The sequence below is a fragment of the Methylobacterium phyllosphaerae genome (genome assembly GCF_001936175.1).
Taxonomy (GTDB): Bacteria; Pseudomonadota; Alphaproteobacteria; order Rhizobiales; family Beijerinckiaceae; genus Methylobacterium; species Methylobacterium fujisawaense.
Window position 1 is genome coordinate 557,133 of the sequence record NZ_CP015367.1, and the last position, 54,639, is coordinate 611,771.

54 protein-coding genes (2 of these 54 running past the window's edge) are annotated in these 54,639 nt (G+C 71.5%); 24 read left to right on the forward strand and 30 right to left on the reverse strand.

The window, feature by feature from the left end; all coding sequences use genetic code 11:
* The 3 genes from topA to MCBMB27_RS02650 form a co-directional block, all read right to left on the reverse strand.
* Positions 1-935: the start of a type I DNA topoisomerase gene (gene topA / locus MCBMB27_RS02640; RefSeq protein ID WP_075379793.1), read on the reverse strand. It extends 1,750 nt beyond the left edge of the window; 935 of the gene's 2,685 nt are visible here — the first part of the coding sequence; its start codon is at positions 933-935; its stop codon lies beyond the left edge, outside the window.
* A 205-nt stretch (positions 936-1,140) separates the two neighbouring features.
* Positions 1,141-2,088, reverse strand: coding sequence for a molybdopterin-dependent oxidoreductase (locus tag MCBMB27_RS02645; protein WP_075379794.1), 948 nt, complete (start codon positions 2,086-2,088; stop codon positions 1,141-1,143).
* Complete coding sequence (locus MCBMB27_RS02650) at positions 2,085-2,945, reverse strand: cytochrome b/b6 domain-containing protein (protein WP_075379795.1); 861 nt, start codon at positions 2,943-2,945, stop codon at positions 2,085-2,087. Before MCBMB27_RS02650 ends, MCBMB27_RS02645 begins: the two co-directional genes overlap by 4 nt.
* A gap of 357 nt (positions 2,946-3,302) precedes the next feature.
* Between MCBMB27_RS02650 and MCBMB27_RS02655 the strand changes: the two genes are divergently transcribed.
* The 3 genes from MCBMB27_RS02655 to coaA all read left to right on the forward strand — a co-directional run bounded on the left by MCBMB27_RS02655 (position 3,303) and on the right by coaA (position 5,684).
* Positions 3,303-4,250: an aspartate carbamoyltransferase catalytic subunit gene (locus MCBMB27_RS02655; protein ID WP_043356791.1), complete on the forward strand. Its 948-nt coding sequence runs from the start codon at positions 3,303-3,305 to the stop codon at positions 4,248-4,250.
* 124 nt (positions 4,251-4,374) lie between these two features.
* Positions 4,375-4,698, forward strand: a complete 324-nt coding sequence (locus tag MCBMB27_RS02660) for a phosphoribosyl-ATP diphosphatase (RefSeq protein WP_043356782.1) — start codon at positions 4,375-4,377, stop codon at positions 4,696-4,698.
* Positions 4,695-5,684 carry a type I pantothenate kinase gene (gene coaA, locus MCBMB27_RS02665; protein ID WP_043356784.1) on the forward strand — a complete coding sequence of 330 codons (990 nt, stop codon included), beginning with the start codon at positions 4,695-4,697 and terminating at the stop codon, positions 5,682-5,684. Before MCBMB27_RS02660 ends, coaA begins: the two co-directional genes overlap by 4 nt.
* Before the next feature lie 109 nt (positions 5,685-5,793).
* On the opposite strand, the gene thpR is transcribed toward coaA, so the two are convergent.
* Positions 5,794-6,333 (reverse strand): RNA 2',3'-cyclic phosphodiesterase, encoded by a 540-nt coding sequence (thpR, locus tag MCBMB27_RS02670; RefSeq protein WP_075379796.1) that lies wholly within the window; start codon positions 6,331-6,333, stop codon positions 5,794-5,796.
* Positions 6,333-7,028: an arylesterase gene (locus MCBMB27_RS02675; protein ID WP_425285108.1), complete on the reverse strand. Its 696-nt coding sequence runs from the start codon at positions 7,026-7,028 to the stop codon at positions 6,333-6,335. Before MCBMB27_RS02675 ends, thpR begins: the two co-directional genes overlap by 1 nt.
* Before the next feature lie 93 nt (positions 7,029-7,121).
* On the opposite strand from MCBMB27_RS02675, the gene MCBMB27_RS02680 reads away from it, so the two are divergent.
* Positions 7,122-7,823 (forward strand): ABC transporter ATP-binding protein, encoded by a 702-nt coding sequence (locus MCBMB27_RS02680; RefSeq protein ID WP_374701379.1) that lies wholly within the window; start codon positions 7,122-7,124, stop codon positions 7,821-7,823.
* Positions 7,823-10,399 (forward strand): ABC transporter permease, encoded by a 2,577-nt coding sequence (locus MCBMB27_RS02685; protein WP_043387670.1) that lies wholly within the window; start codon positions 7,823-7,825, stop codon positions 10,397-10,399. The genes MCBMB27_RS02680 and MCBMB27_RS02685 overlap by 1 nt, the downstream gene beginning before the upstream one ends.
* A gap of 57 nt (positions 10,400-10,456) precedes the next feature.
* On the opposite strand, the gene MCBMB27_RS02690 is transcribed toward MCBMB27_RS02685, so the two are convergent.
* Both MCBMB27_RS02690 and MCBMB27_RS02695 read right to left on the reverse strand, forming a co-directional pair.
* Entirely contained in the window at positions 10,457-10,936 is a 480-nt protein-coding gene (locus tag MCBMB27_RS02690) for a hypothetical protein (RefSeq protein WP_051976270.1), read from the reverse strand.
* 35 nt (positions 10,937-10,971) lie between these two features.
* Entirely contained in the window at positions 10,972-11,304 is a 333-nt protein-coding gene (locus tag MCBMB27_RS02695) for a KH domain-containing protein (RefSeq protein WP_236952873.1), read from the reverse strand.
* Between the two features lie 111 nt (positions 11,305-11,415).
* Here MCBMB27_RS02695 and MCBMB27_RS02700 point away from each other — a divergent pair, with 111 nt between their 5' ends.
* From MCBMB27_RS02700 to MCBMB27_RS02710, 3 genes are all read left to right on the forward strand, one after another.
* Entirely contained in the window at positions 11,416-12,003 is a 588-nt protein-coding gene (locus MCBMB27_RS02700) for a PAS domain-containing protein (RefSeq protein WP_043355306.1), read from the forward strand.
* Between the two features lie 376 nt (positions 12,004-12,379).
* Positions 12,380-13,150 (forward strand): Bax inhibitor-1/YccA family protein, encoded by a 771-nt coding sequence (locus MCBMB27_RS02705; RefSeq protein ID WP_043355307.1) that lies wholly within the window; start codon positions 12,380-12,382, stop codon positions 13,148-13,150.
* 95 nt (positions 13,151-13,245) lie between these two features.
* Positions 13,246-14,157, forward strand: coding sequence for a dihydrodipicolinate synthase family protein (locus MCBMB27_RS02710; protein ID WP_075379797.1), 912 nt, complete (start codon positions 13,246-13,248; stop codon positions 14,155-14,157).
* A 38-nt stretch (positions 14,158-14,195) separates the two neighbouring features.
* Here the strand turns inward: MCBMB27_RS02710 and MCBMB27_RS02715 are convergent, their stop codons facing one another.
* On the reverse strand, positions 14,196-14,570 hold the full coding sequence (locus tag MCBMB27_RS02715; RefSeq protein ID WP_043355313.1) for a DUF2794 domain-containing protein: 375 nt from the start codon (positions 14,568-14,570) through the stop codon (positions 14,196-14,198).
* Between the two features lie 353 nt (positions 14,571-14,923).
* Here MCBMB27_RS02715 and bluB point away from each other — a divergent pair, with 353 nt between their 5' ends.
* Both bluB and MCBMB27_RS02725 read left to right on the forward strand, forming a co-directional pair.
* Complete coding sequence (bluB, locus tag MCBMB27_RS02720; RefSeq protein ID WP_043355309.1) at positions 14,924-15,562, forward strand: 5,6-dimethylbenzimidazole synthase; 639 nt, start codon at positions 14,924-14,926, stop codon at positions 15,560-15,562.
* Between the two features lie 174 nt (positions 15,563-15,736).
* Positions 15,737-16,246: a L,D-transpeptidase gene (locus MCBMB27_RS02725; RefSeq protein ID WP_043355310.1), complete on the forward strand. Its 510-nt coding sequence runs from the start codon at positions 15,737-15,739 to the stop codon at positions 16,244-16,246.
* Positions 16,247-16,258: 12 nt separating this feature from the next.
* On the opposite strand, the gene MCBMB27_RS02730 is transcribed toward MCBMB27_RS02725, so the two are convergent.
* Positions 16,259-16,567 (reverse strand): cupin domain-containing protein, encoded by a 309-nt coding sequence (locus MCBMB27_RS02730; RefSeq protein ID WP_043387678.1) that lies wholly within the window; start codon positions 16,565-16,567, stop codon positions 16,259-16,261.
* A gap of 216 nt (positions 16,568-16,783) precedes the next feature.
* On the opposite strand from MCBMB27_RS02730, the gene MCBMB27_RS02735 reads away from it, so the two are divergent.
* Positions 16,784-17,797: a 2-keto-3-deoxygluconate permease gene (locus tag MCBMB27_RS02735; protein WP_236952874.1), complete on the forward strand. Its 1,014-nt coding sequence runs from the start codon at positions 16,784-16,786 to the stop codon at positions 17,795-17,797.
* Positions 17,798-17,830: 33 nt separating this feature from the next.
* On the opposite strand, the gene MCBMB27_RS02740 is transcribed toward MCBMB27_RS02735, so the two are convergent.
* Entirely contained in the window at positions 17,831-18,082 is a 252-nt protein-coding gene (locus MCBMB27_RS02740; protein ID WP_043345843.1) for a DUF1674 domain-containing protein, read from the reverse strand.
* A gap of 56 nt (positions 18,083-18,138) precedes the next feature.
* Between MCBMB27_RS02740 and MCBMB27_RS02745 the strand changes: the two genes are divergently transcribed.
* The 4 genes from MCBMB27_RS02745 (at position 18,139) to mscL (ending at position 22,462) form a co-directional block, all read left to right on the forward strand.
* A complete protein-coding gene (locus tag MCBMB27_RS02745; protein ID WP_075379798.1) occupies positions 18,139-19,518 on the forward strand; it encodes an RsmB/NOP family class I SAM-dependent RNA methyltransferase in 1,380 nt (459 codons plus the stop codon).
* An 896-nt stretch (positions 19,519-20,414) separates the two neighbouring features.
* Positions 20,415-21,125, forward strand: a complete 711-nt coding sequence (locus MCBMB27_RS02755) for a phosphatidylserine decarboxylase (protein ID WP_012318030.1) — start codon at positions 20,415-20,417, stop codon at positions 21,123-21,125.
* A 4-nt stretch (positions 21,126-21,129) separates the two neighbouring features.
* Positions 21,130-21,981 (forward strand): CDP-alcohol phosphatidyltransferase family protein, encoded by an 852-nt coding sequence (locus tag MCBMB27_RS02760; RefSeq protein WP_043352623.1) that lies wholly within the window; start codon positions 21,130-21,132, stop codon positions 21,979-21,981.
* A gap of 61 nt (positions 21,982-22,042) precedes the next feature.
* A complete protein-coding gene (gene mscL / locus MCBMB27_RS02765) occupies positions 22,043-22,462 on the forward strand; it encodes a large conductance mechanosensitive channel protein MscL (RefSeq protein WP_043352622.1) in 420 nt (139 codons plus the stop codon).
* A 26-nt stretch (positions 22,463-22,488) separates the two neighbouring features.
* On the opposite strand, the gene MCBMB27_RS02770 is transcribed toward mscL, so the two are convergent.
* The 14 genes from MCBMB27_RS02770 to MCBMB27_RS02835 all read right to left on the reverse strand — a co-directional run bounded on the left by MCBMB27_RS02770 (position 22,489) and on the right by MCBMB27_RS02835 (position 36,957).
* Positions 22,489-22,764: a hypothetical protein gene (locus MCBMB27_RS02770; RefSeq protein WP_043352614.1), complete on the reverse strand. Its 276-nt coding sequence runs from the start codon at positions 22,762-22,764 to the stop codon at positions 22,489-22,491.
* Between the two features lie 133 nt (positions 22,765-22,897).
* Positions 22,898-23,311, reverse strand: a complete 414-nt coding sequence (locus MCBMB27_RS02775; protein WP_043352617.1) for a DUF1236 domain-containing protein — start codon at positions 23,309-23,311, stop codon at positions 22,898-22,900.
* 126 nt (positions 23,312-23,437) lie between these two features.
* Positions 23,438-24,178, reverse strand: a complete 741-nt coding sequence (locus MCBMB27_RS02780; protein WP_043352613.1) for a NepR family anti-sigma factor — start codon at positions 24,176-24,178, stop codon at positions 23,438-23,440.
* Positions 24,179-24,341: 163 nt separating this feature from the next.
* Entirely contained in the window at positions 24,342-25,127 is a 786-nt protein-coding gene (locus MCBMB27_RS02785; protein WP_043352612.1) for a class II glutamine amidotransferase, read from the reverse strand.
* Between the two features lie 78 nt (positions 25,128-25,205).
* Positions 25,206-25,517: a hypothetical protein gene (locus tag MCBMB27_RS02790; protein ID WP_043383398.1), complete on the reverse strand. Its 312-nt coding sequence runs from the start codon at positions 25,515-25,517 to the stop codon at positions 25,206-25,208.
* A gap of 1 nt (position 25,518) precedes the next feature.
* Positions 25,519-26,178: a cytochrome c oxidase subunit 3 gene (locus MCBMB27_RS02795; protein ID WP_043383401.1), complete on the reverse strand. Its 660-nt coding sequence runs from the start codon at positions 26,176-26,178 to the stop codon at positions 25,519-25,521.
* On the reverse strand, positions 26,175-27,851 hold the full coding sequence (locus tag MCBMB27_RS02800; protein WP_051976092.1) for a cytochrome c oxidase subunit I: 1,677 nt from the start codon (positions 27,849-27,851) through the stop codon (positions 26,175-26,177). Before MCBMB27_RS02800 ends, MCBMB27_RS02795 begins: the two co-directional genes overlap by 4 nt.
* A gap of 394 nt (positions 27,852-28,245) precedes the next feature.
* The gene (coxB, locus tag MCBMB27_RS02805; RefSeq protein ID WP_043354179.1) at positions 28,246-29,211 is read right to left on the reverse strand and encodes a cytochrome c oxidase subunit II; all 966 of its coding nucleotides are present in this window, start codon (positions 29,209-29,211) and stop codon (positions 28,246-28,248) included.
* Entirely contained in the window at positions 29,208-29,696 is a 489-nt protein-coding gene (locus MCBMB27_RS02810; protein ID WP_043354181.1) for a hypothetical protein, read from the reverse strand. The genes coxB and MCBMB27_RS02810 overlap by 4 nt, the downstream gene beginning before the upstream one ends.
* The gene (locus tag MCBMB27_RS02815) at positions 29,693-30,754 is read right to left on the reverse strand and encodes a hypothetical protein (protein ID WP_043383404.1); all 1,062 of its coding nucleotides are present in this window, start codon (positions 30,752-30,754) and stop codon (positions 29,693-29,695) included. Before MCBMB27_RS02815 ends, MCBMB27_RS02810 begins: the two co-directional genes overlap by 4 nt.
* Positions 30,751-31,296, reverse strand: coding sequence for a c-type cytochrome (locus MCBMB27_RS02820; RefSeq protein ID WP_075379799.1), 546 nt, complete (start codon positions 31,294-31,296; stop codon positions 30,751-30,753). Before MCBMB27_RS02820 ends, MCBMB27_RS02815 begins: the two co-directional genes overlap by 4 nt.
* Positions 31,293-33,317, reverse strand: a complete 2,025-nt coding sequence (locus MCBMB27_RS02825; RefSeq protein WP_043383409.1) for a quinol:electron acceptor oxidoreductase subunit ActD — start codon at positions 33,315-33,317, stop codon at positions 31,293-31,295. Before MCBMB27_RS02825 ends, MCBMB27_RS02820 begins: the two co-directional genes overlap by 4 nt.
* Before the next feature lie 2 nt (positions 33,318-33,319).
* A complete protein-coding gene (locus tag MCBMB27_RS02830; RefSeq protein ID WP_075379800.1) occupies positions 33,320-36,301 on the reverse strand; it encodes a TAT-variant-translocated molybdopterin oxidoreductase in 2,982 nt (993 codons plus the stop codon).
* On the reverse strand, positions 36,298-36,957 hold the full coding sequence (locus MCBMB27_RS02835) for a cytochrome c3 family protein (RefSeq protein ID WP_043345872.1): 660 nt from the start codon (positions 36,955-36,957) through the stop codon (positions 36,298-36,300). The genes MCBMB27_RS02830 and MCBMB27_RS02835 overlap by 4 nt, the downstream gene beginning before the upstream one ends.
* A gap of 385 nt (positions 36,958-37,342) precedes the next feature.
* Between MCBMB27_RS02835 and MCBMB27_RS02840 the strand changes: the two genes are divergently transcribed.
* From MCBMB27_RS02840 to MCBMB27_RS02850, 3 genes are all read left to right on the forward strand, one after another.
* Positions 37,343-39,928 (forward strand): ABC transporter ATP-binding protein, encoded by a 2,586-nt coding sequence (locus MCBMB27_RS02840; RefSeq protein ID WP_075379801.1) that lies wholly within the window; start codon positions 37,343-37,345, stop codon positions 39,926-39,928.
* A 167-nt stretch (positions 39,929-40,095) separates the two neighbouring features.
* Complete coding sequence (locus MCBMB27_RS02845) at positions 40,096-41,289, forward strand: L,D-transpeptidase family protein (protein ID WP_075379802.1); 1,194 nt, start codon at positions 40,096-40,098, stop codon at positions 41,287-41,289.
* A gap of 205 nt (positions 41,290-41,494) precedes the next feature.
* Complete coding sequence (locus tag MCBMB27_RS02850) at positions 41,495-42,436, forward strand: MBL fold metallo-hydrolase (protein ID WP_043345866.1); 942 nt, start codon at positions 41,495-41,497, stop codon at positions 42,434-42,436.
* Between the two features lie 9 nt (positions 42,437-42,445).
* Here MCBMB27_RS02850 and MCBMB27_RS02855 read toward each other — a convergent pair whose 3' ends face one another.
* Positions 42,446-42,628: a hypothetical protein gene (locus tag MCBMB27_RS02855; RefSeq protein ID WP_236952875.1), complete on the reverse strand. Its 183-nt coding sequence runs from the start codon at positions 42,626-42,628 to the stop codon at positions 42,446-42,448.
* A gap of 246 nt (positions 42,629-42,874) precedes the next feature.
* On the opposite strand from MCBMB27_RS02855, the gene MCBMB27_RS02860 reads away from it, so the two are divergent.
* Complete coding sequence (locus MCBMB27_RS02860; RefSeq protein WP_083683329.1) at positions 42,875-44,119, forward strand: complex I NDUFA9 subunit family protein; 1,245 nt, start codon at positions 42,875-42,877, stop codon at positions 44,117-44,119.
* Between the two features lie 26 nt (positions 44,120-44,145).
* Positions 44,146-45,162 (forward strand): NAD-dependent epimerase/dehydratase family protein, encoded by a 1,017-nt coding sequence (locus MCBMB27_RS02865; RefSeq protein ID WP_075379803.1) that lies wholly within the window; start codon positions 44,146-44,148, stop codon positions 45,160-45,162.
* A gap of 28 nt (positions 45,163-45,190) precedes the next feature.
* Here MCBMB27_RS02865 and MCBMB27_RS02870 read toward each other — a convergent pair whose 3' ends face one another.
* Positions 45,191-45,970, reverse strand: coding sequence for a class I SAM-dependent methyltransferase (locus tag MCBMB27_RS02870; protein WP_075379804.1), 780 nt, complete (start codon positions 45,968-45,970; stop codon positions 45,191-45,193).
* Between the two features lie 88 nt (positions 45,971-46,058).
* Between MCBMB27_RS02870 and MCBMB27_RS02875 the strand changes: the two genes are divergently transcribed.
* Together MCBMB27_RS02875 and MCBMB27_RS02880 are read left to right on the forward strand one after the other, a co-directional pair.
* The gene (locus MCBMB27_RS02875; RefSeq protein WP_075379805.1) at positions 46,059-46,514 is read left to right on the forward strand and encodes an Rrf2 family transcriptional regulator; all 456 of its coding nucleotides are present in this window, start codon (positions 46,059-46,061) and stop codon (positions 46,512-46,514) included.
* Between the two features lie 74 nt (positions 46,515-46,588).
* A complete protein-coding gene (locus tag MCBMB27_RS02880; RefSeq protein ID WP_043345852.1) occupies positions 46,589-46,966 on the forward strand; it encodes a PH domain-containing protein in 378 nt (125 codons plus the stop codon).
* A gap of 97 nt (positions 46,967-47,063) precedes the next feature.
* Here the strand turns inward: MCBMB27_RS02880 and MCBMB27_RS02885 are convergent, their stop codons facing one another.
* The 4 genes from MCBMB27_RS02885 to MCBMB27_RS02900 all read right to left on the reverse strand — a co-directional run bounded on the left by MCBMB27_RS02885 (position 47,064) and on the right by MCBMB27_RS02900 (position 50,963).
* Positions 47,064-48,269, reverse strand: a complete 1,206-nt coding sequence (locus MCBMB27_RS02885) for a CaiB/BaiF CoA transferase family protein (RefSeq protein WP_053609203.1) — start codon at positions 48,267-48,269, stop codon at positions 47,064-47,066.
* 11 nt (positions 48,270-48,280) lie between these two features.
* Positions 48,281-49,096 carry an IclR family transcriptional regulator gene (locus MCBMB27_RS02890; RefSeq protein WP_051976095.1) on the reverse strand — a complete coding sequence of 272 codons (816 nt, stop codon included), beginning with the start codon at positions 49,094-49,096 and terminating at the stop codon, positions 48,281-48,283.
* 8 nt (positions 49,097-49,104) lie between these two features.
* The gene (locus MCBMB27_RS02895) at positions 49,105-49,860 is read right to left on the reverse strand and encodes an enoyl-CoA hydratase-related protein (RefSeq protein ID WP_075379806.1); all 756 of its coding nucleotides are present in this window, start codon (positions 49,858-49,860) and stop codon (positions 49,105-49,107) included.
* 86 nt (positions 49,861-49,946) lie between these two features.
* On the reverse strand, positions 49,947-50,963 hold the full coding sequence (locus MCBMB27_RS02900; protein ID WP_170861890.1) for an NAD(P)H-dependent flavin oxidoreductase: 1,017 nt from the start codon (positions 50,961-50,963) through the stop codon (positions 49,947-49,949).
* 346 nt (positions 50,964-51,309) lie between these two features.
* Between MCBMB27_RS02900 and MCBMB27_RS02905 the strand changes: the two genes are divergently transcribed.
* Entirely contained in the window at positions 51,310-53,382 is a 2,073-nt protein-coding gene (locus MCBMB27_RS02905; RefSeq protein WP_075379807.1) for a 3-hydroxyacyl-CoA dehydrogenase NAD-binding domain-containing protein, read from the forward strand.
* 166 nt (positions 53,383-53,548) lie between these two features.
* A protein-coding gene (locus MCBMB27_RS02910; RefSeq protein WP_075379808.1) for an acetyl-CoA C-acyltransferase crosses the window boundary here: on the forward strand, positions 53,549-54,639 show its 5' portion. 97 nt of this gene lie beyond the right edge of the window; only the first 1,091 of its 1,188 coding nucleotides appear in the window; it begins with the start codon at positions 53,549-53,551; its stop codon lies off the right edge, out of view.

The following is a 54,639-nucleotide window of genomic DNA, read 5'->3' on the forward strand; positions in this document are numbered from 1 at the left end:
GCCATATCGACGCCGTCGGTCCGCATGTAGGTGATGATGCCGACGGTCTCGCCGCCGATATCGACGCCCTCGTAGAGACGCTGGGCGACCCGCATGGTCTGGGCCGGCGCCATCCCGAGCTTGCGCGAGGCCTCCTGCTGCAGGGTCGAGGTGGTGAAGGGCGGCTGCGGGTGGCGCTTGGCGGGCTTCGCCTCGACGCTCGCCACCTGGAAGGTCGCGAGTTCGAGGTCGCGCTTGAAGGCGGCGGCCTCGTCGCCGGTGCCGACGTCGAGGCGCTGGATGCGCTTGCCGTCGGCGCCGACGAGGCGGGCCTCGAAGGTCGCGCCGTCGGCGGTCGTCAGCGTGGCGATGAGCGTCCAGTACTCGCGCGGCTTGAACCGCTCGATCTCCATCTCGCGCTCGACGACGAGGCGCAGCGCCACCGACTGGACGCGCCCCGCCGAACGGGCGCCCGGGAGCTTGCGCCACAGGACCGGGGAGAGGTTGAAGCCGACGAGGTAGTCCAGCGCCCGGCGCGCCAGATAGGCGTCGACCAGGGCCTGGTCGATCTCCCGGGGCTTGCGCATCGCCGCCTCGACCGAGGCCTTGGTGATGGCGTTGAAGGTGACGCGTTCGACCGGGATGCCCTTGAGCGCCTTGCGGGCGGTCAAGGCCTCCAGCACGTGCCAGGAGATCGCCTCGCCCTCGCGATCCGGGTCGGTAGCCAGAATCAGCTTGTCGGCGCCCTTGACCGCCTTGGCGATCTCGGAGACCCGGCTCGCCCCGCGGTCGGCCAGTTCCCAGACCATGTGGAAATCCTGCTCGGGATCCACGGAGCCGTCCTTGGCCGGCAGGTCGCGGATGTGCCCGAACGAGGCGATCACTTCATAGTCGCGGCCGAGATACTTATTGATCGTCTTGGCTTTGGCCGGCGACTCGACGACGACGACTTTCATTCAGACCTCTGCCCCTGACGGGACCTGAGCGCGACGGACGAATTCTGATCGTAATTCGCGTGGGACATATGCCCGCCGTCGGGCCGGGGCCGCGCGCCGGGGACAAGTGGGTCACGGGCGGCGGGATGTCAAATGGCGGGCTGTGCCGCCGGTGTGGGGTCGAGCCGCTCCGTCGCGCATGCCCCGGCTGGCGCGGCGCCGAAACTCAGATCCCCGCGTACCATTCGTAGCCGCGGTCCTCCCAGTAGCCACCGCCGCCCTGGCCGATGCCGTTGAGCGATTCCACCATCTCGACGCGCATCACGTACTTGGCCTGCTTGTAGCCGAGCTGGCGCTCGACCCGCAGGCGCAGGGGCGCGCCGTTGGAGACGGGCAGCGGCTTGCCGTTGAGGTCGTAGGCCAGGATCGTCTGCGGGTTGAAGGCGTCGTAGAGGTCGATGCTCTCGTAGTAGCGGATCGGCGTACGCTTATCCTCGGGCTCCGCGGCCGGGCTGCCCTGACCCCAATCGTCCTTGGGCGCGTCGGTGGCGGTGGGCGCGCCGCCCCAATCCTCGGCGGCGGCGAGCTGGATGTAGGCGTCGCGCACCGCGCCCGGATGCCCGGGGCGCCCCAGGAGGGCGCCGTCGCCGCCTTCGAGGCCGCCGCCGGCATATTCCAGCGTGTCGGCGCAGTGGAACACCGCGTAGCGCGCCTGCGGCTTCAGCCCGGCCCGCTTCAGCACCTCGGCGAGCGGCACGCCGGCCCATTGCCCGATGCAGCTCCAGCCCTCCACGCAATCGTGACGGGTGATCTGGGTCCGCGACGGCAAGGCGCGCAGGTCCGCGAGGCTCAGCGACAGCGGCGTCTGGACGAGCCCGTCGACCGTGAGCTTGAACTCCGCGAACTTCTTGGCCGCGAGGGCCCGGTAGGCGCGGTCCGGCGGGTCGATGGTGCCGTTCGGCTTGAACCAGGGCGAGATCATCGCGGCCGGGAATTCCCGGGCCAGGGTCGTCGGCGACATCAGCAGGCGCTGGACGTACTGGTTGGCGTCCTCGCCGACCTGGAGGGTCTGCCGGCCCGCATCGGATCCGGCGAATCTGTCGCAGCCGCCGAGCAGGGCGGTGCCCATCAGGCCGGCGCCGGCGGTGAGGAGGTTGCGGCGGTGGAGGATCATCGGGCACCTTCCCGGTCACGGCCGAGGCTGAACCAGCCGGTGATCATGCCGCGCATGTTGTTGACGAGGCCGGAGACCAGCACCAGCAGCACGTGGACCACCACGAACAGCACGATGAGCCCGGCGGCGATGAAGTGGACGCTGCGCGCCGATTGCCGGCCCCCGAACAGCTCGGTGAGCCAGGGCCAGGCGGCATCCATCCCGGGCGACATGGCGAGTCCCGCGAGCACCATCGCAGGTAAAAGGCCCAGCACCAGGACGAGATAGGTGAGCTTCTGGATGACGTTGTAGCGCTTGGCCTCCGTGCCCTCGGGGAAGCGCAGGAGCAGGTGCTCCTTCACGGAAGCCCCGAAGTGGCGGATCTGGTCCCCGTCCGGAAACAGGCGACGGCGGAGCTGGCCGCTGAACAGGCCGTAGGTGAGATAGACGGCGCCGTTGATCACCAGCAGCCACGCGAACAGGAAGTGCCAGCGGCGGCCCGTGGCGAGGTCCTGGTTGGCCGGCAGGGTCGCCCAGGACGGGAAGGCCCGCTCCACCTCCGTGCCGCCCTCGCGCGACAGGCCGAGAACGCCCGTGGTGTCTAAGGTCCGCGTGCCGACCGTCACCACCCCGCGGCTCTTGCCGTCGCGGCCCTGATCGCTCGTGATGGCGAGCGCCGGGTCGTCGAAGGTCGAGACCGCGCCCCAGTAGAGCGCGGGGTGGGCGTTGAAGATCTGGAGGCCGCTCATCAGCAGCACGAGCAGCACCGCGGCGTTGATCCAGTGCGCCAGACGGATCACCAGCGGATGGCGGTAGAACCACCGGCGCCCCTGCCGGTCGACGGTCTCGGGGGCTTGGAGAGCAGGGGAGGCGGCCAAGAATCGGGTCCCGGTTGGGCGTCGCTGGGCCGGGGATCGTCCGAACCCCGACCGTTCGGGCCAATACGTGGCGCGAGGAGCACCGGTTACCATCGGGCGGAAAAAAGGCCGCAGGTGCCGTCCGGCTTCCCCGGCGCGGCGGCGGTCTGCAGGGGCTGCGGGGGCTCCAGGCACGGGGCCGAGGGCGGAGCGCGGCCTGTCCCCTTTCCGAGCGGACGGGCCAGCCGGGAGCTCACGCCGAGCCAGCCCCTGTGCGCCGGAGGACGCGTCCCGGCCTGAACCGCGATGGATGCGCGCGATGGATGCATCGGACAGCCTTGCCGGGACGGCGCGCCGCACCTACACCCGGGCCTCATCATGACGACGCCCGCGCCCCCGGCCTTCCCGCACCGGCACCTCCTCGGCATCGAGGGTCTGACCCGGCCCGACATCGAAGGGCTGCTCGACGCCGCCGAATCCGCCGTCGACCTCTCGCGGCAGGTTGAGAAGAAGCGCACGACCCTGCGGGGCCGCACGCAGATCAACCTGTTCTTCGAGCCCTCGACGCGGACGCAATCCTCCTTCGAACTCGCCGGCAAGCGGCTCGGCGCCGACGTGATGAACATGTCGGTCGCCTCGTCCTCGGTGAAGAAGGGCGAGACCCTGATCGACACCGCGGCGACGCTGAACGCCATGCGGCCCGACATCATCGTGGTCCGCCACGAATCGGCCGGCGCCGTGCACCTGCTCGCCCGGAAGGTCGATTGCGCGGTGGTCAACGCGGGCGACGGCGCCCACGAGCACCCGACCCAGGCGCTCCTCGACGCGCTCACCATCCGCCGCAACAAGGGCCGGATCGAGGGCCTGCAGGTGGCGATCTGCGGCGACGTCCTGCACTCCCGGGTGGCGCGCTCCAACATCATCCTGCTCCAGGCCATGGGTGCCCGGGTCCGCCTGATCGCGCCCTCGACGCTGCTGCCCGCCGGCATCGAGCGCTTCGGCGTCGAGACCTTCACGGACATGCGCAAGGGTCTCGTCGGCTGCGACATCGTGATGATGCTGCGCCTCCAGCGGGAGCGCATGAACGGTTCGTTCGTGCCCTCCGTGAAGGAGTATTTCCGCTATTTCGGCCTCGACGCCGAGAAGCTGGCGCTCGCCAAGCCCGATGCCCTGGTGATGCATCCGGGCCCGATGAACCGCGGCGTCGAGATCGCCTCGGACGTCGCCGACGGGGCGCAGTCGCTGATCCGCGAGCAGGTGGAGATGGGTGTCGCCGTGCGCATGGCGGTGCTGGAAGCGCTCGCCCGGCATCTCCCGAACGGCTGAGCCCCGGACAAAGCCCATCCGCCTTCACCCGCGCCGCTTGCTCGCAGGGCGGTCGTGGCGCAGTTTCCTGCCGAAATCCGGCCCGGATCCGTATAAGGGGCCGGCGCAACATGCAGATCGCTTCATGACCGCCTACACGCTCGCCGACCTCGCCGCCCTCGTGGCGAGCCGCGCCGGGACCGATCCGGCCACCTCCTACACGGCCAAGCTCCTGTCCGAGGGCCCCGCCAAGGCGGCCAAGAAGCTCGGCGAGGAGGCGGTCGAGGCGGCGATCGCGGCCGTGCAGGGCGACAAGACCGGCCTGAGGAATGAGGCCGCCGACGTGCTCTACCACCTCGTCGTGCTGCTCCGGGCCGGCGGCGTGGAGCTCGAGGCGGTGATGGCCGAGCTGGAGCGCCGGACGGCCCAGAGCGGCATCGCCGAGAAGGCCGCGAGGCGCCACGCGTGAACGCGGCCGCGCTGCCGGGCTCGGTCGAGGCGATCCTCGACGCGTCGGACCGGCTCTCGCCCTATCGCCGCTTCAGCCGGGAGGAATGGGCGCAGCTGCGCGCCGACACGCCGCTCACCCTCAACCAGGAGGATCTGGAGCGGCTGCAATCGATCAACGATCCGATCTCGGTCGAGGAGGTGGTGGCGATCTACCTGCCGCTGTCGCGCCTGCTGGCCCTCTACGTCGCGGCGACGCAGGGGCTGTTCAAGGCGACGCAGCGCTTCCTGATGGCCGAGCGCGAGACCAAGGCGCCCTACATCATCGGGCTCGCCGGGTCGGTGGCGGTGGGCAAGTCCACCACGGCCCGCATCCTGACCGCCCTGCTGGCGCGCTGGCCCAACACGCCGAAGGTCGACCTCGTCACCACCGACGGGTTCCTGCTGCCCAACGCCGAACTCGCCGCCAACGGCCTGATGGAGCGCAAGGGCTTTCCCGAAAGCTACGACACCGCCGCGCTGCTGCGCTTCCTCCACGACGTGAAGGCCGGCCACAAGCGCGTGACCGCGCCGCTCTACTCGCACCTCGTCTACGACCGGGTGCCCGGGGAGGAGCGGGTGGTGGAGAGCCCCGACATCCTGATCGTCGAGGGCCTGAACGTGCTCCAGCCCGCCCGCCTGCCGCGGGACGGCACCGCGATCCCGTTCGTGTCCGACTTCTTCGACTTCTCGATCTATCTCGACGGCCACGAGGACGACCTGCACCGCTGGTACGTCACCCGCTTCATGAAGCTGCGCCAGACCGCCTTCCGCGACCCACGCTCCTACTTCCGGAAATACGCCGAGATCCCGGAAACCGAGGCGCTCGACATCGCCGACCGGCTCTGGACCACGATCAACCTGCCGAACCTGCGCGAGAACATCGTGCCCACGCGGCAGCGGGCGAGCCTGATCCTCACCAAGGGCGCGAGCCACCGGATCGAGAGCGTGGCGCTGCGGCGGCTGTAGGTCGGTCCAACCCTCCAGCTGATCCTGAGGTGACCGCGAAGCGGGCCTCGAAGGAGGTCTTCCGGGCCCACAGAGCCCTCTGGATGAGGGGAGGCCTGAAGCGACCGCCTCACGCGAACGGAAAGTCCGCCTCCGCCACATACGGCCCACCCCCGGTTGAGTCCCGCGCCGAGAACAGCGTCACCCGGTCAACCGCGAAGGCCAGCGGCGCGAAGACCGGCGCCTGCGACAGGTACATCGCCGTCGCCTCCGGCGTGGCGTCGCGGCGCAGCCGGGCCAGGGTGACATGCGGGGTGAACTTCCGCCGTTCCGGCTCGACCCCGGCGCGGCGCACCAGCCGCTCCTGCTCGGCCTGGAGATCCGTCAGCGCCGGATCGGCCACCACCGCCGCGTAGAGCGCCCGCGGCCTGTCGCCGCCGAAGATGCCGAGGCCGTCGAGAGTCACCGTCAGGGGCGGGCGTACCCGCATCTCGGCCAGCGCCTCCACGACATCGTCGGCGACGGTGACCTCGACATCCCCGAGGAAACGCAGGGTGACGTGAAAGTCGCCGGGCTCGATCCAGCGGGCGCCGGGCAGCCCGCCCTGGTAGGCCTTGAGGGCGTCGGCGACCGCCGGCGGCACGGCGAGCCCTGTGAACAGGCGCGGCATCAGCGGACCGGCGCCTGGCGGATCCGGTCCAGGAACGAATCGACCGTCGGCAGCATGCGGGCCGCGATCGTCTCCACGCCCTGCCGGTTCGGGTGGATCATGTCATCGAGGTGCTGCGCCCGGTCGCCCACGATCCCGTCGAGGAAGAACGGGTAGAGGGTCAGCCCGTATCGCTCGGCGAGGGCCGGAAAGATCGCGTCGAACCGCGCCTTGAAGTCCGGCCCGAGATTGGGCGCGGCCTGCATGCCGGCCAGCAGGACCGGGATGCCCCGGGCCTTCAGCCGCTCGATGATCGCCGACAGCGCACCCTCGGTCACCTTCGGGTCGGTGCCGCGGAGCATGTCGTTGGCGCCGAGTTCGAGGATCACGCCCGCGGTCCCGTCGGGCACCGACCAGTCGACCCGGTCGAGGCCACCGGTGGCGGTGTCGCCGGAGACGCCGGCATTGGACACGGTCACGTCTTCGCCCTTGGCCTTGAGCAGCCGCTCCAGGACGGTGGGGAAGGCGGCATCGGCGGGCAGCCGGTAACCGGCGGTCAGGCTGTCGCCCAGGGCGACGAGCTTGACCGGGCCGTTCGGGGCGGCCTGCGGTGCCGTCATGAAAGGGACCATGAGGACGGCTAGCGCTGCGGCAAACAGGGCCGTGCGCCGGAACACAGCGCCGCCGTCATGGCGCGGCCCCAATGCGGATCCCATATCGCGGTGCCCCCGCGGCCCGTGCAGCCAAGTTCGCAGCCAACCGAGGACCTCGCGCGCCATGCTCGTCATCGCCCACAGATCGGCTCGCCCGTGAGCCAAGGCAAGGTGCTGCGCGATCCGGCGATCGCGCTGTCGAACATCGATCTCAGCCTCGGCCGCGGCGCCGCCCGGGTCCACATCCTCCGCGGCATCTCGCTCACCGTCGACCGCGGCGAGGCGGTGGGTCTCGTCGGCCCGTCCGGCTCCGGCAAGTCGACGCTTCTGATGGTCATGGCCGGGCTGGAGCGGCCCGATTCCGGCGGCGTGGTCATCGAGGAGACCGATCTCGTCCGCCTCGACGAGGACGCGCTCGCCCGCTTCCGGGGCCGGCGCATCGGCATCGTGTTCCAGGCCTTCCACCTCGTGCCGACCATGACGGCACTGGAGAACGTGGCGCTGCCGCTGGAACTCGCCGACCGGCCCGGCGCCCACGAGCGGGCCCGCGCCGAGCTGGAGGCGGTGGGCCTCGGGCACCGGCTGCACCATTACCCGGCGCAGCTCTCGGGGGGCGAGCAGCAGCGCGTCGCCATCGCCCGGGCGGTCGCCCCCGACCCGGCGATCCTGGTCGCCGACGAGCCCACCGGCAACCTCGACGAGGCCACCGGCCGGCAGATCGTCGATCTCCTGTTCCGGCTGAAGCGCGACCGCGGCGCGACCCTGGTGCTCGTCACCCACGACAACGGCCTCGCCCGCCTGTGCGACCGCACGGTGCGCCTGCGCTCGGGCCGGATCGAGGAAGCGGTGACCGCCTGATGCACGGCACGATCACCCGACCGGACCCCGGCCCCCGCCGCCTCCCGCTCATCCTGCGGCTGGCGCTCCGCGAACTGCGCGCCGGCCTCACGGGCTTCGCGGTGTTCCTCGCCTGCATCGCGCTGGGCGTCGCGGCGATCGCGGGCGTGGCGTCGATCTCGCGCTCGCTCTCGGACGGGCTCGGCCGGGAGGGGCGGCGGATCCTCGGCGGCGACCTCGCCTACAACCTGATCAACCGCGAGGCCACCGACGCCGAGCGGCAGGCCCTGGCGCGGGAAGGCCGGCTCGATAGCGTCGCTTCCCTGCGGGCCATGGCGGTGGCGGAGAGCGGCGACGCGGCCCTCGTCGAGCTGAAGGCCGTCGACCCGGCCACCTACCCGGCGGCGGGCGACCTCGCCACCGACCCGCCGGGCCGCCTCGCCGACCGGCTGGCCGAACGGGACGGGGTGCCGGGGGCGCTCGCCGACCCAGCCCTGCTCACGCGCCTCGACGTCAAGGTCGGGGACCGGATCGCGCTGGCTGGGCACAAGGTGGCGATCCGCGGGACCATCGTGTCCGAGCCCGACAAGATCGCCGGCGGCATCGGCTTCGGGCCGCGGCTGATGATCTCCGAGCCGACGCTGCGCGCCACCGGTCTCGTCCAGCCCGGCAGCCTCAACCGCTGGAGCTACCGGATCCTCCTGCCGCCGGGCACGCCGGATGCCGATCTCGACGCCGCGCAGGCCCGGATCCGTGCCGCGACGCCGGAGGCGGGCTGGGAGGTCCGCTCGCGCAGCAACGCCGACCCGCGCTTCGCCAAGAGCATCGAGCGCTTCACGCAGTTCCTGACCCTGGTCGGGCTCACCGCGCTGATCGTCGGCGGCGTCGGCGTCGGCAATGCCGTCCACGCCTTCGTGGAGCGCAAGCGGGCCTCGATCGCGACCCTCAAGAGCGTCGGCGCGCCCGGCTCGCAGGTGGTCGCCCTCTACCTGACGCAGGTGATGCTGATCGCCGGGATCGGCACCCTGATCGGGCTGGCGATCGGCGCGAGCCTGCCCTTCCTCCTCGACGCGCTGTTCTCCGCCGACCTGCCGCTGCCCCTGAACCCGACGCTCGCCCCGGGCGAACTCGCGCTCGCGGCCGCCTACGGGCTCCTCACCGCCTTCGCCTTCGCGATCACCCCGCTCGGCCGCGCCCACGACGTGCCGGTCTCCGGCCTGTTCCGCGACACCGTCGATCCGGCCCGGGTGAGGCCGCGCTGGCGCTACCGGATCTGGTTGGGCCTGAGCCTCGCGGCGCTGGTCGGCCTGTCGGTGGCCACCGCCTTCGACCGGCGCGTGGCGCTGATCTTCATCGCGGCGGCCGCCATCGCCTTCGGCCTGCTGCACGGGGTGGCCCTCGGCCTGATGGCGCTCGCCCGCCGCCTGCCGCATCCAAGCTGGCCCGCGCCCCGGATGGCGCTCGCCAACCTCCACCGGCCAGGGGCCCTGACGCCCGCCATCGTCCTGTCGCTGGGCCTCGGCGTGACGCTCCTCGTGACGCTCAGCCTGATCGACGCCAATGTCCGCCGGACGATCAGCGCGACCCTGCCGGCCCGCGCGCCGAACCTCTTCTTCCTGGACATACCCTCGCGGGACGCCGCCCAGTTCCGCGAGTTCCTGGCGCGCGCCGCCCCGAACGGGAAGATCGAGGACGTGCCGATGATGCGCGGCCGGATCGTCGCCCTGAACGGCGTGCCGGCCAGCAAGATCCGGCCCCCGGAGGATGCCGCCTGGGTGCTCGACGGCGACCGGGGCATCACCTACGCCGACACGGTGCCGGAGGGCTCGAGCCTCACCGAAGGCGCGTGGTGGAGCGCCGAGCAGGGCGCCAAGCCGCTGGTCTCCTTCGAGGCCGACCTCGCCCGCCAGCTCGGCCTCAAGCTCGGCGACACCGTGACGGTGAACGTGCTCGGCCGCGACCTCACCGCGACGATCTTCAACCTGCGCCGGGTGGAGTGGCGCAATCTCGGCATCAACTTCGTGATGGTGTTCTCGCCGGGGACCTTCCGCGGCGCGCCGCATTCCGACCTCGCCACGCTGACGCTGCCGGGCGGCACCGACGCGGCCGCCGAGAACCACATCCTGCGCGACGTCGCCAAGACCTTCCCGTCGGTGAGCGCCGTGCGGGTCAAGGACGCGCTGGACGCGATCGGCGACCTCGTCGGCCGGCTGGTCCTGGCGATCCGCGGGGCGAGCGCCGTGGCGGTCCTGGCGAGCCTGTTCGTGCTGGCCGGCGCCATCGCGGCCGGGCACCGGGCACGACTCTACGACGCCGTCGTGCTCAAGGTGCTGGGCGCGCGCCGGTCGCGGCTGCTCGCCGCCTACGCCCTCGAATACGCCGCCCTGGGCCTCGCCACGGCCCTGTTCGGCCTCATGGCCGGGACGCTCGCAGGGTGGGTGATCGTCGCCAAGGTCATGCATCTCGACTTCCGCCTCGACCTGTCGGGCGCGCTGGTGGCGGCGACGGCCGCCGTCGCACTGGCGATCCTCCTCGGGCTCGCCGGCACCTGGCGGATCCTGGGGCAGAAGCCGGCGCCGTATCTGCGGCAGATCTGAGGAGCGCCTCCCGGTCCCGGGAGGACTGCCCGGGCGCTCAGACCCGACGGGCCGCCGTCAGCGCCAGAATGTCCACCAGGGCCGTCGCACGACGGGCACCTCGCGATAGCCGCTTCCCGAAAAGCCGTGCTGGAACGCCCCGGGCGCACTCTCCGCGACGTCCGCGGGCCGGGGGAACGGCTTGGAGCCGCCGAGCAGGAGGTTCTCGACCAGGAAATCGAGACACCGCGCCTGATACTCGGCTCCGTGCGTCGCGAGCATCGGCTCCGCGCACAGGGCCGACACGACGCGGTAAGTCTCGCCGTGCCGCTCAAATCCGACCCGGTAGACGCCGAGGCCGGTCCAGCTCCGGTGGAAGCAGAGATCGAGTCCGTCGAGATAGATGAACCACTTGTCTTCCATCACCTCCGGACGCAGCCCCTTCGCCAGCTCCGCGAATTGGGCGGGGTCGAAGGCCGCGCGATAGGGGATCGGGGACATCGCCGCGAAGGGCAGGCGCTTCCAATCCTCCGGCTTCGCCGTCGCCCGCATCGCCATGTTTCCGGGGTCTCCAGCCTTTGCCGCCGGCGGCGTCAGCCCTCGGCCGGTTCCGAGCCGACCATCCCGAGGACCGCCTCGCCGAAGCGTCGGCGCGCCGCCGGATCGAGCTGGCGGAAATGGACCTTCACCAGAGCCAGGAGCCGCTCCGTCTCCCAATCGATCGCCGGCCGCGTGGCGGGGCCGCACCGATCCGGCTGGTAGAACGCCTCGATCGGAAGATCGAGGGACTGCGCGATTCGAATGAGGGCTTGGGACGACGCAGTGTCCGCTTTCGCGCCGGCAATCATGCGCAGACGTTCGAGCCCGTTCTCATCCATGACCGACCCTCGAACATCTCCAGGAAGGCGCAAATCGACCCACAGCACCGCGGAGTGCCCGACCGCAACTTTATCCGCAAGTGAACTCTTTGTCATTTGTGTGATATATTGGTACGGAGAAAGACGTTCGGGCTCCGGCCGACCAGAGGACCAACCGTCATGGGCATTACCGTCATCGATGGCTACGGGGAGGATACGGAGCGTCTCCGTGCCGCCCTCGAAGCCTCGTGCGTCGTGGGTGCCTGGGAATGGGACCATGTCGGCGGCCGTGTCGTCTACGATGAGGGCGCGGCCATGTTGCTGACCGGCACCCCCGACCTCGCCAATCGCCCGATCAGCGGACCGATGGCACTGGCCGCGGTGCATCCGCAGGACATGACCTGGCTGATGGACCACATGCTCCGGGCCGTCCGGTCCGGTGGACTGGTGCTGGCCGAGTACCGCGTGTTCAAGACGGACGGCTCCGTGCGATGGCTCCTCAGCCGCGGACGGACGCATCGGGACGCGGCCGGCCAGCCGGTCCGCTCGCACGGGATCCTGATGGACATCACGGAGATCCGGGACGGCGGCGATCGCTACGTCCTGGGCAGGCCTCCTTCGGGGGGCGCCCCGCTGGAGCGCGCGGCCGACCTGGCGATCGCGCTCAAGGAGACGCTCACCGACGATATGCCGGCCGAGGTGCAGGTCGCCGCCGAGCTGATGCTGCTGAGCCTGGGCCGCGCCTTCGCCCGCAGGGCCGCGCACTGAGCCCTGGACGTCCGGTCCGCCGGAACCCTGCGGACGGGTGGCGGCCGGCCTGCGCCGGACAAACCGGCGCGGGCGCCGCCGCGGGTGGCATCAGGAAACCGTTAAGACTGCTCGCACGGCTATCGAAACACCTGCATCCCGGCAACCGTCAGTCGAAAGACACGCTTTGCAGCAGGAAATGCATTTTAATCCCTGCCCGGATGGACAAAAATACATCCTCCGGACACGGAAAACCCGGGCCGCAACCGTGGCCGGGGACTTGTGTCCAGGACGCGGGCGCAACATATTCCTGACCGAGGCGCCAGCCTGGCGCCAGAGGTCCTGCGTGGGCCTCGCCCGAACACCACGCTGAGAGAGCCTCCGCAAGGAAACTCCCATGGCATTCGAGAATAGCCCCTTCCGGTACGGCGCCCAGCAGCCGACCGGCTACGCCGGCACCCAGGTCGAAGTCGACCAGGGCCTGCGCACCTTCATGCTCGGCGTCTACAACAACATGGTCGTCGGGCTTGGCATCTCGGGTCTCGTCGCGCTCGGCCTGAACATGGCCTCCGTGGCGGCCTACCAGGGCACCCGCCCGATCCTGACCCCGTTCGGTCAGACCCTCTATCTCAGCCCGCTGAAGTGGGTCCTGATGCTCGCCCCGCTGGCGTTCATCTTCGTCTTCTCCATGCGGATGGACCGGATGTCGGCCTCTTCCGCGCGGACGATGTTCTTCGCCTTCGCGGCGGTGATGGGCGCCTCGATGTCCTCGCTCCTGCTGGTCTTCACCGGTGGCAGCGTGGTCCAGGTGTTCTTCATCACGGCGGCGGCCTTCGGCTCGCTCAGCCTCTGGGGCTACACCACGAAGCGTAGCCTCTCGGGCATGGGCTCGTTCCTGATGATGGGCCTGATCGGCATCATCCTCGCGTCGCTGGTGAACATCTTCTTCGCCTCGTCGGCCCTCCAGTTCGCCATCTCGGTGCTGGGCGTGCTGATCTTCGCGGGGCTGACCGCCTACGACACGCAGAAGCTCAAGGAGATGTATCTCTACGGCGGCTTCGACGGTGAGATGGCGGCCAAGATGTCGGTGAACGGCGCCCTGACCCTCTATCTCGACTTCATCAACATGTTCCAGTTCCTGCTGAGCCTGATCGGCGACCGCCGCTAAGCCGCAAGAACCGATCGTTGAGAGAAACCCCGGCGGGCAACCGCCGGGGTTTCTTTTTGCCTCGCCGCACCGACCGGATGCGCTAAGCTCGGGCCATGCCCGCGCTCTCCGGCCTTTCCGGCCTTTCCGGCCTCTCCGCCTTCCCGATCACCCCGAGCGACGCCGACGGTCGGGTCGATGCCGGAGCCCTACAGCGCCTGCTGGAGCCCCTCGTGGCCGCCGGGGTCGATTCGATCGGCCTGCTCGGCAGCACCGGAACCTACGCGTATCTGAGCCGCGACGAGCGCCGCCGGGCGGTGGCGATCGCCCGCGAGGCTGTGGGCGGCCGGGTACCGCTCCTGGTCGGCATCGGCGCCCTGCGCACCGACGAGGCCATTCGCCTCGCGCAGGACGCACGGGCGGCCGGCGCGGCTGCGGGGCTGCTCGCCCCCGTCTCCTACACGCCGCTGACCGAGGCCGAGGTCGAGGCGCATTTCGCGGCCGTGGCGGAGGCGGGCGGATTACCCCTCGTCCTCTACGACAACCCCGCGACCACGCATTTCCGCTTCACGCCGGCGCTGATCGGCCGGCTCGCCCGCCGTCCCGGGATCGTGGCCGCCAAATGCGCCGCGCCGGCCCCGGCCGACGCCGCGGCCGGTGTCGCCGCCCTGCAGGCAACCGTCCCGGCGGGCTTCCCCCTCGGCTTCAGCGGCGACTGGAACGCGACCGAGGCGCTGATCGCCGGCGGCACGGCATGGTACAGCGTGGCGGGCGGCCTGTTCCCCCGGACCTGCCGCGCGATCGTCCGGGCCGTGGAGGCCGGCGACACGGACCGGGCGCGCACCCTGAACGCGGAACTGGAGCCGCTCTGGACGCTGTTCCGGACCCATTCCAGCCTGCGGGTGGTCTACGCGTTGGCCGATCTGATGGGGCTGTGCCGCGCCGAGCCGCCGCGGCCGATCCGTCCCCTGCCGCCGGAGGTCGTGGCCGAGATCGCCGCGACCGTCCGGCGGATGCCCCTGTCCTGAGGGGCGGAGCGGGATGCCATGCGGGGTCAGACCGCATGTCAGACCGCCTTGGGCGCCGGCTCCAGCACGGCGATGACCCGGGCGAGTTCCGAGCCGCGCTTCAGGATCTGGCCGCTCGCGGCGATGACCGCGTAGGCCCCCTGGCGGCGGGCAAGCTTGGGATCCTTCTCGATCCGGTAGAGCGGCATCTCGGAGGCGCGGCGGTAGATCGAGAACACCGCCCTGTCGCGGCGGAAATCGAGGGCGTAGTCGCGCCATTCGCCCGCGGCCACCTGCCGGCCATAGAGGTTGAAGATCGTGCGCAGCTCATCCCGGTTGAAGGCGACCTGTGGAGGAGCCGCGCGGGCGGGGAAGGGAATGACATGCCCCGCCGCCTCGTCGGGCCTCGGCCCGGCGCTCGTCCTTTCGGTCATCACCACTCCCGTGCATCGTTCCTTTGCCGGATGATGGGCTTCGCCGCAGCGGCCCGCAAGGGTGACGGCCGCCCCGCGCCGTGACCTGCGAGACACGCCCAAGCGACAAAAAACATGGTTTGGCCAGATTCGCGCCTTTTGCAGGCCGCGTTGCCGCGCGACAACAGACGTCGAACCTCGCCGGGTCCTGCCCGGCCGGCGCCCGACACCCAGCTCCCCAGCCATCGGCCGCCGTTCGGGATCCCAGGATCCGGCACTCCGAGGTTTCGAGACCCAAGACTTCAGGCCGCCCCTCCGGGCGGCCTTTTTTCTGTTTCCCGTTGGGCCCGGGAAGCGGGTATGCCACCGGCATCATGGGCCCGCCCGCCTTCGACGACGCCTTCCTGCACGACCTCGACGCGCTGTTCGCGTGGCGCCGCGACGTGCGCCGGTTCCGGACGGATCCGGTGGACGAGGCGTGCCTGCGCACCTGCCTGACGGCGGCCCACCGGGCGCCGTCGGTCGGCAACAGCCGGCCCTGGCGGTTCGTGCGCGTCTCGGATCCGGCGCGGCGCCGCGCGGTGTCCGACAACTTCTCCGGCTGCAACGCCGCCGCGGCCGCAGGCTACGATGCGGACCGCGCCGCCCGGTATCGCGGCCTCAAGCTCGCCGGCCTGCGGGAGGCGCCGGTCCATCTGGCCGTCTTCTGCGACGCGGCGACCGAGACCGGCCTCGGGCTCGGACGGGCCAGCATGCCGGAGACCCTGGCCTATTCGGTGGTGGGGGCGGTGCAGTGCTTCTGGCTCGCCGCCCGGGCGCGCGGCCTCGGCGTCGGCTGGGTCTCGATCCTGGAGCCGCAGACCGTCTCGGCGATCCTGGCGGTGCCGGAGACGTGGCGGCTCGTGGCCTATCTCTGCGTCGGACACCCGGTGGAGGAGCATCTCGACCCGGAGCTGGAGCGCCACGGCTGGCAGCCCGAGGACAAGCGGGGCAGCACGCTCTACGAGCGCTGAGGGGCGGCCGAGCGGCCCCGCCGCGCCCCCGCGCCGTCGATCGTGGTTGCTCTTTTACCGTGCCTCACGGATGCGGCACGCTGACCCCACATCAACCATAGCTATTCTTGGAACGGTAAGCTCGGCCGCGGATTACTTGCCCGCGTCAACTCTTGCTTGTCGAGGATCGTAGTGATGTCGGGTCGGGTGGCGGCTGTATTCGGTTTGGCCGGCGCGATGCTGGCCGGTTGTCTTCAAACGGCGCAGGCGCGCGAGGTCGTGCCGTTCCAGAACGGTGTCGCGCCGGGCTCGGTGGTGATCAGCGTGTCGCAGCGCAAGCTCTATCTTGTGAACGGCGACGGCACGGCGATCCGCTACCCCGTGGCGGTGGGCCGGCCCGGCAAGCAGTGGTTCGGCACGAAGCCGATCGACGGCAAGTACGTCGCCCCCGCCTGGTCGCCCCCCGCGGAGGTGAAGCGCGACAACCCGCGCCTGCCGAACCTCATCGCGGGCGGCTCGCCGCACAATCCGATGGGTGCGGCGGCCATGACTCTCGCGGGCGGCGAATACGCGATCCACGGCACCAACCGGCCGAGTTCGGTGGGCACCTACGCGTCCTATGGCTGCATCCGGATGTACAATCAGGACGTGGTCGACCTCTACGCGCGGGTCGATGTCGGCACGCAGGTCTACATGACCCACTGAAACCCGCGGGCCTCAGCCGGCCGGCGGCGCGGTCGCCTCGACGGCCGTGAACGTCTCCAGGATCCGGTAGGTGTGCGCGGCGCCCGCCGGCACGCAGTAGGAATCGCCCGGAGCGAGGGCGAGGGTCTCGCCCTCCAGGACGAGCTCCGCCCGGCCGCTGACCACGTAGCCGACGGTCTCGTAGGCCGATTTGGTCATCGGCTTGTCGGCGTTCGGCTCCTCCGCCCGCCACATCCGCATCCCGAGCCGCTCGCCGCGGGCCAGGGTGATCGCGCCGTGCGGTCCCGCGACCGCGCTGCGCGCCGATACCGTTGTCGCCATGCTCGCCTCCTCCGGGTGAATCCGCTCAACGGGCCCGGAGGCTCGACGTTCCGCGCCGGACGTTCCGTGCCCGACGGCGTGCCGCTTGACGGCCCGCACCGGGCCCCGACAGGATGACGCACCGGTTCGACAGACGCCCGACAGAGGCGCGGACCGGTGCGGCGCCCGCGAACCCGCCCGGGTCCGATGCGCCGGCGAGCGATCCGGATCGGGAGGATGCGCGCCATGCAGATCAAGGCGGCGATCGACAGGATTCCCGGCGGCCTGATGCTGGTGCCGCTGCTGCTCGGAGCCCTGTGCAGGACCTTCGCGCCGGGGTCCCCGGCCTATTTCAAGGGCTTCACGCAGGGGATCATGACCGGCGTGATCCCGATCCTGGCGGTCTGGTTCTTCTGCATGGGCGCCTCGGTCAGCCTGAGGGCGACCGGGACGGTGCTGCGCAAGTCCGGCACGCTGGTGGCGACCAAGCTGGTCGCCGCCTGGGCGATCGTGCTGGTGGCCGGGCTGTTCATCCCGCCCGAGGGGATCCAGACCGGCTTCTTCGCCGGCCTCTCGATCCTGGCGATCGTCTACGCGATGGATATGACCAATGGCGGCCTCTACGCCTCGCTGATGCAGACCTACGGCAGCCGCGAGGAGGCCGGCGCCTTCATCCTCACGTCGATCGAATCCGGCCCGCTGATGAGCATGATCATCCTCGGGGCCTCTGGGGCTGCGCATTTCGAGCCGCAGATCTTCGCGGGCGCGGTATTGCCCTTCCTCGTCGGCTTCGCCCTCGGCAACCTCGACCCGAAGCTCCGGGCCCTGTTCGCCCCGGGCGGCCAGCTGATGATCCCGTTCTTCGCCTTCGCGCTGGGGAACACCGTGGACCTCAGCAACCTGCTCTCGCCGCTCGCGGGGCTCGGCATCGTGCTGGCGCTGGCGGTGATCGTCCTGACCGGCATCCCGCTGATCCTGGCCGACCGGGAGATCGGGGGCGGGACCGGCACGGCGGGGCTGGCGGCCTCCTCGACGGCCGGGGCCGCCGCCGCCAACCCGCTGGCGATCGCCGCCGTCGCCCCGCACTTCGCCCCGGCCGCGCAGACCGCCACCGTGCTGGTGACGATCTGCATCATCGTGACCTCGATCCTCGTGCCGATCCTGACCGGGCTCTGGTACTGGCGGTTCGGGGCGGGTGCGGCGGAGGTCCGGACCGAGACCGGCCCGCCGCTGGCGGTCCCGGCCGAATAGGGCCGGGCCGGTGCGCCGGCCCCCGCGCCGTCCTCAGAAGTCGACCGCGAGGCCCTTCACCTCCCAGTCGTCGTAGCGCACCGGCTCCAGGCCGCCGCGCCCCTGGCGCTCGGGCCGGGCGCTGATCTCGGCGGCCCGGGCGTCGATCGCCGCGCGGCGCTCGGCGGCCTCGGCCAGGGCGCGCTGCGCCGCCGGGCTGAGCGCGCGGGGCGGGGCCGTGCCGTCGCCAGCCTCCGGTCCGTCCGGATCCTGCCTGTGCGGGTCTTGTGCGGTCGGCTCTTGCATCGCGCTCGCTCGAGTGTGAGGGCGTAGGCCCAGAAGACGTTGGATCTGGAGCAGAAGTGGCATCGCGGGACACAGGCCGCAACACGCGGAAGGAAGCTTCGACGGGCGAGACCGAGCCGGATACGGCGGGCCTGGCCGCGCGCCGCGCGGCGATGCAGGCGGTCGCGGCCCTGATCGGCCAGGAGCGCCCCCCCGCCCTCGACGACGCCCTCGCCCAGGCGATCCGCGCCGAGGCGCTGGCGCCGGCCGATGCCGGGCTGGCGCGGGCCATCGCGGTGGCGACCTTCCGCCGCTACGGGCTGATCCGCGCCGCCCTGGCCGCGCGGCTGGAGCGCGGGCTGCCCGCGGCCAAGCCGCAGCTCACGGCCCTTTTGGCCACCGCAACCGCGCAGCTCCTCGACCTCGCGGTCCCCGACCATGCCGCCGTCGACCTCGCGGTGCGGCTCGCCAAGGGGGATACCCGCACGGCCCATCTCGCCGGGCTGGTCAACGCGGTACTGCGCCGGATCGCCCGGGAGCGCGACGCGATCCTGGCTGCGGACGCCGACGCCCTGGCGGTCAACACGCCGGACTGGCTCGCCCGCCGCTGGGTCGCGGCCTACGGGCCCGAGCGCGCGGCGGCGATCGCCCGCGCCCATCTCGCCGGGGCCGCCATCGACCTGACCCCCCTGCGCGACACCGCCGACTGGGCGGAGCGTCTCGGCGCCGTCACCCTGCCGACCGGCTCCCTGCGCCTGCCGGAGAACGGCCCGGCGATCCCCGACCTCCCCGGCTTCCAGGAAGGGGCGTGGTGGGTCCAGGACGCCGCCGCGGCGCTCCCGGCCCGCCTCCTGGCGCCGCAGCCCGGAACCCGCGTCCTCGACCTCTGCGCGGCGCCCGGCGGCAAGACCCTGCAGCTCGCCGCCACCGGCGCGCAGGTCACCGCCGTCGACCGGTCCGCGCCGAGGCTGGAACGCCTGCGCGAGAACGTCGCGCGGCTCGGCTTCGCGGTCGAGATCGTGGTGGCCGACGCCCTCACCCTGGAGCCGCGGGACCACGACGCGGTCCTGCTCGACGCGCCGTGCTCGGCCACCGGGACGATCCGGCGCCACCCCGACGTGGCCTGGACCAAGGTGGAGGCCGATATCGGGCGACTCGCCGCGCTCCAGGCCAGGCTCCTCGACCACGCGGCCGGGCTGGTGCGGCCGGGCGGGCTTCTCGTCTACTGCACCTGCTCGCTGGAGCCGGAGGAGGGCGAGGCGCAGATCGCGGCCTTCCTGGCCCGCGACTCCCGGTTCACGCGGGTGCCGGTCCGGCCCGAGGAGGTCGGTGGCGCCGCGGCTCTGATCGACGGCAACGGCGACCTGCGCACCCTGCCGTGCCACCTGTCGGAGGTGGCGAACGCCCGCGGCGGCCTCGACGGCTTCTTCGCGAGCCGGCTCCGACGGGCGGATTGATCGGGCACGCAGGCCGGATCTCCGGCGGTGGACCGGCGGTCCGGTCCAGCCGCCCGTCATTCCGGAGTGCCGCGGGCGGACAGGGAGAAATGGCGCGCGGCAGCGTGCGCCACGCCGCCCGCGCCTTGACAATGTTCCTATTTTGTGCTTCCTGACCGCACCTGTCCGCGGCGGCCCGGGAGCGATCCCGGGGCGTCCTTCGGGGGCCCGCCCGGTGGCTGACCGGGCGGGTCCGGGGGCGGGGCGGCGCCCGCGTCGGTGGCTCTCAGCCGCCATCGCCCCGGGCGGCGGACCGGTGCGGGGCGTGTCTCGGAAGCGGGCGTGAGACCGGGCGGCAGTTTGCCCGGCGGGGTCGAGGAAATGCCCCCGCGCCGACCCGCCTCTGGGCCGACCCTGAGCGACCTGCGGACCCGCCCATTACGAGGCGGGGGGCGGCTGGAAGGCCACGGCGCTGATGCGGGTTCCGGAGGTGCGGGCACGGCGTGCCTGGGCCTCGCCCGAGACCGCTAACAGGGAGTCGCAGGACCGGGGCGCTGGAGACGCCGCGACGAGAAAGACGGCACCGGCCGGGGGAGGCGCCCGGTCGATGCCGCGGGGCGCCGCGGGGATCGGATCCCGCGCGACTTTGGCCGACACCTGGGTTCCCGCGGCGTCCCGCGTCCCTCGTGTTCGCTCCCGGGCCATGCCCCCGGCGCCACCGGCGCGCGGGGACGATGACGCGTAGCGGGAGGTCCGCGCGCCCGAATCGATGCCCGACGAAGCGGAACCCGGCAGGGGCGGGCGCGACGTTCCGCGGCGATCCGCGACCCCTGGAAAGTTGACGGCGGCCCGGCGGGCTGCCATCCGCCCGTCCGACACGTCCGCCTGCCGGCGGTTCCCTCGAGTCCGAAGAACCCATGACCGACCTGATCGAGACGATCCGCCGGACGCTCGTGCCGATCCACAAGGAGGGCTATCCCTTCATTCTGATCGGCATCGTGCTGACGGTTCTGGCGGGCTATTTCTCCCAGTTCTTCGGCTGGATCTTCCTGATCCTCACCCTCTGGGTCTGCTACTTCTTCCGCGATCCCGAGCGGGTCACCCCGGTGGCGGACGGACTCGTGATCTCGCCCGCCGACGGGCGCGTGAACCTCATCGCCACCGTGCTGCCGCCGCCCGAGCTCGACCTGCCGCAGGTGCCCACGCTACGGGTCTCGGTGTTCATGAACGTGTTCGACTGCCACGTGAACCGGGTGCCGGTGGCCGGCCGGATCGGCCAGATCCACTACACGCCGGGCCTGTTCCTCAACGCCGAGCTCGACAAGGCCAGCGACGACAACGAGCGCAACGGCATGGTCATCGAGACGACCCATGCCGGCCAGCCGAAGCGCGTCGGCGTGGTGCAGATCGCCGGCCTCGTGGCCCGGCGCATCGTCGGGTTCGTCTCGGCGGGCGACGTGCTCGGCGTCGGCGAGCGCTTCGGCCTGATCCGCTTCGGATCGCGGGTGGACGTCTACCTGCCGGCCGGGTCGACCGTGCTGGTCGGGCTCGGCCAGAAGGCGGTGGCCGGCGAGACGGTGCTGGCCGATCTCGGCGGGGGCCCGGAGCGCCTGTTCAAGCGGATCTGAGGCCATGGACGATCTCTTCCCGCCCTTCGCGCCCGATCCGAACGAGCCGCGGCCGCGCCGGTTCAAGCCGGTGCCGTTCCGGATGATCGCGCCCAACATGATCACCCTGATGGCGCTCTGCCTCGGGCTCACGGCGATCCGGCTCGCCTTCGAGGGCAAGTTCGAGCCCGCCGTCATCGCCGTGGTGGTGGCGGGCGTGCTCGACGGCATCGACGGGCGGGTGGCGCGGCTGCTCAAGGGCACGTCGCGCTTCGGCGCGGAGCTCGATTCCCTCGCCGACTTCGTGAATTTCGGCTGCGCCCCGGCGCTCATCCTCTACGGCTTCGTGCTGTTCCACCTGAAATCGATGGGCTGGATCGTCGCGCTGATCTTCGCCATCGCCATGGCGCTGCGGCTCGCCCGCTTCAACGCGATGCTCGACGATCCGAACCGGCCGGAATGGAAGAAGGACTTCTTTGTCGGCATGCCGGCGCCCGCGGGGGCGCTCACCGCGATGCTGCCGCTCTACCTCCACTTCCTGGGCTTCGGCATCGAGACCTGGGCGGCGCCCGCGGTCCTGATCTACGTGCTGTGCATCGCGCTGCTGGTCGTCTCCACGGTCCCGACCTATTCGGGCAAGACCATGGGCAAGCGGGTGCCGCGCAGCCTCGTCCTGCCGATCTTCCTGTTCGGGGTCGCGGCCTTCGGCCTCCTGATCAGCTACCCGTTCGAGGCGCTCGTCGCGGTGAGCGGGGGCTATCTGCTGACCATCCCGGTGGTGGCCGCCCAGTATCGCCGCCGGGTCAAGGCGGAAATCGCCGCCCTGGGCGAGGACCGGCCGGCCCTGGCCACGGCCGGCCGACCGGCATCGGAATAGGCGCTGGCCTTCGCGGAGCCGTCCTCTATCTTGGCGGTATCAAGCGGGCGGGGGCTGGCGGATGCTCGGGGATTTCAAGACGTTCGCGCTGCGCGGGAACGTGGTCGATCTCGCGGTCGGCGTGATCATCGGCGCGGCCTTCGGGGCCATCGTGACGTCGGCGGTCCAGGACATCTTCATGCCGGTGATCGGCGCGATCACCGGCGGGCTCGACTTCTCGAACTACTACATCCCGCTCTCGTCGAAGGTGCAGGCAGGCCTGCCTTATGCGGATGCCAAGAAGCAGGGCGCGGTCATCGGTTACGGCCAGTTCCTGACCCTGACCCTGAACTTCCTGATCGTCGCCTTCGTGCTGTTCCTGGTGATCCGGGCGATGAACCGCCTGCAGACCGCCGAGGCCAAGAAGCCCGACGCGATGCCGGCCGACGTGAAGCTTCTCTCCGAGATCCGCGACCTGCTGGCCGAGAAGCCGCGCGTCTGACGCCGGTGCGGGCGCGCGGTGCCGACTCAGCCCTTGGGCTTGTCGGTCTCGTCCGGCTTGACGCCGAGGGCATCGAGGATCTGGTCGAGGGCATGACCGACGGCTTCGGTGCCCTCCTCGTGGGTCTTCAGCCGGGTCTCGAGCCGGCGGATCTGCGGCTCGAAGGCATCCGGCACGGGATCGTCGCCGAGGAAGCGGGGCTTGTCGGACCCCACCGGCAGGACGCCGCGCAGCTGCTGCCCGAGGTGGTCGCGCACGGGCTCCGGGAGAGTGGTTTTCGGATCGGTGGGTGCGTCGCTCATGATCGCCTCACGGCTCGGGCCATCTCTCAACGGCCGGACGGATGAAGCGTTGCGCCGACGGCCGCGGCTATGAAGATGCCCCCGGAGCCGGGCTCCGGGGGCGCTTGGGCCAGCGCAAGACCGGCCCGGGGTCTTAGTCGATGACCTCGACGATGCGGTGGCCGCGATCGACCAGCACCGGACGATCGTTCACCACGGTGTAGCGGTAGCCCGGCTGCACGCGGTACTCGTTGGGCACGTCGTAATAGGTCACGCCCGAAGCCGGCAGGGTGGTGCCGACGGCGACGCGGCCGTCATAGTCGTAGGAGCGGACATTGCGCTCGCGGACATAGCTGCGGAAGCGCGGGGCCATGTCGACGCCGAGGATGCCGCCAACCGTGCCGGTGGCCGCACCGACCGCGCCGCCGACGATGCCGCCGATCGGGCCGGCCGCATCGGCACCCGCCGCCGCGCCGCGCTCGGCGCCGGGGATCGTGCCCTGGGCCTGGGCGGCCAGCGGAAGCGACAGGACGAGGGCCGAGGCGGCGATAAGGGTCTTGAAGGTCATGCGGGACATCTCCGTTCCGTGGTGTTTCGCCGCGCAGGCGCAGCGAAGCTCGGGCCGGTAACGCCCGACCCCCGGAATCGGATGCATCTTTTTTTGTGGGACGCCGGGATGCAGCCGGCTGAGCCCTCACGCGTCCTTGGGCATCGCCGACTGGATGAAGCGGTCGGAGCCGAGATCCTCCTCGTCGTAGCCCAGCAGCTCCGCGAGCCTGCCACGGGCGCGGCTGACGCGGCTCTTCACCGTGCCGACCTTGCAGCCCATGATGGCGGCAGCCTCCTCGTAGGAGACGCCCTCGGCGCCGACCAGGACCAGGGCCTCGCGCTGATCCGGCGGCAGCTTGGCCAGCGCCGATTGCAGATCCTCGACGTCCAGCCGGTCACCCTGGTGCGGGGCGGTGGCGAGCCGGGCCGCGTAGGACCCGTCCTGATCCTCGACCTCGCGCACCCGCTTGCGGTGATCCGAGTAGAAGATGTTGCGCAGGATCGTGAACAGCCACGCGTTGAGGTTCGTCCCCGGCTGGAACCGGGCGCGGTGCTGCCAGCCCTTGAGCAGGGTGTCCTGCACGAGATCGTCCGAACGGGCGGGGTTCGACGTCAGCGACAGCGCGAAGGCGCGCAGGGACGGGACGGCCGCGAGCAGACCGTTGCGGAATTCCGGCTCGATCGCCTCACCGCGGGCGCGCAAAGCCGCCTCGAGCTTCTCGATCAGCTCGGCGAAGCGGGACGGCAGCGTCTCCTCGCCGATCCGCTCGTAGACGGTGCGCAGATGCTCCCCGAGATGCGTGCGGATCCCGGGAGCCAGGTTCGGGCGGCCATCCCGAGTCCCGTCCTCCTGGGACAGGACGGTGTCGGTGTCGTCGCGGGTCATGTGTATCGCGCTCGTCAACTCGTCGTGGCTCGACCTGTGGTCCCCGGCGGGTCGAGGCGGAGCGCTTGTCGGCCCGAACCGGTTGGAAAGCCCGGCCGATGCGCTCCTGTTACCGGAGTTCTAGCGCATCGGGCGCGGGCATGCACCCTCAGGCAAAACACACTTAAGCTAAGTTGGCCGGTCTCAACAGCCGGATCGCCCCGTCGCGCAGGGTCAGGACGTCGCCGCGGGCGAGATCGGTCCAGCACTCGTCCCGGGTCAGCGCCTGGGTGGCGATCACCGTCACCACGTCGTGCTCGGTGGTCTCCTCGGCGAAATCCACCTGCCAGTCCTCGTCGATCAGGGTGGCCTTGCCGAAGGGGGCCCGCCGGGTGAGGTAGCAGAGGCGCTTGCCGCAATGGGCGTAGAGGGTGCGGCTGTCGGTGAGCAGCATGTTGAACACGCCGAGGGCGTGGAGTTCGCCCGCGAGGTCGGCCACGGCCCGGTCGAGGGTCTCGGGCCGGGGGAGGGCGCGGAACCGGGCTTGGAGCCGGCCGAGCATCCAGCAGAAGGCGTGCTCGCTGTCCGTCGAGCCGATCGGCATGAAGCCGCCCAGCGGCAGCCGCTTCACGCCCTTGAGCTGTCCGTTATGCGCGAAGGTCCAGCGGCGGCCCCACAATTCCCGCGAGAACGGGTGGGTGTTCTCCAGGCTGACCCGGCCGCGATTGGCCTTGCGGACATGGGCGACGACGATGCGGCTCTTGATCGGCATGTCGCGCAGCAGCCGGGCGAGCTGCGAGCGGGCGCTCGGCTCCGGCTCGTGGAAGCTGCGGCAGGTGCGCCCGTCGTAGAAGCTGATCCCCCAGCCGTCCGCATGCGGCCCGGTCTCACCGCCGCGCCGGGCGAGGCCCGCGAAGGAGAAGCGGATGTCGGTCGGCACGTTGGCGCTCATGCCGAGCAGTTCGCACATCGTCTGTCAGCCGGGCTATGCGGGGGAGCGGCGACGTTTAGGAGTGTTCGGCCGCCCGGACAACGGATTTCGCGTCGCTCAGCGCGCCAGATAGTCGGTCAGCGTCATGCCGACCAGGATGGCGACCCAGAAGAAGCCGAGCCCCGAGAACAGCCGGATCAGCGGCGGCTCATGGATCACCTCCATGGAGACGAGGAGGATCAGCGCCACCATCACGGCGACCACGGCGAGTTCGACGATCCAGACCTGCGCGAAGGGGAGGGTGGCGCCGAGGGTGACGTTGACGGCCAGAAGCGCCAGCAGCGCCAGGAAGGTGAGCACCGGCGTGCGCAGGCGCCGCCGGAGCAGGGCGCGGTCGTCGGCGCTCAGGGTCGCGAGGGGGTTCCGCATCCTAGCGGTTCACCACGTAGAGGATCGGGAAGGCCAGGATCCAGACGAGGTCGATGAAGTGCCAGTACAGGCCGTAGACCTCGATCCAGTTCTGGTGCCGGGCGAGGAACCCGGCCTTGGCGGCCATCCAGGTCATGCCGAGCAGGAGCGCGATGCCGGTGAACAGATGCAGCGCGTGGAGCAGGGTTGCGACGTAGTAGAGGTTCACGAACAGCCGCGCCGCCGGCGTCTCGGCCAGCGCGAAGGGCCGATCGCTGAGGAACGGCATCATGTGCTCGGCCCAGTCGGCGTAGTACTCGTAGCCCTTGAGCACGAGGAACAGGCCCCCGAGCGCCGCGGTCGCCAGCATCGCCCGCACCATGGCGCGCTGCCAGCCCATCCGGGAGAATTCGATCGCCATCGACATCGTGAGCGATGAGCAGATCAGCACCACGGTGTTGGTGGCGCCGATCCAGAACTTGAGGTGCTTGGCCGCCGCGATCGTCGCCTCGGGATGCTGGATCCGGGTGATCAGCGCCACCAGGAACAGCGCCGAGAACAGCAGTAACTCGGTGATCAGCCAGGCCCAGATGCCGAGCGTCGCCGCCTCGCGCTGCTGGGCCACACTCTCGAAATGCTCCGCGCGCGCGACCCCGACGCCGTCGGCCAGACCTTTGCTCATCCGTGCTGGTCCCGGGATTCCTGGGCCTGGATCGGGTAGTCGTAGGGGATGCGCGGCACCTCGGGCGGGGACAGGAAATTGTGCGTCGGGGGCGGGGAGGCCGTCTCCCATTCGAGCCCCTTGGCGTTCCACGGATTGGCGGGCGCCTTCCGGCCGAACCAGAGGGAATAGACGAGGTAGAGCATCGGGAAGATGTAGCCCGCCGCCAGGATCGTGGCGCCCGCCGAGGACAGCACGTTGAGCAGCTGGAACTCCGCCGGGTAGGTCGCGTAGCGCCGCGGCATCCCGAGGTAACCCAGGATGAATTGCGGGAAGAAGGTCACGTTGAAGCCGAGGAAGATCAGCAGCGCCGAGACCCGGCCCCAGGGCTCGCTGTACATCCGGCCGGTGAATTTCGGCCACCAGAAGTGCAGGCCGCCGAGGAACGCCAGCACCGTGCCGCCGACCATGATGTAGTGGAAATGCGCGACCACGAAGTAGGTCGCGTGGATGTGCTGGTTGATCGAGAGCGTCGCGAGATAGAGGCCGGTGAGGCCTCCGAGCACGAACAGGCCGATATAGCCCATCGCGTAGAGCATCGGGGTATCGAGCCGGAGCGAGCCCTTATGGATCGTGGCGGTCCAGTTGTAGACCTTCACCGCCGAGGGCACCGCCACCGCGAAGGACAGGCCCGAGAACACCAGCGAGGCCAAATCGCTCTGGCCGTTGACGAACATGTGGTGACCCCAGACGAAGAAGGTCACGGAGGCCAGTCCGATCGACGCGTAGGCGACGAAGCGGTAGCCGAACAGCTTCTTCTGCGCGAAGGCCGGGACGATCTCGGAGATCACCCCCATGCCGGGCAGGACCATGATGTACACGGCCGGGTGGGAGTAGAACCAGAACAGGTGCTGGAACAGCACCGGGTCGCCGCCATAGGCCGGGTCGAACACGCCGATATGGAAGGCGCGTTCCGCGATCAGCAGGATCAGCGCCGTGGTGATGACCGGCGTCGCGAGCAGGAAGATCAGGCTCGTGGCGTAGTGCGCCCAGACGAAGATCGGCAGCTTGAACCACGTCATGCCGGGCGCCCGCATGGTGTGGATCGTGACCACGAAGTTGAGCCCCGTCAGGATCGACGAGAAGCCCACGATGGTGACGCCGATCAGCGCCGGCAGCACCCAGGTGTTGGAGAAGGCCGTCGAGAGCGGGGCGTAGAAGGTCCAGCCGGTATCGACCCCGCCCAGCACCACAGAGACCAGGGTGAACAGGGCCCCGGTCATGAACACGTACCAGCTCGTCAGGTTGAGCTTGGGGAAAGCGAGGTCCTTGGCCCCGATCATCAGCGGGATCAGGAAATTGCCGAAGGTCGCGGGGATCGACGGGATCAGGAAGAACCAGACCATCACCACGCCGTGGATGGTGAAGGCCTTGTTGTAGGTGTCGTTGGTCATGATCGCGCCGTTCGGCACAACCAGAGCAAGGCGGACCACGCCCGCCGCCAGGGCGCCGATCACGAAGAAGCCGGTGATCGAGGCGAGGTAGAGGATCGCGATGCGCTTGTGGTCGGTGGTGAGGAACCACGAGCGCAGGGTCGATTCCGCGTGCAGGTAGTCGGATTTGCGCCCGATCGTGGATTCCGGGGTGTGGGGTTCCCGGTGGGCGGTGCCGCCGATGCTGCCCGATGCGCTCATCGTGTCGCCCTCGATAGGTAGCGTCGGAAGCCGGAGGTCAGGACGTTCGCGCGCTCGTCCGACCCCGATCCGCGGGCCGCGATGTTCACAGGTCTGAGGCGGACATCGCCGCTGGCGACAGAGCGCGACGGGCCCCCTCTCCCGGGCGGGAGAGGGTTGGGGTGAGGGACGAGAAGGCTCAGGATCGAGCACACCCTTGAAGCATCGACAGGTCGCGCCTCGTCTGGAGCGTTCTCATCCCTCACCCTGTCCCTCTCCCGCTCGGGAGAGGGGACCCGCGCTCGATCCTGAAAACGCAAGGCCAGATCGGAGGTGTGAAACCGCGAGCAGGGCGAAGAGCTGGTCCGGTGCAGCTTGCGATCCGACGACTGAATTTTCAGGTTGACGCAGCTCATCATCGTGTCGCGTCCGCGGCTTTCGAGGTCGGATAGGCTTTCAGAAAGTCGATCAGCGTCCCGAGTTCGTCCGCCGGGATCCGGCCGGCGAAGCTCGGCATCACCTGCTTGCCCCCGCCGGCGAGCCGGTCGCCGTTCGGATTCAGGATTTTCTCGCGCAGCCACGCCGCGTCGGCGGTGACGGTGCGGCCGTCGGCGAGCCTCACCTGCGACCCGAACAGGCCCGCGAGGCTCGGCGCCTTCACGGATGTGCCGGGCTCGTGGCAGCCGGCGCAGCCATAGGCCTCGTAGAGGGCCCGGCCCGCCGCGATCTTGCCCTGCTGCGCGCCGGCATGGGTCAGCCAGTCCTGGTAGTCGCCAGGGTTCATGAAGGTGACCTCGCCGCCCATCACGGAGTGGTCGGTGCCGCAATATTCCGAGCAGTAGAGATGGTAGGTGCCGGTCTTGTCGGCCTTGAACCACAGGTCGGTGTAGCGGTCGGGCAGGGCGGCGACCTGCATCCGCACGGCCGGCAGGTAGAGGGCGTGGATCACGTCCTGGCTGATGATGTGCAGGCGGATCGGCTGGCCGATCGGCAGGTGCAGGTTGTTGATCTCGGACTGGCCCGTCGGGTGCTGGAACTTCCACATCCATTGCCGGCCGATCGCCTCGACCACCATGGCGTCGGGAGGCGGGTTCTTCGACTGGATGAACAGCTTCGCGCCCCAGACGAAGAAGATCAGCGTCAGCAGGAACGGGATCAGCATCCAGCTGATCTCGATCAGGTTCGAGCGGATGCCCGAGGGGCTCCGGTCCGCCTCGGACCCCTCGCGGTAGCGCAGGGCGAAGTAGGTGATCGCCACGAAGACCGGGACGGTCAGGAGCAGCGTCAGGACCGTGAAGGCCAGGATGAGCAGGTCGGTCTCGCTCGCGGTGGCGGAGACCGCCGCCGGCCAGAGCTGGAGGGAATCGTGGCTCGGCGTCATCGCGCAGCGGGCTCCGCCGGTTCGAGGGACCGGCCGACGATCAGGTCCATGGCGCGCCCGATCGGGATGCGGGCGCGGGTCCGGGCTTCGTCCCGGTAGCCGTAGCCGGCGAGAGACGCCTCGGCCGCCGCCCGCGCACGGTCGATATCGGCGTACGGGTCGGCCTGAAGGTTCGGAGGCGGCGGCGCCAACTGCGTGGTCTGCTGCGGCGTCAGGGCCGGCAGGGCCCGGCGCTGACGCGCCGCGAAGGTGTCCATCAGCCAGATCATCGTCCCAACGACCGCCAGGACCGTGAGCGCGAGGCCCGCCATCACCATCACGGTGTTGCGGACATTGACGTCCCGGGTCTCGTGCCCGGGCTCATTCGGATCGCGCTGGGTGTTGGCAGCCGGACGGGGCGGCCGCCCGTTCAGGAGCCCGCTGCCGCGCAGGGTCAGCCCGGCAAGGATCGCCGGGATCAGCCCGGAGGGGCCGTCGGCGCTCATGCCGGCCTCCCGGCGCGCCGGGCGTCGGAGGCCACGCGGTCCGCCCGCGGCCGCAGCACCGGTCGGAGCGCGGCCGCGAGGCAGGCCACGGCAGCGGCGGCGAGCACGTCGCTCGGCCGGAGGACGAAGCGGTCGCGCACCGCCGGTGTGATCAGCCAGAACATCTCCAGGGCGTGGACGGCCACCGCCGCGCCGGCCAGGATCCGGGTGGTCGGGCGTCCCGGCCGGAGGGTCGCGAGCCCGGCCAGCACGACGACGGCGCCGGCCACGACCGCCAGCGCCCGCCCGACCCAGCCGCCGCGGGCGAAGTACCACGTCACCTCGGGCGGCAGATTCGCCGACCAGACGATCAGGAACTGGACGAAGTGCAGATAGGCCCAGAGGCCCAGAAGCACCACGAGGGGCACCAGGCGGCCCCGTCCGGGCGCGGTACGGCCGCGGCCGACGGGCTCCGGCTCCTCCCAGGCGAGGAGGATCGCCGCCGCGAAGGCGAGGCCGCTCCAGGCCGTCATCACCAGGAGGCCCAGAAGGGTGGAATCGAGCCGCGGATCCAGGGAGGCGACGACGTCGGTGACGAACAGCGTGCCGACGATCGCGTGCAGCCCAACAGCCGGCACGGTCCGCCCCTCGCCGGGGGCGTCGAACGGCCTGGCGAACCTCAGCGCCAGCCAGGTCCAGGCTGCGAGATAGACGATCGCCCGGATCGCGAAGAACGGCACCGTGAACCACAGGGCGGCCAGCGGCGTGCGCGCCGGAGCGCTCACCCAGGGATAGAGCAGGGGCGTGGCGGCCAGAAGCGGCAGCGACAGCACGGCCGCGACCGGCATCAGCGCCATCAGCCGGCGCAGACCCGCCAGCATCTCGATGCCGCCGCGCTCGCGGACCCGCTTGCCGAAACGCTCGGCGACGATGACCACCGGCAGGGCGCCGACCGGCAGGGCGAGAAGGACGAGCCACGCCGCGAGATACGAGGCCGCGGCCCCGCGCCAGCCGCCCGCGAGCAGGCAGACGGCCAGGAGGACGAGGCCGGCGAGGCCGAGCAGGGCGGGGCGCCTCACGGCGTCGCCTCCAGGCGGGTGCGATCCTCCGGGGGCAGGCTCGTCACCGGGGTATCCTGGCTGAGCTGGAGGGCGCGGAGATAGGCGATGATTGCCCAGCGGTCGGCCGAGGGGATCATCTGGGCCATGCCGAACATGGACTTCCGGCCGTTCGAGATGGCGTCGTAGAGCTCCGCCGCGGAGGCCATGCGCACGGGCTCCGCCGTGAGATTGCCGGCGGAGGGAAATCCCCGGGCGACGATCATGCCGGCGCCGCGCCCGTCCTGCCCATGGCAGGGGGTGCAGAAGACTCCATAGCGTTCCCGGCCCTGGTCGAGCAGCGCCCGGCTGATCGTCTGCGGCTGCGGCGCCGTCCGGGCCGGATCGATCCGCGGCACGGTGCCGGCCACCGGCTGGCGCATGGTGATCTCCCGGGGAAAGAACGGGTTCTTGTCCCAGGTCTTGGCCCGGGCCTGATCGGCCATGTCGGCCTCGCCGCAGGCCGCCAGCGGCGCCAGGGCGAGAAGAGCGAGCGGCACGGTGCGGAGGGCGGCGCGCCTCATCGCGGGATCCGCCGGAGCTCGAGGGGACGCCCGGCCTCGGCCGGCAGGGCCGCGAGCCGCCGCTCGATCCGGCCTGCGTCGAACCGGTCACCCCGCGCCTCCGCGGAGAGGAAGAACCGGTCCTCGGAAGCCCGCAGGAAGCCCGGGATGTTGAAGGCCGGGTGATTCAGGCGGGGCAGGCGGTTGAGCACGAGGAGCGCGAAGTGGATCGCCACGCAGCCCGCCATCATCGCGACGGAGACGCTCGGCACCACGAACGAGGGCCAGGACAGGCGCGGGCGCCCGCCGATCAGGAAGACGTAATCGTAGGCCGTGGCGTAGAGGCACAGGGCGAAGAAGCCGACACCGCCGAGCAGGGCCCCGGCCAGGGCGTAGGGCAGGATCGAGCGTCCCTCCAAGCCCAGTGCCCGCAGGGTGCGGGGCATCGGCACCGGCCCGTGCCCGTCGAGATGGACGTGATCCGGACTGATCCCAGAGACCGCCTGGAGGGCAGCGGCGAGGTCGCCCTGACTCGCGAAGGTCGCGGACACGCCCCACAGGGGCGCGGTGACCGGGTCGTCCTCCGGGCGACCGGTGGCCCGGGATGCGGCCGCGCGGGCCGCCTCCTGCGCGGCCGGCGACACCATCAGGGCGAGGCGGCGGCTCTCGACGATCGACACGGCCGGCAGGTAGCGCAGGAACAGGAGGAGCAGGGTCAGGAACAGGCCCACCGAGCCCGCGAAGGTGGCGATACCCCAGACATCCGTCGTGTAGGGCAGCCGCGAGGACGGCAGGAAATCCTGCGTCAGGGTGACGACCAGGACCATGACGTGGTCGGCATAGGCGCCGATCGCCACGAGAAGGCCCACCACCGCGATGGCGACCGGCGCCGTCCGGGCCCGCGCCGACCACAGGATCTGTGCGGGCAGGACGAGGCACAGGATCGCCGTCCAGGACACGAGGGCGTGGTCGCCGGTCATGCGCCGGACCAGGACGCCGCGCCCCGCGGCGTCGCCATTGAGGAACGTGTCGAAATACTCGGCCGCGTAGCAATAGGCGCTGGCGCAGCCGAGACAGAGCAACAGCCGCCCGAGCACGTCGAGATGGCGGTCCGTCACCAAAGCGCCGAGGCCGTACACGAGGCGGATCAGCATCACGATCACCGCCGTGACGCCGACGCCGGAATAGACCGCATTCACCAGGAAGCTCACCGGCAGCAGCGTGCTGTGCCAGCCCGGCATCAGCGAGCCCGCCAGCATCACCGAGGCCCCGGTCTGGACCGAGACCACCAGCAGCACGCCGAGCAGCGCCACCGTCCGGTAGGCCTGAACCCAGATCTGCCAATGGGCCGCCGAGCCGCGCCAGCCCGAGGCGAGGATGCCGTAGACCTGCGCGCGCAGCAGCGCGCGCTTCCGGGTCGCTGCCTTCGTCTCCCGCTGGCGCATCGCCTCCGCGTGGGCACGGTCGCGCAACGTGGCGAGGTCCGGCAGCAGGCCGATGAACCAGAGGCTCACGCAGATCACCAGGAAGGACACGATGTCGATCGCGTCCCAGAGGAGTGGCGAGCGGAACTGCGGCCAGAGATCGTAGGTGTTGGGGTAGGGCAGGTTCCAGAAGAAGAACCACGGCCGTCCGAGATGGATGATCGGGTAGAGCCCGGCGGCCGCGGTGGCCAGCAGTGCCAGGGTCTCGGCCACGCGGTTCACCGCCCCGCGCCACTCCGCCCCGAGCAGGAGCAGGATTGCCGAGACCAGCAGGCTGCCGGACGCGACGCCGATCCACCAATCGTAGCTCGCGATGTCGAGGGCCCAGACGACGGCGTTGTTGTTCGCCCAGATGCCGGGACCGGCATAGAGCAGATAGCCGAGGGTGAGCACGAACAGGCCGAGGAGCGAGGCCGCCGCCGCGAAGGCGATCCACCAGCGCCGGTTCCCCGGATGCGTCAGCGGGATCGCCGTGACCGCGCCGCCGATCCCCTGAAGGGTCTCGTCGGGCCGGATCAGGGGGCCGGGCTGCGGACCGCCGGAGAGGGGGCCGGCCATGCTCAGCCCTCCCGTCCGTTCGGATCCGCGGCGGGCGCGAGCCCGGCGAGATAGGTGGTGCGCGGCCGCGTGTTCAGGTGGCCGAGGAGCGCGTATTCCCGCGTGTCCCGCCGGGCGGCCGAGACCCGGCTTCCCGGATCGGCGACGTTGCCGAAGGTGATCGCCCGGGTCGGGCAGGCGCCCTGGCAGGCGGTCTCCACGGCCCCGTCGGGGATCGGCGCGTGGGCGTCCTTGGCCGATGTGATCCGCGCCGCCGTGATCCGCTGGATGCAGTAGGTGCACTTCTCCATCACGCCCCGGGACCGGACCGTGACCTCGGGATTGCGCTGCTGCTGCTCCACCGGGGTCATGCCGCCGGTGTAATCGAGGTAGTTGAAGCGGCGGACCTTGTAGGGGCAGTAGCTCTGGCAGGTGCGCGTGCCGACGCAGCGGTTGTAGACCTGCAGGTTCAGGCCCTCGCTGTCGTGGAGCGTCGCCTCCACGGGGCAGCCGAGTTCGCAGGGCGCCTGCTCGCAATGCATGCAGGGCACCGGCTGGAAATGCGTCGTCGGCGCGTCGAGGTCGCCCGCGTAGTAGCGGTCGATCCGCAGCCAGCCCATCCAGCGGCCGAGTTCGACCTCCTCGCGCCCGACCACGGGGATGTTGTTCTCCGCCTGACAGGCGGTGACGCAGGCGTTGCAGCCGGTGCAGGCATCGAGATCGATGGCCATGCCCCATTGCGCGGCGACCCAGCGGTCCTGGCTCTCGGGGGGCGGATAGAACGAGGCGGGCGTCGGCGCGCCCTTCGGATCGCCCACGGGTGCGGCGCCCAGAGCCTGCACGCGCACGAGATCCTGACCCTCCATCGTGCCGAGATGCTGGGTGGTGACCGGCCTGCGCTGCTGTCCGGTCTTCGTCAGCCGGGCGCCGGCGAGACCCCAGGGAGAACCCGGCGGCCGCAGGCGCGCGGCGTCGTAGCCGAGGCCGCGGGCGAGGTGGTCCGGGACGTCGCGGCCGTAGCCCAGCGTGAGGGTCACGGTGGTGTCGGCCTGCCCCGGCAGGATCCAGGCCGGCCCCTCGACCGCGCGGCCGCCGGCCTCGACCCGCAGGATGTCGCCCGTGGCGATCCCCTCGCGCTCGGCGAGGCGCGGGCTGAGCGCGATCACGTTCTCCCAGACCACCTTGGTCAGGGGCTTCGGGAGCTCCTGCAGCCAGGCGAGGTCGGCATGGGTGCCGTCCCAGATCGTCGGATCGGGCCGGAACAGCACCTCGACCCCGTCGGCGGCCGGCGCGGGCGATGAAGCCGCTGCGGGGGCGGCTGCCGCCGCCTGCGTCAGCGCCACCGTCTCGGCCGGACGCGCGCTGTCCGCCCAGAAGCCCAGGCGCAGGGCCTCGGAGAAGCGGGCCTCGAAGGCCGCCTCGTCCTCGCCCGGGTTCCGTCCCTGCGCCTTGAGGAGCCCGAGGGCGTCCTGACCGCCCTCCCCACCCTCGCCGCTCGCCAGGAAGGCCAGCATCTCCGCGAGCGTCCGGCCATTGTACAGGGGGGCGACCGTGGGCTGGATCAGACCCACCGTCCCGTCGAGGGACCGGATGTCGCCCCAGGATTCCAGCGGGTGGGCGGCCGGCAGATGCCAGTCGGCGTGCGCACCGGTCTCGTCGTAGTAGAGCCCCGCATGGATCTTGAGGGGCACGCGCGCCATCCGGGCGGCGAAATCGAGGGCGCCGGGCGCCTCGTAGACCGGGTTGGCGCCGAGGACGACGAGCACCTTGACGGCACCCCGATCCATGGCCTCCGCGAGATCCGCGAGGGTCCCGGCGCCCGTCTCCGCCACGGGCGCGGTGTGGACCAGGGTCGCGCCGGTGTTGCCGAGGGCGCCGTTGAGGCGGTGAACCAGCGCGTGCAGGTCCGGGCTGGCGGTCAGGCCGGCGGTGACGATGCCGCTTCCCCGGGCCTCGGCGAGGGCCGTCCCGGCGCTCCGCGTCCAGCGCGCGACGGGATCGTCGCCCCCGGGGGCCGCGCCGCCCGCGGCCAGATTGAGCAGGTCCCGGGCCAGGGCCTCCAGCCGGCCGGCCGGGACCACGAGCCCCCGATCCGCCTTGGCGCTGGTCAAGGTCGGTGTCGGCGCCGCCGCGTGGAGGGTGAGGAGGCGGCCCTCCGCGTAGGCCGCCCGCCGTGCCTCGCTCCAGCGACGCGACAGGCCGACCTGACCGGGTCCGAGATCCAGAAAGTCGCCGTCCAGCGCCACGATGGTCCGGGCGCGACCGAAATCGGGGCGGGTCTCCAAGGGCCGTCCATAGGCCTGTCGAGCGCCCTCGTAGATCCCGTCGCGCCCCGCCCCGGCGCCGACATACCAGCGGAGCGCCGGGTAGGCGGCCCGCAGCCGCGCGAGCTGGGCCGCCACGCTGGGCGAGGTCACGGGGCCGGTGAGCAGGGCGAGACCCTCGCCCCGGTTCTCGCGCCAGCCCGGCATCCGACCCTGCAGGTCTGCCCGGAACGCCGCCCAGGAACTCGGCCGGCCGAGATGCTGCACCGCCTGGGAGCGGAACGGGTCGTAGAGCCCGAGCACCGAAGCCTGGGCCAGCACGTCGGTGCCGCCGCGGCTCCAGGGATGCTCGGGGTTGCCTTCGATCTTCAGGGGCCGGCCGTTGCGGGTGGTGACCAGGATGCCGTTGCCGAAGCCGTCGAACATGGCCGAGGAGGCGTAGGACAGGTCCGTGCCGGGCACGATCCGCTCGGGCTGATTGACGTACGGCACCTCGTAGTCGCGACCGCCGCCCCCGCCGCAGGCGGTGAGGCCGCCCAGCGCGAAGGAGGCGGCCATCAGCTTCAGGAAGCCGCGCCGCTCCGGGGCCGCGGCGAGCCGGGACGCCGACGGGAACTCGGCCGCCAGATAGGCGCGGAACTCGGGGCTGTCGGCCACGGCGTCGAGGCTGCGCCAGAAGCGCGGACCGTCGCCGTCGGCGAGTTTCGCGCGCAGGGCTGCGATGTCGGGGGCGCCGGTCATCGGTGGCAGATCCCGCATTCGGTCAGCCGCTCCCCGCCGCGGATATGGTACTGGGCCACGAGCTTGGGGCCCAGCGTCGCTTGGTCGGAGGGCGGCGTCCAGGTCATGTTCCAGACCTGATCCGGCGTGCGGACGTACTTCTCCGGCGCCCGGTGGCAATCGAGGCAGAACTGCATCTCGAAGGCGTTGGCCCGGTAGGTCATCTGCATCGCCGTGACGTCGCCGTGGCAGGTCGAGCAGCCGATCCCCTTCGTCACGTGGACGGAGTGATTGTAGTAGACGTATTGCGGCAGCTTGTTCAGCCGCTTCCATTCGAGCGGCTTGTCCTGCGCGTAGCTGTCGCGCACCGGCTTGAGCATCTCGGAGCCGGTCCAGATCTGCGAGTGGCAGGTCATGCAGGTATGCGTCGGCGGGATGCCGGCCGTGGCCTCCCGGTCGACCGTGGTGTGGCAGTAGCGGCACTGGATGCCGAGCTCGCCGGAATGGTGCTTGTGGCTGAACGGCAGGGGCTGGGCCGGCGCGACCCCGACGCCCGTGACGTAGTTCGAGCGCACGATCCCGGCCGCCAGAACCGGGAGCCCAACCAGGCAGGCGACGCCGGTCATCAGAGCGAGGCGGTAGAGCGCGTCGGCCCCGGGCGTGAACAGCTGCGCCATCAGGCCGACCCGTAACCGGCGAAGGCCGGGAGATGGCGCTCGGTCTTCTCAGCCCCTCGCCGCAAGCGTCGCCCCACCCTCTGGTCCCGGTCGAAATCGTGCGGTGCGCCGGCCGGCCGCGCGATACGGCTCGGGCGCCCGCGGCGACCAGGCTTGGAAATCCCGCGCCTCGCAGATGCGAGCCACGGCCGCGCCATGCCCCATGGTTGTAACGCTGGAGCGCTTCCAAACCAGAGCCACAACCGCAAACAACCCGGCCGACATGTCGCAGCGGCCGGCGGCAAGGTCCGCGCAAGGGAAGCCCGCGCCCGCGACTCTTCCCGTGACCGGCGCGAACGCCTATGCCCGCGCGACGGTTGAGACGCCCGATCCTGTCCGGAGACGCATGGAATCCGATCCTCTCGTCCTGACGTGGCGCGCCGCGCGGCCTCAGCACACCGCGGCGGCGGCCCTCGCGGTCGGGATCGGCGCGCCGCTCTGCGCGCTCGCGCTCCTGTGCCTGCGCGACCTGATCGCGGTCCTGCCGCGCGACGAGGCGCCGGTGCTGCCCTTCCTGCGCGTGGCGGTCGCGCTTCCGGGCGGAGAGCTGGTGCTGGCCCCCGGCATCTCGATGCGCCCCGCCGAACTCGAGCTCACGGCCTTCCTGTGCATCGCCGTCTGCGCCCTGGCCCTGGCGGGCCTCGGCTGGTGCGTGGCGCGCCTGTGCTTCAAGGCGCAGAACAAGGCCGGGGACGCCGTCCGCGAGGGCGTTCTGCGGGCGATCCTCGACGCCCCCACGGGGGCCCGGGACGAGGCGCGCAGCCTAGCCCGGATCGTCGGAGAGGTGCTGGCCCGAGCCGACCGCCTGCTCGCCGCCGGCATCGTCCTGCCGGCGATGACCCTCGCGGCCCTGATCCTGGCCCTCGGCTTCGCGGCCCTGGCCGGGCCCCGGCTGATCCCGGCGGCCGTGATCGGACTGGCGGCGATCGGACTCGCCTACGGCTTGGTGCTCGAACGGGCGCGCGACCGGCAGGAGTTGCGCCTGCGCTCCAGCGCGCGGGCGGAGGAGAACCTGAACGACCTCGTTCGGCGGCTTCCTGCCGTGCGCAACCACGGAGCGGCGGCCATCGAGCGCAGACGTATCGCCGCCCGCGTCGCCGCGATGCGGACCAATGTCGGTCGCGCCGAGGCGCGGCTGGCCTACGCCCGGGCGCCCGCCCTGGCGCTGGCGGTGATCCTGCCGGCCATCGCCGCCGGCACGGCACTGTGGCGCTCGGCGCCAGGGCAGCCGCCCGCGGCCCCGGTGGATCCGGCCGCCCTCCTGGCGGCCGTCGGCGCCTTCGGCCTCGCGGGCTGGCTCGCCGCCATCTGCGCGCGGTTCTGGATGGTCCGCCGGTCGGTGCGCCCGCGCCTCCGCGACCTCGCCCGCATCATCGCGTCCCTCGAGGGGCGGCGGGCGAGGGCCGCCCGGATTGGTGCGGCCGCATTGCCGCTGCCCCGGTCCGGGATCCTGGCCACGGAAGGCGTCGGAGCCTTCGATCCGGCCACGGGCGAGCGCCTGACCGGCGTCGCCGTGGCCGTGACGATGCCGGGCCACGTGGCGATCACGGGCAGCCGCGGCAGCGGCGCCCGGGCGCTGGCGGCGGTGCTGGCCGGGCAGGTCGAGCCGACGGCCGGGGCCGTCACCTATTCGGGCACGGACCTGCGCGACTTCGACGCCGCGGAGCGCGCCAGGCGCATCGCCTTCACGTCGGGGGAGGCGATCCTGATGGAGGGCTCCCTCCGGCAGAACCTGCTCTACGGCACCGATCCGGCGACCGCGCCCGACGACATCGCGCTGATCGGCATCAGCCGGCTCACCGGGCTCGACGGCTTCGTATACGCCCGCGGGCTGACCGGACGGCTCGATCCGGCGGCCCAGCCGCGGCTCGCCGCCGCGATCGTCACCGCCCGCCGGACCATGCGAGTGGCGCTGGCCGCCAAGGGCGCCGAGCGCCTCGTCGAGCCCTTCGATCCCGACCGCTACAACAACCAGGCGAGCATCGGCGAGAACATCCTGTTCGGGGAGCCGGTGGGCGGCACCTTCGCGCCCCTGCGTTTCGCCCGCCACCCCTATCTGCGGGCGGTTCTGGAGGCCGAGGGGCTGGTTCGCCCGCTCACCGAGATCGGCCTGTCGGTGGCCCGCAGCACGGTGGAGATCTTCGCCGACCTGCCCAACGACCATCCCCTGTTCGACGCCTATTCGCTGTTCCAGGCGGCCGAGCGGGGCTATTTCGAGGATCTCGTGGTGCGCCTGCCCAACGCGGCGAGCCTGCGCCGGGGACCGGCGGGCCAGCGCGACCGCTTGCGGTTGATCGGCCTGGCGCTGCGCTACAACGAATCGCGCCACCGCTTCGGCCTGATCGACGGCCCGTTCGAGGAGCGCCTCGTCCAGGCGCGGCGGTCCTTCGCACGGATGCTGCCGCCCCACCTCGCGGGTGCGGTGGAGTTCCACGACCCCTCCCGGGTCAATCCGGCCGCCAGCCTGGAGGAGAACCTCCTGTTCGGCCGGATCAGCCTCGGCGAGGCCAATGCCGAGCCGCGGGTGCGCGAACTGGTGCGCCGGGTTCTGGCCGACGAGGGCCTCGAGGCCTCGGTCTATGGCCTCGGCCTCGACAGTAAGGTCGAGGCTCAGCCCAGCACCGGGGCTCTGGCGGACGGCGCGATCAATGCCCGCGAACGCGTGGCGATCGAGCTGAGCCGCTGCCTCGCCCGTGATCCCGACATCCTCGTGGTGGCGGTCGCGATGGACGAGCGGAAGGTCGAGGGCGCACGCGAGCGCCTCGCCCAGCTGCGGCAGGCGCGGGCCGGGCGCGGCCTGATCGTCTGCCTGCCCGAGACGAGTCTTGCGGAGAACGCCGCGCCCTTCGACGCGGTGATCGCCGTGGAGAACAGCGCGGTCATCGCCCCCGTCCCGGCCGCCGCCGAGCGGGACCCCGCACCGGCAGCCTGACAGGACGTCACGATCCGCCGGCGCCGTCGGCCTTCCGCGCGCAGCGGGACAATCCAGCGGGGTCGGGCTGACCGGACGCGCAGCCTCATGGCCGCCGCAATAATCCGTCAGGCCGCGAGGCCGCGCCTGTCCGGCAGCCATCCCGGCCGATCCAGCGCGGACGGTTCATGCCCCTGTCGACCTCGATCCCCCTCGCTGCCGGCCTCGTCGTGCTGGTCCTCGCCGGTCCGGCCGCCGCGGAGGCCGGCAAGGCGGAGGCGCCGATCCCCGCCGCGACCCTTGCCCTGATGGCGCAGAAGGGCGTGACGGCCGCCTCGCCGGTCCTGTTCCGGGCCTACAAGAAAGAATCCGAGATCGAGGTCTGGAAGAAGGGTCGCGCCGGCTACGTCTTCATCAAGACGTTCCCGATCTGCCGCTGGTCCGGCCAGCTCGGGCCCAAGCGCAAGAGCGGCGACCGGCAGACCCCGGAGGGGTTCTATACGGTGCCCCGGCGCCAGATGAACCCGAACTCGCACTACTACCTGTCCTTCGACGTCGGATATCCGAACGCCTACGACCGGGCCCATGGCGGAACCGGGTCCGCCGTGATGGTCCACGGCATCTGCTCGTCCATGGGCTGCTTCGCCATGACCAACGGTACGGTCGGCGAGATCTACGCCATCGCCCGGGACGCGCTGAACGGCGGGCAGGCGGCCTTCCAGTTCCAGTCCTACCCGTTCCGGATGACCGCCGAGAACATGGCCCGCCACCGGACCGACCCCAACATCGCCTTCTGGCGGGAACTCAAGGTCGGCTCGGATCGGTTCGAGGCGAGCCGCGAGGAGCTGCAGGTCTCGGTGGTCGCCGGCCGGTACGCGTTCGCGCCTTCGCGGGATCCCGCCATCGAGGCGGCGGTCACCACCCGCCGGGCGGTCGAGGAGGCGCGGATGACCGCGCTCGCCGAGGCGGGCGAGCCCGCCGTGCGCACGACCTATTCCGACGGCGGCCAGAACGCCTTCTGGGCGGCCTACACGGCCCGGGGCGGGGCGGTCGGCGACATCAGCCGGCCGGAAGCCCTGGCCTTCGCCGGCCAGGAGGTGGTGGTCGTGCCGGGCCATCGCGCCCATCGCCCGGTGCCCGACACGGTCTGGGCCAGCTGGGCCGCGCCCGAGTCGGGCCTGTCGCCGCGGCAGATGGCGGGCTTCGTCCCGGTCTACGAGCGCGCCCCCGATCCGTTCGGGGCGCTGGTCGCGCCGCTCCCGACCCGCTACAGCGACGCGCTTCCGTCCTGGCTGGCCGCCGGCCTCGCCGGATCGGGCTCCGGACGCCCGATTCTGGCCGGTTCGCCGGGCGGTCTCCTGGCCTCGGCCGAGGCGCTCTGAGCATGCGAGGGTCCGGTCAAGCGTCCCGTGCGTGTGCGCGGACGCACATCACGACCGCCTGCGGCACACCAATTCATGATACGGCAGGGGATGAGCGGTACACCTGCTCCGTCGGCCTGCCTTATTCAAAGCTACCTTCCCGGAACGGCGACGGGGTTTCGATCATAACCGATCGGGACCGACTGTCCGCGGATTCGTGATCGCCATGTCGAACAGTTCCGAGCCGACTCTCCTGACGGCCGACCAAGACCTCGTACTCCGCTTCTGGGGCGTCCGCGGCTCGACGCCCGTCAGCGGCCCGCAATACGCCGAATTCGGCGGCAGCACGCCCTGCATCGAGGTGCGGTGCGGCCAGCGGATGTTCATCGTCGACGCGGGCTCGGGCATCTACAATCTCGGACAGGGTCACCGGACCGATCTGCCCCGGGAAGTCGATCTGCTGTTCAGCCACCTGCATCTCGACCACACCGCGGGGCTCCCCTTCTTCAAGCCGGCGGTCCTCGACTGCGACCGGGTGATCAACACCTATTGCGGCAACCTCGGCGGCGAATCGGCCGGCCCGACCCTCGACCGCCTGTTCGCGCCGCCGCTGTTCCCGGTTACGCTCGACAGGCTGTGCTGCACCTTCCGCCACCACGGCTTCGAGGCGGGGCAGACCCTGACCTTCCCGGACGGGACGCGGGTCGCCACGATCCTGCTGAACCATCCGCAGGGCTCCGTGGGCTACCGGTTCGAGCATGCCGGCAAGCGCCTGTGCCTGATCAGCGACATCGAGCACAGCGACCCCTGGCCCGATCCCAACCTCGCCGCCTTCGTGGCCGACGCCGACCTGATGGTCTACGACGGCATGTTCACCGACGGGGAGTATCCGACCTGCCGGGGCTGGGGCCACTCGACCTGGCAGAAGGGCGTGGAGCTCGCCCGGACGGCGGGCGTCAAGGCGCTCGGGATCATTCACCTGCACCCGGCCCATTCCGACACGGCGCTGCGCGACATGGAGGCCGACATGCAGGCCGAGATGCCGACCGCATTCATCGCGCGCGAATGTCAGAGCCTCACGGTCGGGGCTCCCCGGGCGGTCGGCGGCCGTCCAAACGGGCGTCCGGCCGTGGCGCGGGAGATGCGCCGCCGGATCAAGGTCGCCTGAGCCGGCGGATCAGGCGGAGTGCCGCCTGCGGGTCCGGCTGTACCGGGACCACGCGAACAGCACGAACAGCGCGACGCCGATGATCAGAATGCTCCAGCCGTAGTTGCTGACGAGCTGCGCGTCGATCGGGTGCCCGACGAACCCCAACGCGACCAGCAGGCCGAACACCGCGATCGCCGCGGAAACGAGCATCCCTACAATCATCGAAGTCCCCGGCGCGTCCCATCCGCGCGATTCGGCAGGGCCGTATGGTGGGGAAGAATGCGTGGCGGCCGCACCCGTTCCAGCGTCCGGCCCTCTGCCGCGCCGGTCATCGGCCCCACGCTGTTCACCGGAATGGCGCGGCGGCTCATTCGGCGGCTCCCATCGCGCCGAAGTTAGGCTAAGTAGGCCGCCTGACGGCGCCCCGGGGCGCGCGAGGAGCTCGAGACCACGGCGATGAGCGGCCAAGAGAACACGACGGCGCCCGCGGCGGCGCACACGAGTCCGGAGACGCAGTCCGCATCCGCCGCCACGCCGGGGCTCCTGCGTCCGCAGGACCAGCTCGTGACGATCTACGGCGGCTCCGGCTTCCTGGGACGGCACGTGGTGCGGGCGCTGGCCAAGCGCGGCTACCGGATCCGCGTCGCGGTGCGCCGGCCGGACCTCGCGTTGTTCCTGCAGCCCCTGGGGAAGGTCAACCAGATCGTGGCCGTCCAGGCCAACCTGCGCTACCCGGACTCGGTGGTCCGGGCCGCCGAGCGGTCGGACGTGCTGATCAACCTCGTCGGCATCCTGCAGGAGACCGGCTCCCAGAGCTTCGCGCGGCTGCAGGTCGACGGGGCCGAGGCGATCGCCCGCGCCGCGGCGCGCCAGGGCGCCCGGATGATCCACGTCTCGGCGATCGGGGCCGATCCGGCCTCGCCGTCGGTCTACGCGCGCACCAAGGCAGAGGGCGAGGCGCGGGTCTTCGCCGCCTGTCCGGACGCGGTGGTGTTCCGGCCCTCGCTGATCTTCGGGCCCGGCGACAGCTTCTTCAACCGCTTCGCCGGCCTCGCCCGGGCGCTTCCGGTTCTCCCGCTCGCCGGCGGCCAGTCCCGCTTCCAGCCGGCCTTCGTGGGCGATGTCGCCGAGGCGATCGCCCGCGCGGTCGACGGCACCGTGGCGCCCGGCAAGGTCTACGAACTCGGCGGCCCGGAGGTGGGCACGCTGGAGCACTTCGTGCGCTACATGCTGAAGACGATCCGGCGGAAGCGGGTGGTCGTGGACCTGCCTGCGCCGGCGGCCAAGCTCCAGGCCCGCATGCTGGAGATCGCCGACACCCTGACCTTCGGCCTGCTGCCGGATTCGCTGAAGCTGACCCGCGATCAGGTGACGCTGCTTCAGAACGACAACGTCGTCTCGGAGGCCGCCAAGGCCGAGGGTCGGACTTTCGAAGGCATCGGCATCACGCCGACCGCCGCCGAGGCGGTGGTGCCGGGCTATCTCTGGACCTTCCGCAAGGCGGGGCAGTTCGCCACCGACCAGGACGAGTCGCACCTGTCCGAGGTGCCGGACACGCTGGCATCGAAACCCCTGGCGGCCGGCTCTCAGCATCGGCCCCAGACCGCCTCCGGCCCGGCGATCGGCGCCGATGCCGGCAGCTCGCCGGGGGCCGGGCAGGGCAGCAGGGGCGTGCGCTGGGGAACTCGGAAACCGGGCTAGGTGACGGCCCGCGCCCGGATCGCGCCATGAGCGCGCCCTCCCTCCACGAATCCGGCGGCCCGGCCGCGCGGCGCATCCTCGTCACCGGGGCGGCCGGCTTCGTGGGCGGCCACGTCCTGCCGCTCCTGGCGACGATGAGCGCGGGAGCGGGCGATTGCGTGGCCGGGATCGGGCGGGGGCGGGCGCCGCACCTGCCGGAGGGCGTCAGCTACGCGGCGATTGATCTCCTCGACGAAGCCGCGCTCAGCGGCTTCGTGGCGCGATTCCGGCCGACCGCGATCCTCCATCTGGCGGGCCTCGCCTCGGTGGCGGATTCCGCCAGCGGCCCGGGCCAGACGTGGCGGGTCAACGTCAACGGCCTGATGAACCTCGTGGCCGCGGTGGAGGCGGTGCCGGGCTGCACCTTCTTCTTCGTCAGTTCCGGCGAAGTCTACGGCAGCGCCTTCCTGGCGGGCCATGCCCTCAGCGAGGCGGTCGAGCCCTTGCCGCGCAACACCTACGCCCGGTCGAAATGGGTGGGCGAGCAGCTGCTCCGCGACCTGCTGCCCCGGATCGGCGTGAAGCTCGTCGTGCTGCGGCCGTTCAACCATATCGGCCCCGGCCAGGACGAGCGCTTCGTCGTGGCCTCCTTCGCGGGCCAGATCGCCCGGATCGAGGCCGGCGTCGTGCCGCCCTGCCTGGAGGTTGGCAACCTCTCCTCCTACCGCGACTTCCTCGACGTCGCCGACGTGGCGAACGCCTACGCCGACCTGATCGGCCGGGCGGACGCCCTGGCGGACGGGAGCGTGTTCAACATCAGCTCGGGCCAGCCGCGGACGATCGCCAGCGTCCTCGAGGACCTGCGCGCCCGGGCCCGGGTCCCGTTCGAGATCCGCATCGCTCCGGAGCGCGTGCGCCCGACCGAGATTCCTCTGGCCGCGGGCGATGCCGGCCGCCTCCACGCTGCCACCGGCTGGCAGCCGCGGGTCTCGTGGGACGCGGCCCTGACCCGGGTGCTGGACGACGCGCGGGCGCGGCTGGCGGACGCGCGCAAATCCGGCTGAGGCGCAGGATTTGGCGCCACCGCGGCGCTCAGCGCTCCGCGACGGCGATCAGGGCGGTCGAGGGGATCGGCAGGACGGGTCGACCGCCCGCCATGCGCCGCGCCTCCGCGATCACCGCGGCCCGGTCGGCCGCGCTCAGGTCGACCCAGTCCGGCGACAGGCCGAACACCGTGTCGGGGTCGTCGAGCATGGCGACGTCGAGCGCGTAGTCGAAGGTCACCCGGTCGATCCGGGGGGCTGCGTACCCGGCCGCGACCAGCGCCCGGGTGAACCCCGCCGGATCGCCGAGCGCGCGCACCCCTTCGGGCATCGCCCGGCTCTCGCGCTCGGGGAACAGCCTGCGGCGGATCTCGCCGAGCAGCAGGAACGTCGCCGCGCCCTGGTCCTGCCACGTGGCCACGACGCCCGATCCCCCGGGCCGCGTCACGCGCGCCATCTCGGCGAGGCCCTTCCGCCAGTCGGGGAACATGATCACCCCGAAGATCGAGAACACCGCGTCGAAGCCACCGTCGGGTAGGGCGAGGGCCTGTCCGTCCATGACCCGCGCGTCGACATTGGGCAGTCTCGCCCCGGCGATGCGCGCGACCATGCCGGGCGAGAAGTCGACCGCGAGGACCTGCGCCCCCGTCCGCGCCGCGGCCAGCGCGAGGGCACCGGTGCCCGCCGCGACGTCGAGGACGCGGCTGCTTCCGGTCAGCGGCACCCGCGCGAGCGCCGCCTCGGCGAAGCGCGCCGTGAACGGATGGGCGGTCGTCTCGTAGTGCTCGGCGACCCTGTCCCACCGATCCAGGTTCTCGAACTCGCGCACCGCTTCAGCTCCGCGCCATCACGTAACTTGATAAGTATCGTGATGGCGCACGGTTGCCAATCCCGAGTCCGGTGTGATGGATCGACGGGTGCGCACCGACAGCCGCCTCTCCCGAACGCTCCATGTGCTGCTTCACATGGCGCGCCACGACGGACCGATGACGTCCGAGGCGATCGGGCGGATGCTCGGGACGAATCCCGTGGTCGTCCGCCGCACGATGGCCGGGCTCCGGAACGCGGGCTACGTGACGTCGGAGAAGGGGCACGGCGGCGGATGGACCATCGCGGCGGACCTGAACGCGGTCTCGCTGCTCGACATCCACCGCGCGGTCGGCGGGCCCCGCATCTTCGCGATCGGCAGCGATCGCGCGAACCCGGCCTGCGCCGTCGAGAAGGTCGTCAACGCGGCGGTCGAGGACACGCTGCGCGAGGCCGAGGCTCTTCTGATCACGCGGCTCGGTTCCGTCAGCCTCGCCGAGCTCGCGCGAAGCTTCGACGCCCGGTGCCGGTCCGAGGGGGCATCGGACAGCTCGACCTGCACGTGACGGCGGGCGCTTGCCGCGCCGACGGTCGGGCGCCATGCTCCGCCTTGACGCGGACCAGCACGAGATGATCGGCCATGGGCCTTCTGGACGGATTGCTCGGACACGGCTCGGCCGTCGATGCGGCCTCCCTGGAGCGCCGGCTCGACGGCATCCTGATCGACGGCGAGACGGCGCGGCTCGCCTTCAAGATCATCCGGGACGTGTTCGTGTTCACCGAGCGCCGCGTCATCCTGATCGACGTCCAGGGCGTGACCGGCAGCAAGGTCGAGTTCCTGTCGGTGCCGTACCGCGCGATCGTGCGCTTCTCGGTCGAGACCGCCGGTACGTTCGACCTCGACGCCGAGTTGAAGATCTGGGTCTCGGGCGCGGCGGAGCCGATCCAGCGGACCTTGAAGAAGGGCGCGGACATCCGGGGCATCCAGCGGGCCCTGGCCGAAGGCGTGCTGCGCTAGCCCACGGCGCGACCGCGCGGATGATGGCCCGCTCCGACCCGCGGCGAGCCGTCCACGGCACGCGACGGCAGGAGGCGACCTGCAGGAGGCGACCTGCCTACCGGACCACGCCCTTGACCCGCAGCGCGTCGCGCGCGCCCTCCGGATAGTCCAGCTCCTCGGCCAGGATCTCGGCGCTCGAATCCCCGAGGCCCGGCGGCATGCGCCGCACCGGCAGCCGGCGGCCGTCGAGCCGATAGGGCGGGGCAATGACGTGGGCATTGCCGGGCGCCGTCACCACCAACCCGGCCTCCTGGGCCCGGTCGCAGGTGAGCGCCTCGCGCAGGCCCATCACCTCGCCGCAGGGGATGCCCGCGGCCCTGAGCCGCGCGATCAGCGGCGCGCGCTCCCACTTGGCGAGCTCCGCCTCCAGCACCGGGATGAAGGCGGCGCGGTTGCGCGATCGGTCGAGGTTGGTGGCGAAGCGCGGGTCGGCGACCCAGTCCGGCCGCTCCAGCACCTGCTCGCAGAATCGGCGGTACTGCCCGTTGTTGCCGACCGTGATCACCACCGGCCCGTCGCCGGCCTCGAACACCCCGTAGGGCACGATCGAGGGATGGGCATTGCCGTAGCGGGGCGGATCGATGCCCCGGGCCAGCGCCTCCAGGCCGTAATAGGAGGTCAGCGCAACGCCGCAATCGAACAGAGCGAGGTCGATCGTCTTGCCCCGTCCGGTCCGCTCCCGCTGGTACAGGGCCGCCAGCACGGCCTGGGCCGCGAACTGCCCGGTGAACAGATCGACCGCCGCGACCCCGAACTTGAGCGGCGGCCCTCCAGCCTCGCCGTTGAGCGCCATCACACCGGATTCACCCTGCACGACGAGGTCGTAGCCGGGTCGTCCGGCCTCAGAGCCGTCGGAACTGTAGCCGGCGATCGAGCAGTAGATCAGGCCGGAATTCTCCGCCGACAGGTCGCCGTAGCCGAGGCCGAGCTTCTCGGCCCCGCCGGTCTTGAAGTTCTGCACCAGGACATCGCTCTCGCGCGCGAGCGCCTTGACGATCGCCAGCCCGTCCGGGGTGGCGAGATCGATACCGATGGAGCGCTTGTTGCGGTTCACGCTGTCGAAATACGAGGTGTTGCCGGGGCTCGTGGGCACGCCCCAGTCGCGGGTATCATCGCCGCGCTCCGGGTGCTCGATCTTGATCACGTCGGCGCCGAGATCGCCCAGCACCTGCGCGCACCACGGCCCCGCCAGGACCCGGGACAGGTCGAGGACGCGGATCCCGGCGAGCGGCAGGTCGTCGGTGGCGGATTCGGCATCCATCGCGGACATCCTCAGGCTCCCATGACGCCGTCGAGGCTGCGGACGGCTGCGATGAGTCTCGGGCGCGCCACCTCCATGAGGAAGCGTGCGTCGGTGATGACGGTGGGGGCGCCGCAATTGACCGACATAGGCGGCAGGCCGCCGCCGGGATGGAACCCCACCGCGATGGCGCAGACGGTTTCCTGCCACTCGCCGAACGAGGTGCAGCAGCCGATCTCCCGATGCTCGGCCACGGCCCGGTCGAGACCGGCCCGGAGCGCGGGCCAGGCGACCGGGTCCAGGGCCTTCAGGTCCTCGTAAATGCCCTCGCGCTCGCGATCCGTGCAGATTGCCACGTAGGCCCGGCCCATGGCGCTGCGGGCGAGGGAGATGCGCGAGCCGGTATCGAGGTTGAGCGAGATCGCCGCCGGGCCGCGCTGGCAATCAACGTAGCGCATGCTTAGACGGTCGCGGACGCCGAGTCCCACCGAGGCGTTGGCGGCTTCGGCCACGGCGCGGAGCACGGGCCGGGCGATGCCGCGGACGTCGAGGCCTCCGAGAGCCGCCGAGCTGAGCGCGATCGTCGCCGTGCCGAGGCGGTAGCGGCCGATCTCGGGCAAATGCTGCAGGTAGCCGAGCTTGGTCAGCGTGTAGGTGAGCCGTGATACGGTGGAGCGCGGCAGGCCGCAGGCCTCCGCGATGTCGTGGTTGGCGAGGCTCGTGCGCCCCGGACCGAAGCAGGCCAGCACCGACAGCCCCCGCGCGAGGGCCGTCACGAAGTGCCGATCCTCCTTCGCGCCGAGTCCGGCGGTGTCGGGATCGGCCAGCAGGGCCGCGTCCGCATCCATCCGCGCCCTCATCGGTGCAGGAACGCCGCGAAGGCCGCCTGCGCCTCCGGGGCGCGGCGGAGCGCGTGGAAGACCTCCGCCTCCTCGCCGAGCGTCCGGACAACAGCTTCCTCGTGGCCACGGCGCAGGGCCTGCTTGGTGGCGGCGATCGAGAGCGGGGGCAGGGCCGCGAGCGCGCGCGCCTTGCCCAGGGCGGTCTCCAGCGCCGTCCCCGCCGGGACGGCGGCGTTGACGAGGCCCGCCGCGGCGGCCTCCGCGGCCGTGAAGGGCTCGCCGAGCATCAGGAGTTCGGCGGCGCGCTTCGAACCCGCCACCAGGGGCAGCAGGTAGCTCGATCCGCCCTCCGGGCTGAGGCCGAGCGCCGTGAAGGGCAGGCGGAACCGGGCGCCGTCCCCCGCATAGGCGAGATCGCAATGAAGCAGCAGCGTCGTGCCGATCCCGACCGCATGGCCCTCCACGGCCGCCAGGACTGGCTTCGGGCAGGCGCGCAGAGCCTTGAGGAAGGTCAGGCCGGGGCTGTCGCCGCCGGTCTCGACGTCCTGAAAATCCTTGAGATCGTTGCCGGCGGTGAAGCAGCCGCCGGCGCCGGTGAGCACGACGGCGCGCACCGCCTCGTCCCGGGCCACGGCCTCGATTGCCGCGGTCAGGCCCGCATAGGTCGCCCGATCGAGGGCGTTGCGCCGCTCCGGTCGATCGATGGTGATGAGCCGGATCCCGGGCTCCGGGGCGGCGACGCGCAGGTTCGGGGGGGCGGATTCACACATCACAGGCGCGCCCCCGTCTCCCGAGCAGGCCGCTGTCCCCTCGCCGGACAGGCAACGGGCGGCGAGAGGCGGATACACCCGGACGCTCACGGCACGGCCTCGCCCGCGTACTCCGCCGACAGGCCGGCCATCCGCCCCCGCGCCGCCGCGTATTCCCGCGCGAGACGGGCCACGAGGTCGGCGGTGGCCGGCGCGTCCGCGATGGTGCCGACGCCCTGGCCCGCGCCCCAGACGTCCCGCCACGCCTTCACGCCGCCGCTGCCGAAATTCATCGCGGTCTTGTCGCGCACCGGCAGCGCCTCGGGATCGAGCCCGGCGGCGCGGATGCTGGGCGTCAGGTAGTTGCCCGGCACGCCGGTGAAGTAGGGGGTGTAGAGGATGTCGGCGGCCGCGCTGCCGGCGATCATGTCCTTGTAGGCGGGGGCGGCGTTCGCCTCCCGGGTGGCGATGAACCGGGTGCCCATGTAGGCGAGGTCGGCCCCCATGGCCTGGGCGGCCAGGATCGCCGCGCCCGAGGTGATCGCCCCCGAGAGGATCAGCGGACCGCCGTAGAACCGCCGGATCTCGCCGACGAGGGCGAAGGGGCTCAGCGTGCCGGCATGCCCGCCCGCGCCGGCGCAGACGAGGATCAGCCCGTCGACCCCGGCCTCCAGCGCCTTCTCGGCATGGCGCACGGTGGTGACGTCGTGGAAGACCACGCCGCCATAGGCGTGAACCGGGCGGATCACCGCGTCGGGCGCCCGCAGCGAGGTGATGATGATCGGCACCCGGTGCCGGACGCAGGCCTCGACGTCCTGGGCCAGCCGGTCGTTGGACGCGTGGACGATCTGATTCACCGCGAAGGGCGCGACCTTGCACGACGGGTCGGCCGCCCGGGCCTCCGCCAGCGTTCGCGTGATCCGCGTGAGCCATTCGTCGAGCAGAGCGGCGGGCCGGGCATTGAGCGCCGGGAACGAGCCGACCACGCCGGACAGGCACTGGGCGATCACCAGTTCCGGCCCGGAGACGATGAACATCGGCGCGCAGATCACCGGCAGGGCGAGGCGTCCGCGCAGGGCTTCGGGCAGGCGCCCGGACAGGGTCTGCTCGGGACCGTCGCTCACCGCCCGCTCCCTGCCGCCCGATTCCGCGCCGGACAGGCGCTCCCGGGCCGCTCGCCCCGATGGATGCCACGCACCGCGATCCTCCCCTGCTTCGGGCAGCCCGATCATCGCTCACCCGGCGGCGACCGCAACCGAGTCCCGCCCGGGGCCGTTTTGATGACATGGCGCCGGGGCGCGGGTCAAACGGCAGCATCCGTCTATTTCTGCAATGCAGAATGATCGGTTCGGAGATGACGTCAGCCGCAGACGAGTCACGGCCCTCGCTTGACGCTCGCGTCGACCCGGACCAACATTCATCCAACGTGCAGACCATTATTCTGCATTGCAGAATGACAGGGAGTGTTGTGTGGTTCGTCAGGAGGTCGATGGCGGCGTGGCCGTGCTCACGCTCGCCAACCCGCCGGTCAACGCGCTCGGTGCCGCGTTGCGGGCCGCCCTCGACGGGGCCCTGGACCAGGCCATCGCGGACGAATCGGTCCGCGCGATTGTGCTGGCCGCCGAGGGTAAGGTGTTCGTCGGCGGGGCCGACATCACCGAGTTCGGCAAGCCGCAGCAGCCGCCGAGCCTGCCCGACATCCTGGACCGCCTCGATGCCAGCCTGAAGCCCGTGGTGGCGGCCATCAACGGCGTGGCCCTCGGCGGCGGCCTCGAACTGGCGATGGCCTGCCACGGCCGGGTCGCGGCGCCCGCCGTCAAGCTCGGCCTGCCGGAGATCAAGCTCGGGATCATCCCGGGGGCGGGGGGCACGCAGCGCCTGCCGCGCCTGATCGGCCCCGACGCCGCCTTCCCGATGATGCTCACCGGCGAGCCCGTCTCCGCCGAGAAGGCGGCGGCGCTCGGCATCGTCGACGCCGTGGTCCTGGGCGACCTCGTGGCGGAGGCCCGGACCCGGGCCCTGGAGCTGGCCGATGCGGGCCGCCTCCCGCGGGTGCGCGACCGGTCGGAGAAGCTCACGCCGGAGGCCCGGGAGCGGTTCGAGAGCCTGGCCGCCGAGGCGGTGAAGCGGGATCCCGACGCCACCAACGTCCACGCCCTGGTGCGGGCCGTGCGCGCCGGCCTGGAGCAGGATTTCGACGCCGCCGTCGCGGTGGAGCGGGCCGAGTTCCGCACCCTGGTGGAGGATCCGCGCTCGAAGGCCCTGCGCTACGCCTTCTTCGCCGAGCGCGAGGCGGCCCGCGTCCCCGGCCTGCCGAAGGACACGCCCCGCCGCCCCGTCCGGACGGCGGCGGTGATCGGCGCCGGCACGATGGGCGGCGGGATCGCCATGTGCTTCGCCAATGCCGGCATCCCCGTGACGGTGATCGAAACGGAGGCCGGTGCCCTGGAGCGCGGTCTCGACCGGGTGAGGGGCCTCTATGCCGGCTCGGCCAAGCGCGGCTCGATCACCGAGGCGCAGCGCGACGAGCGGGTCGGCCGGATCACGGGGGCGATCGGCCTGGAGAACGCCGCGGAGGCCGACATCGTCATCGAAGCAGCCTTCGAGGACATGGGCGTCAAGCGGGAGATTTTTTCCAAGCTCGACGCCATCGCCAAACCTGGCGCGATCCTGGCCACCAACACCTCCTACCTCGACGTGAACGCCATCGCGGCGGTGACGAGCCGGCCGCAGGACGTGCTCGGCCTGCACTTCTTCAGCCCCGCCAACGTCATGCGCCTCGTGGAGGTAGTCCGGGCCGAGAAGACCGCGCCGGACGTGCTCGCCACCGCCCTGGATCTCGGCAAGCGCCTCAACAAGCTGCCGGTGACGGTGGGGGTCTGCTTCGGCTTCGTCGGCAACCGCATGCTGGAGCGCCGCAGCCGCGCCGGCGAGCGCCTGCTGCTCGAGGGGGCGCTGCCGCACGAGGTCGACACGGCGGTGACCGGTTTCGGCTTCCGGATGGGCCCCTTCGCCATGAGCGATCTCGCGGGGCTCGATATCGGCTGGCGCTCGCGCAAGGATTTCGGCGGCCGGGCGCCGGTCGCCGATTCGCTGGCCGAGCAGGGCCGCTACGGCCAGAAGACCGGCCGCGGCTTCTACCTCTACCCGGACGGCGCCCGCACCGGCACCCGCGACCCGGACGCGGAGGCCCTGATCGCCCGCGTCGCCGCCGAGCACGGCATCGCGCGCCGCAGCTTCACGCCGGACGAGATCGTGGCGCGGCTGATGTACCCGATGGTCAACGAGGGCGCGCGGATCCTGGAGGAGGGCATCGCGGCCCGGCCGGGCGACATCGATACGATCTGGATCAACGGCTACAACTGGCCGGCCTGGCGCGGCGGCCCGATGCACTGGGCCGATACGGTCGGGCTGCGGACGGTCGCCGAGGCGCTGTCCCGCTTCGCGGCCGAGACCGGCGACGACAGCCAGGAACCAGCGCCGCTCCTGAAGCGCCTCGCCGCCGAGGGCGGCCGCTTCGCCGACTGGAAGGCTTCGGCCTGATGCCGTGTCGGTTCGCGCCAACCAAGTCCCGGCTTCGAAAGGTCCGGGACCTTTCGCGGGTGCAGGGCAGCGCCCTGCCGACGGCCGAGGCCGCATCCGTCGGAGCCTCGCCCCGACACCCCACCAAAGGGCGTGACGCCCTTTGGGAACCCCAGAGGATTCCGGCATGACCGACGCGGTGATCGTCGCGACTGCTCGCACGCCCATCGGCAAGGCCCATCGCGGCGCGCTGAACCTCACCCGCGGCGCCGATCTGGCCGCCCACGCGATCCGCGGCGCCCTGGACCGGGCGCGGCTGGAGCCGGAGGCGGTCGAGGAGGTGGTGCTCGGCTGCGGCTATCCGGAGAACGCCACGGGCGGCAACGTCGCCCGCCATGCCGCCCTGGTGGCCGGGATCCCGGTCGAGTCGGCCGGCGTCACGGTCTCGCGCTTCTGCGCCTCGGGCCTGGAGGCGATCGCCAGCGCGGCCCGAAGGATCATCCTCGACGGCGTGCCGGTGGCTGTGGCCGGCGGCGTCGAGTCGATCAGCCTCGTGCAGCCCAAGGTCCAGCGGGAATTGACTCGCAACGCGTGGCTGGAGGCGCATCTGCCGGCGATCTACATGCCGATGATCGAGACCGCCGACATCGTGGCGGAGCGCTACCGGATCTCCCGGGAGGCGCAGGACCTCTTCGCCCTGGAGAGCCAGCGCCGCACCGCCGCCGCGCAGGAACGCGGATTGTTCGACGACGAGATCGTCCCGATGAGCGCCGTTATGGTGGTGACCGACAAGGCCACCGGCGAGATCCGGGAGGTCGAGACCCGGCTCGCCAAGGACGAGGGCAACCGGCCGGACACGACCCTGGAGGGTCTCGCCAAGCTCAAGCCCGTGCGCGGGGAGGGGGCCTTCATCACGGCGGGCAATGCCAGCCAGCTCTCGGACGGGGCCTCGGCCAGCGTGCTGATGTCGGCCGACGAGGCGGCGCGGCGCGGCCTCGAGCCCCTCGGCATCTTCCGGGGCTTCGCCTCGGCCGGGTGCGGGCCGGACGAGATGGGCATCGGCCCCGTCTTCGCGGTGCCGCGGCTCCTGGAGCGGCAGGGTCTGCGCGTCTCCGACATCGACCTGTGGGAGCTGAACGAGGCCTTCGCGTCCCAGTCGGTCTACTGCCGCGACCGGCTCGGGATCGACCCGGACACGGTCAACGTCAACGGCGGCGCCATCGCGGTCGGCCACCCGTTCGGCATGTCGGGGGCGCGGCTCGTGGGCCACGCCCTGCT

Bases quoted from the DNA above. Each gene is read 5' to 3' on its own strand.
- MCBMB27_RS02790 (WP_043383398.1), bottom strand. From the start codon at position 25,517: ATGCGGAACCCCCTCGCGACCCTGAGCGCCGACGACCGCGCCCTGCTC.
- MCBMB27_RS02840 (WP_075379801.1), top strand. From the start codon at position 37,343: ATGGAATCCGATCCTCTCGTCCTGACGTGGCGCGCCGCGCGGCCTCAG.
- MCBMB27_RS02690 (WP_051976270.1), bottom strand. From the start codon at position 10,936: ATGGCGATGCGGGCGACGGCGAAGCCGGAGGATTGGAAGCGCCTGCCC.
- MCBMB27_RS02770 (WP_043352614.1), bottom strand. From the start codon at position 22,764: ATGAGCGACGCACCCACCGATCCGAAAACCACTCTCCCGGAGCCCGTG.
- MCBMB27_RS02655 (WP_043356791.1), top strand. From the start codon at position 3,303: ATGACGACGCCCGCGCCCCCGGCCTTCCCGCACCGGCACCTCCTCGGC.
- MCBMB27_RS02725 (WP_043355310.1), top strand. From the start codon at position 15,737: ATGTCGGGTCGGGTGGCGGCTGTATTCGGTTTGGCCGGCGCGATGCTG.
- MCBMB27_RS02775 (WP_043352617.1), bottom strand. From the start codon at position 23,311: ATGACCTTCAAGACCCTTATCGCCGCCTCGGCCCTCGTCCTGTCGCTT.
- MCBMB27_RS02850 (WP_043345866.1), top strand. From the start codon at position 41,495: ATGTCGAACAGTTCCGAGCCGACTCTCCTGACGGCCGACCAAGACCTC.
- MCBMB27_RS02730 (WP_043387678.1), bottom strand. From the start codon at position 16,567: ATGGCGACAACGGTATCGGCGCGCAGCGCGGTCGCGGGACCGCACGGC.
- MCBMB27_RS02780 (WP_043352613.1), bottom strand. From the start codon at position 24,178: ATGACCCGCGACGACACCGACACCGTCCTGTCCCAGGAGGACGGGACT.
- MCBMB27_RS02795 (WP_043383401.1), bottom strand. From the start codon at position 26,178: ATGAGCAAAGGTCTGGCCGACGGCGTCGGGGTCGCGCGCGCGGAGCAT.
- MCBMB27_RS02715 (WP_043355313.1), bottom strand. From the start codon at position 14,570: ATGACCGAAAGGACGAGCGCCGGGCCGAGGCCCGACGAGGCGGCGGGG.
- MCBMB27_RS02810 (WP_043354181.1), bottom strand. From the start codon at position 29,696: ATGAGCGCCGACGGCCCCTCCGGGCTGATCCCGGCGATCCTTGCCGGG.
- MCBMB27_RS02740 (WP_043345843.1), bottom strand. From the start codon at position 18,082: ATGCAAGAGCCGACCGCACAAGACCCGCACAGGCAGGATCCGGACGGA.
- MCBMB27_RS02885 (WP_053609203.1), bottom strand. From the start codon at position 48,269: ATGGATGCCGAATCCGCCACCGACGACCTGCCGCTCGCCGGGATCCGC.
- MCBMB27_RS02705 (WP_043355307.1), top strand. From the start codon at position 12,380: ATGGCATTCGAGAATAGCCCCTTCCGGTACGGCGCCCAGCAGCCGACC.
- MCBMB27_RS02860 (WP_083683329.1), top strand. From the start codon at position 42,875: ATGAGCGGCCAAGAGAACACGACGGCGCCCGCGGCGGCGCACACGAGT.
- MCBMB27_RS02660 (WP_043356782.1), top strand. From the start codon at position 4,375: ATGACCGCCTACACGCTCGCCGACCTCGCCGCCCTCGTGGCGAGCCGC.
- MCBMB27_RS02735 (WP_236952874.1), top strand. From the start codon at position 16,784: ATGCGCGCCATGCAGATCAAGGCGGCGATCGACAGGATTCCCGGCGGC.
- MCBMB27_RS02800 (WP_051976092.1), bottom strand. From the start codon at position 27,851: ATGAGCGCATCGGGCAGCATCGGCGGCACCGCCCACCGGGAACCCCAC.
- MCBMB27_RS02755 (WP_012318030.1), top strand. From the start codon at position 20,415: ATGACCGACCTGATCGAGACGATCCGCCGGACGCTCGTGCCGATCCAC.
- MCBMB27_RS02785 (WP_043352612.1), bottom strand. From the start codon at position 25,127: ATGTGCGAACTGCTCGGCATGAGCGCCAACGTGCCGACCGACATCCGC.
- MCBMB27_RS02880 (WP_043345852.1), top strand. From the start codon at position 46,589: ATGGGCCTTCTGGACGGATTGCTCGGACACGGCTCGGCCGTCGATGCG.
- coxB (WP_043354179.1), bottom strand. From the start codon at position 29,211: ATGACGCCGAGCCACGATTCCCTCCAGCTCTGGCCGGCGGCGGTCTCC.
- MCBMB27_RS02865 (WP_075379803.1), top strand. From the start codon at position 44,146: ATGAGCGCGCCCTCCCTCCACGAATCCGGCGGCCCGGCCGCGCGGCGC.
- MCBMB27_RS02710 (WP_075379797.1), top strand. From the start codon at position 13,246: ATGCCCGCGCTCTCCGGCCTTTCCGGCCTTTCCGGCCTCTCCGCCTTC.
- thpR (WP_075379796.1), bottom strand. From the start codon at position 6,333: ATGCCGCGCCTGTTCACAGGGCTCGCCGTGCCGCCGGCGGTCGCCGAC.
- MCBMB27_RS02675 (WP_425285108.1), bottom strand. From the start codon at position 7,028: ATGGGATCCGCATTGGGGCCGCGCCATGACGGCGGCGCTGTGTTCCGG.
- bluB (WP_043355309.1), top strand. From the start codon at position 14,924: ATGGGCCCGCCCGCCTTCGACGACGCCTTCCTGCACGACCTCGACGCG.
- mscL (WP_043352622.1), top strand. From the start codon at position 22,043: ATGCTCGGGGATTTCAAGACGTTCGCGCTGCGCGGGAACGTGGTCGAT.
- MCBMB27_RS02685 (WP_043387670.1), top strand. From the start codon at position 7,823: ATGCACGGCACGATCACCCGACCGGACCCCGGCCCCCGCCGCCTCCCG.
- MCBMB27_RS02645 (WP_075379794.1), bottom strand. From the start codon at position 2,088: ATGATCCTCCACCGCCGCAACCTCCTCACCGCCGGCGCCGGCCTGATG.
- MCBMB27_RS02825 (WP_043383409.1), bottom strand. From the start codon at position 33,317: ATGGCCGGCCCCCTCTCCGGCGGTCCGCAGCCCGGCCCCCTGATCCGG.
- MCBMB27_RS02820 (WP_075379799.1), bottom strand. From the start codon at position 31,296: ATGAGGCGCGCCGCCCTCCGCACCGTGCCGCTCGCTCTTCTCGCCCTG.
- MCBMB27_RS02700 (WP_043355306.1), top strand. From the start codon at position 11,416: ATGGGCATTACCGTCATCGATGGCTACGGGGAGGATACGGAGCGTCTC.
- MCBMB27_RS02830 (WP_075379800.1), bottom strand. From the start codon at position 36,301: ATGACCGGCGCCCCCGACATCGCAGCCCTGCGCGCGAAACTCGCCGAC.
- MCBMB27_RS02890 (WP_051976095.1), bottom strand. From the start codon at position 49,096: ATGGATGCGGACGCGGCCCTGCTGGCCGATCCCGACACCGCCGGACTC.
- MCBMB27_RS02895 (WP_075379806.1), bottom strand. From the start codon at position 49,860: ATGTGTGAATCCGCCCCCCCGAACCTGCGCGTCGCCGCCCCGGAGCCC.
- MCBMB27_RS02855 (WP_236952875.1), bottom strand. From the start codon at position 42,628: ATGCTCGTTTCCGCGGCGATCGCGGTGTTCGGCCTGCTGGTCGCGTTG.
- MCBMB27_RS02760 (WP_043352623.1), top strand. From the start codon at position 21,130: ATGGACGATCTCTTCCCGCCCTTCGCGCCCGATCCGAACGAGCCGCGG.
- MCBMB27_RS02845 (WP_075379802.1), top strand. From the start codon at position 40,096: ATGCCCCTGTCGACCTCGATCCCCCTCGCTGCCGGCCTCGTCGTGCTG.
- MCBMB27_RS02835 (WP_043345872.1), bottom strand. From the start codon at position 36,957: ATGGCGCAGCTGTTCACGCCCGGGGCCGACGCGCTCTACCGCCTCGCT.